This window comes from Lentzea fradiae, assembly GCF_900100955.1.
Lineage (GTDB): Bacteria > Actinomycetota > Actinomycetes > Mycobacteriales > Pseudonocardiaceae > Lentzea > Lentzea fradiae.
The window spans coordinates 56,247-112,239 of the sequence record NZ_FNCC01000002.1; the positions used below are offsets into that span (position 1 = coordinate 56,247).

55 protein-coding genes and 1 pseudogene (2 of these 56 only partly in view) are annotated in these 55,993 nt (G+C 69.9%); 27 read left to right on the forward strand and 29 right to left on the reverse strand.

The features are described 5' to 3' along the window. The 4 genes from BLT23_RS04200 to BLT23_RS04215 all read right to left on the reverse strand — a co-directional run. Positions 1–850: the 5' portion of a pyroglutamyl-peptidase I gene (locus tag BLT23_RS04200; RefSeq protein WP_090045883.1), read on the reverse strand. It extends 398 nt beyond the left edge of the window; the window shows 850 of its 1,248 coding nt (coding positions 1–850); it begins with the start codon at positions 848–850; the stop codon falls past the left edge of the window. A gap of 70 nt (positions 851–920) precedes the next feature. Further along, on the reverse strand, positions 921–2,555 hold the full coding sequence (gene mctP, locus BLT23_RS04205; RefSeq protein WP_090045884.1) for a monocarboxylate uptake permease MctP: 1,635 nt from the start codon (positions 2,553–2,555) through the stop codon (positions 921–923). Then, positions 2,555–2,821, reverse strand: coding sequence for a DUF3311 domain-containing protein (locus BLT23_RS04210; protein ID WP_090045886.1), 267 nt, complete (start codon positions 2,819–2,821; stop codon positions 2,555–2,557). Before BLT23_RS04210 ends, mctP begins: the two co-directional genes overlap by 1 nt. Positions 2,822–2,911: 90 nt before the next feature. After that, the gene (locus tag BLT23_RS04215) at positions 2,912–3,262 is read right to left on the reverse strand and encodes a winged helix-turn-helix transcriptional regulator (protein ID WP_218133648.1); all 351 of its coding nucleotides are present in this window, start codon (positions 3,260–3,262) and stop codon (positions 2,912–2,914) included. Between the two features lie 65 nt (positions 3,263–3,327). Here BLT23_RS04215 and BLT23_RS04220 point away from each other — a divergent pair, with 65 nt between their 5' ends. Continuing rightward, entirely contained in the window at positions 3,328–4,404 is a 1,077-nt protein-coding gene (locus BLT23_RS04220) for an alkene reductase (protein ID WP_090045888.1), read from the forward strand. A 4-nt stretch (positions 4,405–4,408) separates the two neighbouring features. Here the strand turns inward: BLT23_RS04220 and BLT23_RS04225 are convergent, their stop codons facing one another. Beyond that, positions 4,409–5,089, reverse strand: a complete 681-nt coding sequence (locus tag BLT23_RS04225) for a GntR family transcriptional regulator (protein WP_245743607.1) — start codon at positions 5,087–5,089, stop codon at positions 4,409–4,411. An 86-nt stretch (positions 5,090–5,175) separates the two neighbouring features. Between BLT23_RS04225 and BLT23_RS04230 the strand changes: the two genes are divergently transcribed. Further along, the gene (locus tag BLT23_RS04230; protein ID WP_218133649.1) at positions 5,176–5,955 is read left to right on the forward strand and encodes a LamB/YcsF family protein; all 780 of its coding nucleotides are present in this window, start codon (positions 5,176–5,178) and stop codon (positions 5,953–5,955) included. A 139-nt stretch (positions 5,956–6,094) separates the two neighbouring features. On the opposite strand, the gene BLT23_RS04235 is transcribed toward BLT23_RS04230, so the two are convergent. The 8 genes from BLT23_RS04235 to BLT23_RS04270 all read right to left on the reverse strand — a co-directional run bounded on the left by BLT23_RS04235 (position 6,095) and on the right by BLT23_RS04270 (position 18,284). Next, a complete protein-coding gene (locus BLT23_RS04235; RefSeq protein WP_090045893.1) occupies positions 6,095–6,982 on the reverse strand; it encodes an ROK family protein in 888 nt (295 codons plus the stop codon). Beyond that, a complete protein-coding gene (locus tag BLT23_RS04240; RefSeq protein ID WP_090045894.1) occupies positions 6,975–9,149 on the reverse strand; it encodes an NEW3 domain-containing protein in 2,175 nt (724 codons plus the stop codon). Before BLT23_RS04240 ends, BLT23_RS04235 begins: the two co-directional genes overlap by 8 nt. Before the next feature lie 53 nt (positions 9,150–9,202). Beyond that, entirely contained in the window at positions 9,203–11,305 is a 2,103-nt protein-coding gene (locus tag BLT23_RS04245) for a translocation/assembly module TamB domain-containing protein (protein WP_090045896.1), read from the reverse strand. A 3-nt stretch (positions 11,306–11,308) separates the two neighbouring features. After that, positions 11,309–12,076, reverse strand: a complete 768-nt coding sequence (locus BLT23_RS04250) for an amino acid ABC transporter ATP-binding protein (protein WP_090045897.1) — start codon at positions 12,074–12,076, stop codon at positions 11,309–11,311. Then, positions 12,073–12,879, reverse strand: coding sequence for an amino acid ABC transporter permease (locus tag BLT23_RS04255; RefSeq protein WP_090045899.1), 807 nt, complete (start codon positions 12,877–12,879; stop codon positions 12,073–12,075). Before BLT23_RS04255 ends, BLT23_RS04250 begins: the two co-directional genes overlap by 4 nt. Before the next feature lie 81 nt (positions 12,880–12,960). After that, positions 12,961–13,773, reverse strand: a complete 813-nt coding sequence (locus tag BLT23_RS04260; protein WP_090045901.1) for a transporter substrate-binding domain-containing protein — start codon at positions 13,771–13,773, stop codon at positions 12,961–12,963. A gap of 242 nt (positions 13,774–14,015) precedes the next feature. Further along, entirely contained in the window at positions 14,016–16,670 is a 2,655-nt protein-coding gene (locus BLT23_RS04265) for an MGH1-like glycoside hydrolase domain-containing protein (protein ID WP_090045903.1), read from the reverse strand. 210 nt (positions 16,671–16,880) lie between these two features. Continuing rightward, the gene (locus BLT23_RS04270) at positions 16,881–18,284 is read right to left on the reverse strand and encodes a M20/M25/M40 family metallo-hydrolase (protein ID WP_425434343.1); all 1,404 of its coding nucleotides are present in this window, start codon (positions 18,282–18,284) and stop codon (positions 16,881–16,883) included. Positions 18,285–18,654: 370 nt separating this feature from the next. Between BLT23_RS04270 and pdhA the strand changes: the two genes are divergently transcribed. The 5 genes from pdhA to BLT23_RS04295 all read left to right on the forward strand — a co-directional run bounded on the left by pdhA (position 18,655) and on the right by BLT23_RS04295 (position 23,717). Next, on the forward strand, positions 18,655–19,851 hold the full coding sequence (pdhA, locus tag BLT23_RS04275; protein ID WP_090045907.1) for a pyruvate dehydrogenase (acetyl-transferring) E1 component subunit alpha: 1,197 nt from the start codon (positions 18,655–18,657) through the stop codon (positions 19,849–19,851). Next, positions 19,851–20,876, forward strand: coding sequence for an alpha-ketoacid dehydrogenase subunit beta (locus tag BLT23_RS04280; RefSeq protein ID WP_090045908.1), 1,026 nt, complete (start codon positions 19,851–19,853; stop codon positions 20,874–20,876). The genes pdhA and BLT23_RS04280 overlap by 1 nt, the downstream gene beginning before the upstream one ends. 14 nt (positions 20,877–20,890) lie before the next feature. Beyond that, positions 20,891–22,288, forward strand: coding sequence for a dihydrolipoamide acetyltransferase family protein (locus tag BLT23_RS04285; protein ID WP_090045910.1), 1,398 nt, complete (start codon positions 20,891–20,893; stop codon positions 22,286–22,288). A gap of 113 nt (positions 22,289–22,401) precedes the next feature. Continuing rightward, a complete protein-coding gene (locus BLT23_RS04290; RefSeq protein ID WP_218133650.1) occupies positions 22,402–23,322 on the forward strand; it encodes a helix-turn-helix domain-containing protein in 921 nt (306 codons plus the stop codon). Positions 23,323–23,390: 68 nt separating this feature from the next. Then, on the forward strand, positions 23,391–23,717 hold the full coding sequence (locus BLT23_RS04295) for a hypothetical protein (RefSeq protein WP_090045913.1): 327 nt from the start codon (positions 23,391–23,393) through the stop codon (positions 23,715–23,717). A gap of 6 nt (positions 23,718–23,723) precedes the next feature. Here the strand turns inward: BLT23_RS04295 and BLT23_RS04300 are convergent, their stop codons facing one another. The 5 genes from BLT23_RS04300 to BLT23_RS04320 form a co-directional block, all read right to left on the reverse strand. After that, positions 23,724–24,716, reverse strand: coding sequence for a thermonuclease family protein (locus tag BLT23_RS04300; RefSeq protein ID WP_090045915.1), 993 nt, complete (start codon positions 24,714–24,716; stop codon positions 23,724–23,726). Positions 24,717–24,785: 69 nt separating this feature from the next. Next, positions 24,786–25,289, reverse strand: coding sequence for a hypothetical protein (locus tag BLT23_RS04305; protein ID WP_143035816.1), 504 nt, complete (start codon positions 25,287–25,289; stop codon positions 24,786–24,788). A gap of 192 nt (positions 25,290–25,481) precedes the next feature. Further along, positions 25,482–25,901, reverse strand: coding sequence for a hypothetical protein (locus BLT23_RS04310; protein WP_090045918.1), 420 nt, complete (start codon positions 25,899–25,901; stop codon positions 25,482–25,484). A gap of 131 nt (positions 25,902–26,032) precedes the next feature. Continuing rightward, the gene (locus BLT23_RS04315; protein ID WP_090045919.1) at positions 26,033–27,247 is read right to left on the reverse strand and encodes an acyl-CoA dehydrogenase family protein; all 1,215 of its coding nucleotides are present in this window, start codon (positions 27,245–27,247) and stop codon (positions 26,033–26,035) included. Between the two features lie 11 nt (positions 27,248–27,258). Beyond that, positions 27,259–27,888, reverse strand: coding sequence for an SCP2 sterol-binding domain-containing protein (locus BLT23_RS04320; RefSeq protein ID WP_090045920.1), 630 nt, complete (start codon positions 27,886–27,888; stop codon positions 27,259–27,261). A gap of 103 nt (positions 27,889–27,991) precedes the next feature. Between BLT23_RS04320 and BLT23_RS04325 the strand changes: the two genes are divergently transcribed. After that, positions 27,992–28,627, forward strand: a complete 636-nt coding sequence (locus tag BLT23_RS04325; protein WP_090046805.1) for a TetR/AcrR family transcriptional regulator — start codon at positions 27,992–27,994, stop codon at positions 28,625–28,627. Here BLT23_RS04325 and BLT23_RS04330 read toward each other — a convergent pair. Then, positions 28,616–29,383 carry a MaoC family dehydratase gene (locus tag BLT23_RS04330; protein ID WP_090046806.1) on the reverse strand — a complete coding sequence of 256 codons (768 nt, stop codon included), beginning with the start codon at positions 29,381–29,383 and terminating at the stop codon, positions 28,616–28,618. The two genes, BLT23_RS04325 and BLT23_RS04330, sit on opposite strands and share 12 nt — an antisense overlap. Beyond that, positions 29,383–30,618 (reverse strand): 3-oxoacyl-ACP reductase, encoded by a 1,236-nt coding sequence (locus tag BLT23_RS04335; protein WP_090045922.1) that lies wholly within the window; start codon positions 30,616–30,618, stop codon positions 29,383–29,385. Before BLT23_RS04335 ends, BLT23_RS04330 begins: the two co-directional genes overlap by 1 nt. Positions 30,619–30,663: 45 nt before the next feature. Between BLT23_RS04335 and BLT23_RS04340 the strand changes: the two genes are divergently transcribed. From BLT23_RS04340 to BLT23_RS04350, 3 genes are read left to right on the forward strand one after another with little or no spacing between them, the layout of a single operon-like run. Then, the gene (locus tag BLT23_RS04340; protein WP_090045924.1) at positions 30,664–31,878 is read left to right on the forward strand and encodes an acetyl-CoA C-acetyltransferase; all 1,215 of its coding nucleotides are present in this window, start codon (positions 30,664–30,666) and stop codon (positions 31,876–31,878) included. Between the two features lie 58 nt (positions 31,879–31,936). Then, entirely contained in the window at positions 31,937–32,914 is a 978-nt protein-coding gene (locus tag BLT23_RS04345; protein ID WP_245743609.1) for a serine hydrolase domain-containing protein, read from the forward strand. 35 nt (positions 32,915–32,949) lie between these two features. Next, positions 32,950–33,204 carry a hypothetical protein gene (locus BLT23_RS04350; RefSeq protein ID WP_090045927.1) on the forward strand — a complete coding sequence of 85 codons (255 nt, stop codon included), beginning with the start codon at positions 32,950–32,952 and terminating at the stop codon, positions 33,202–33,204. Positions 33,205–33,208: 4 nt separating this feature from the next. On the opposite strand, the gene BLT23_RS04355 is transcribed toward BLT23_RS04350, so the two are convergent. After that, complete coding sequence (locus BLT23_RS04355) at positions 33,209–33,823, reverse strand: SIMPL domain-containing protein (protein ID WP_090046808.1); 615 nt, start codon at positions 33,821–33,823, stop codon at positions 33,209–33,211. 255 nt (positions 33,824–34,078) lie between these two features. Here BLT23_RS04355 and BLT23_RS40550 point away from each other — a divergent pair, with 255 nt between their 5' ends. The 3 genes from BLT23_RS40550 (at position 34,079) to BLT23_RS04365 (ending at position 35,715) form a co-directional block, all read left to right on the forward strand. Continuing rightward, entirely contained in the window at positions 34,079–34,228 is a 150-nt protein-coding gene (locus BLT23_RS40550) for a hypothetical protein (RefSeq protein ID WP_176946597.1), read from the forward strand. A gap of 232 nt (positions 34,229–34,460) precedes the next feature. Continuing rightward, complete coding sequence (locus BLT23_RS04360; protein ID WP_218133651.1) at positions 34,461–35,315, forward strand: NAD(P)-dependent oxidoreductase; 855 nt, start codon at positions 34,461–34,463, stop codon at positions 35,313–35,315. A gap of 55 nt (positions 35,316–35,370) precedes the next feature. Beyond that, on the forward strand, positions 35,371–35,715 hold the full coding sequence (locus BLT23_RS04365) for a hypothetical protein (RefSeq protein ID WP_090045931.1): 345 nt from the start codon (positions 35,371–35,373) through the stop codon (positions 35,713–35,715). Here the strand turns inward: BLT23_RS04365 and BLT23_RS04370 are convergent. Together BLT23_RS04370 and BLT23_RS04375 are read right to left on the reverse strand one after the other, a co-directional pair. After that, positions 35,712–36,485 (reverse strand): HAD family hydrolase, encoded by a 774-nt coding sequence (locus BLT23_RS04370; protein WP_218133652.1) that lies wholly within the window; start codon positions 36,483–36,485, stop codon positions 35,712–35,714. The genes BLT23_RS04365 and BLT23_RS04370 overlap by 4 nt on opposite strands. Positions 36,486–36,492: 7 nt before the next feature. Beyond that, entirely contained in the window at positions 36,493–37,164 is a 672-nt protein-coding gene (locus BLT23_RS04375) for a TetR/AcrR family transcriptional regulator (RefSeq protein ID WP_090045932.1), read from the reverse strand. Positions 37,165–37,259: 95 nt separating this feature from the next. Between BLT23_RS04375 and BLT23_RS04380 the strand changes: the two genes are divergently transcribed. Both BLT23_RS04380 and BLT23_RS04385 read left to right on the forward strand, forming a co-directional pair. Continuing rightward, positions 37,260–38,177 (forward strand): SDR family oxidoreductase, encoded by a 918-nt coding sequence (locus BLT23_RS04380; RefSeq protein WP_090045934.1) that lies wholly within the window; start codon positions 37,260–37,262, stop codon positions 38,175–38,177. Between the two features lie 27 nt (positions 38,178–38,204). Continuing rightward, entirely contained in the window at positions 38,205–38,873 is a 669-nt protein-coding gene (locus tag BLT23_RS04385; RefSeq protein WP_090045936.1) for a dienelactone hydrolase family protein, read from the forward strand. Positions 38,874–38,879: 6 nt separating this feature from the next. Here BLT23_RS04385 and BLT23_RS04390 read toward each other — a convergent pair whose 3' ends face one another. Then, positions 38,880–39,896 (reverse strand): NAD(P)-binding domain-containing protein, encoded by a 1,017-nt coding sequence (locus tag BLT23_RS04390; protein ID WP_176946598.1) that lies wholly within the window; start codon positions 39,894–39,896, stop codon positions 38,880–38,882. Between the two features lie 117 nt (positions 39,897–40,013). On the opposite strand from BLT23_RS04390, the gene BLT23_RS04395 reads away from it, so the two are divergent. Then, the gene (locus BLT23_RS04395; protein WP_176946599.1) at positions 40,014–40,880 is read left to right on the forward strand and encodes a pentapeptide repeat-containing protein; all 867 of its coding nucleotides are present in this window, start codon (positions 40,014–40,016) and stop codon (positions 40,878–40,880) included. On the opposite strand, the gene BLT23_RS04400 is transcribed toward BLT23_RS04395, so the two are convergent. Together BLT23_RS04400 and BLT23_RS04405 are read right to left on the reverse strand one after the other, a co-directional pair. Further along, positions 40,861–41,427 carry a PIN domain-containing protein gene (locus BLT23_RS04400; protein ID WP_090045940.1) on the reverse strand — a complete coding sequence of 189 codons (567 nt, stop codon included), beginning with the start codon at positions 41,425–41,427 and terminating at the stop codon, positions 40,861–40,863. The two genes, BLT23_RS04395 and BLT23_RS04400, sit on opposite strands and share 20 nt — an antisense overlap. A gap of 3 nt (positions 41,428–41,430) precedes the next feature. Beyond that, positions 41,431–41,919: a helix-turn-helix domain-containing protein gene (locus tag BLT23_RS04405; protein ID WP_176946600.1), complete on the reverse strand. Its 489-nt coding sequence runs from the start codon at positions 41,917–41,919 to the stop codon at positions 41,431–41,433. Between the two features lie 97 nt (positions 41,920–42,016). On the opposite strand from BLT23_RS04405, the gene BLT23_RS04410 reads away from it, so the two are divergent. The 5 genes and pseudogenes from BLT23_RS04410 to BLT23_RS04430 form a co-directional block, all read left to right on the forward strand. After that, positions 42,017–43,837, forward strand: a complete 1,821-nt coding sequence (locus BLT23_RS04410) for an NHL domain-containing thioredoxin family protein (RefSeq protein WP_245743611.1) — start codon at positions 42,017–42,019, stop codon at positions 43,835–43,837. A gap of 9 nt (positions 43,838–43,846) precedes the next feature. Continuing rightward, entirely contained in the window at positions 43,847–44,167 is a 321-nt protein-coding gene (locus BLT23_RS04415; protein WP_176946601.1) for a GroES family chaperonin, read from the forward strand. Between the two features lie 285 nt (positions 44,168–44,452). Beyond that, positions 44,453–46,237 carry a VanW family protein gene (locus BLT23_RS04420; RefSeq protein WP_425434352.1) on the forward strand — a complete coding sequence of 595 codons (1,785 nt, stop codon included), beginning with the start codon at positions 44,453–44,455 and terminating at the stop codon, positions 46,235–46,237. Positions 46,238–46,344: 107 nt separating this feature from the next. Continuing rightward, positions 46,345–47,076, forward strand: a complete 732-nt coding sequence (locus BLT23_RS04425) for a DUF1206 domain-containing protein (RefSeq protein WP_090045944.1) — start codon at positions 46,345–46,347, stop codon at positions 47,074–47,076. A gap of 129 nt (positions 47,077–47,205) precedes the next feature. Further along, positions 47,206–48,234: pseudogene (locus BLT23_RS04430) on the forward strand (Cmx/CmrA family chloramphenicol efflux MFS transporter); the annotation flags it as partial. Between the two features lie 75 nt (positions 48,235–48,309). On the opposite strand, the gene BLT23_RS04435 reads toward BLT23_RS04430, so the two are convergent. Then, entirely contained in the window at positions 48,310–50,142 is a 1,833-nt protein-coding gene (locus BLT23_RS04435) for an acyl-CoA dehydrogenase (protein ID WP_090045947.1), read from the reverse strand. A 226-nt stretch (positions 50,143–50,368) separates the two neighbouring features. Further along, positions 50,369–51,007 carry a response regulator transcription factor gene (locus BLT23_RS04440; protein WP_090046819.1) on the reverse strand — a complete coding sequence of 213 codons (639 nt, stop codon included), beginning with the start codon at positions 51,005–51,007 and terminating at the stop codon, positions 50,369–50,371. 245 nt (positions 51,008–51,252) lie between these two features. Between BLT23_RS04440 and BLT23_RS04445 the strand changes: the two genes are divergently transcribed. The 3 genes from BLT23_RS04445 to BLT23_RS04455 all read left to right on the forward strand — a co-directional run bounded on the left by BLT23_RS04445 (position 51,253) and on the right by BLT23_RS04455 (position 53,966). After that, entirely contained in the window at positions 51,253–52,761 is a 1,509-nt protein-coding gene (locus tag BLT23_RS04445) for a sodium:solute symporter family protein (RefSeq protein ID WP_090045949.1), read from the forward strand. Between the two features lie 128 nt (positions 52,762–52,889). Then, complete coding sequence (locus BLT23_RS04450) at positions 52,890–53,306, forward strand: hypothetical protein (RefSeq protein ID WP_090045950.1); 417 nt, start codon at positions 52,890–52,892, stop codon at positions 53,304–53,306. Between the two features lie 36 nt (positions 53,307–53,342). Beyond that, positions 53,343–53,966 (forward strand): Crp/Fnr family transcriptional regulator, encoded by a 624-nt coding sequence (locus BLT23_RS04455; RefSeq protein ID WP_090045953.1) that lies wholly within the window; start codon positions 53,343–53,345, stop codon positions 53,964–53,966. On the opposite strand, the gene BLT23_RS04460 is transcribed toward BLT23_RS04455, so the two are convergent. Continuing rightward, positions 53,961–54,365 (reverse strand): Pycsar system effector family protein, encoded by a 405-nt coding sequence (locus tag BLT23_RS04460; protein ID WP_090045955.1) that lies wholly within the window; start codon positions 54,363–54,365, stop codon positions 53,961–53,963. The two genes, BLT23_RS04455 and BLT23_RS04460, sit on opposite strands and share 6 nt — an antisense overlap. Positions 54,366–54,684: 319 nt before the next feature. Between BLT23_RS04460 and BLT23_RS04465 the strand changes: the two genes are divergently transcribed. Together BLT23_RS04465 and BLT23_RS04470 are read left to right on the forward strand one after the other, a co-directional pair. Continuing rightward, positions 54,685–55,395 carry a Crp/Fnr family transcriptional regulator gene (locus tag BLT23_RS04465; RefSeq protein WP_143035817.1) on the forward strand — a complete coding sequence of 237 codons (711 nt, stop codon included), beginning with the start codon at positions 54,685–54,687 and terminating at the stop codon, positions 55,393–55,395. Positions 55,396–55,477: 82 nt separating this feature from the next. Beyond that, on the forward strand, positions 55,478–55,993 hold the 5' portion of the coding sequence (locus tag BLT23_RS04470; RefSeq protein WP_143035818.1) for a hypothetical protein. It continues 186 nt past the right edge of the window; only the first 516 of its 702 coding nucleotides appear in the window; it begins with the start codon at positions 55,478–55,480; its stop codon lies off the right edge, out of view.

Here is a 55,993-nt window from a genome sequence, read left to right on the forward strand (position 1 = left end):
CCGGGACGGTGCCGACCACGCCGATGTCGTTGTTGTCGCCGAAGCCGCCGCGCCAGCGCGCCGCCCACCGCTCGACGTCGAACCGGCCGGGACGTCCCTGGCTGATCGTCACGAACGCGTCGGGCCGCTGCCGCAGCGCGGTTCCGTAGAACTGCTCGACGATCCCCTCGTCGAACGCGCCCCACAGCACCGGCAGGACCGCGGCCTGCAGCACGACCTTGCCCTGCGGCGTGGTGATCTCCCGGCCGTCGAGCTGCAACGCCGCCGCCCCCGCCGGGTTCGCGCGCCGCACGGCGGTGCCCTGGAGCTGGAACGGGTCGAAGCCCGTCACCGCGATCTTGCGCACGCCCGGCTTCGCGGGGAACGCCGTGTCGCTCAGACCTCGTGAGGCCCAGTCGAACTGGCGGACGAGCTTCGCGCGGTCGTTCGCGGGCAACGCGAAACGCGGCTGCCACTGCCGCAGCGCGCTGGTGAGCTGCAACCGCGCCCAGTAGAGCGGACGGTCGTCGTACGCGTCGTGTGCCAACGTTGTCGTGCTCTGCGCACGGGCGACGGCGGCCTTCCACAGCCCGTTGCCCTCGCGCTCGACGAACTGCTGGGCCTGCGCGCGGGACGGCTGGCGGCAGAGCTTGGCGGTGAAGTCCGCGACGCGGTCGTCGAACCCGGCGAGCTTCACGAGGGCGGGACCCACGGCGGGGCCACCGGCGACTGACGCGTCGTCGAGCCGTTGCTCCTCGACGGTCAGCGGAACCGAGGTGTCGTAGCAGTTCGCGGTCTGCGCCTGCGCGACGGAAGGACTCAGGACAAGAGCGACTGCGGTCAGGCCGACCAGTCCGGCGATGGTTTTCACGGTTCCATCTCAACGAAGAAGGGCCACCCGCCGTAACCGGCGGGTGGCCCATTGTGCCGACTTTCGCGTCTCAGTGGGCGGCCACGGGCTTGACCCGCGGGTTGTCCTCGTCGACGTGGTAGTCGCTCGGGTCCGTCTGGTCCGTGCCGTTGAACGTGCCCGCCTTCTTGGCGATCAGCGTGACCACCACCGCCACCAGCAGGTTCACGATCAGCGCGATGATGCCGACGTAGATCTGCGTTGGCGACGAGCCGAACGGGTGCCAGCCGAAGAGCGAGATGTTGCCCAGCGGCAGCGCGGAACCGGCGAAGTGCGCCTTGCCGATCGCGGGGTTGCCGATCGTGTAGAGCAGCCACATGCCGTAGCCCATGCCCGCGACCCAGCCCGCGATCAGGCCGTACACGTGGAACCAGCGCGTGTAGAGCGCGATCGCGACCGCCGGCAGCGTCTGCAGGATCATGACGCCGCCGATGAGCTGCAGGTCGATCGAGAACTGCGGGTCGACGAACACGATGAACGCGACGGCGCCGAACTTCACGACCAGCGACGCGAGCTTGGCCTGCTTGGCCTCCTCCGCCGGGGTCGCGTTCTTCTTCACGTACTCCTTGTAGACGTTGCGCGTCCACAGGTTCGCCGCCGCGATCGACATGATCGCCGCCGGCACCAGCGCGCCGATGCCGATGGCCGCGAACGCGATGCCCGCGAACCACGACGGGAAGTTCGCGCCGAAGAGCTCGGGGACGATCGTGTTGGTGTCGGGACGGCCGGTCGCCTGGTTGACGATCGGCTTGGTGCCTGCGCTGATCGCCACGAAGCCGAGCAGCGCCAGCAGGCCCAGCAGCAGCGAGTACGCCGGGAGCGCGACCATGTTGCGCTTGATGACGTTGCGGCCGCGGCTCGCCAGGATGCCGGTCAGCGAGTGCGGGTACAGGAACAGCGCGAGCGCGCTGCCCAGTGCCAGCGTCGCGTACTGCAGCTGGTTCGTGCCGGTCAGCAGGATGCCGTCGGCCTTGCTGGGCGTGGCGTCGAACTTGGCCTGCGCGTCGTCGAAGATCTGGCCCCAGCCGCCGAACTTCGCGGGCAGGTAGACGATCGCGACGAGGATCACCAGGTAGATCAGGATGTCCTTGACGAACGCGATCAGCGCTGGCGCCCGCAGCCCCGACTGGTAGGTGTAGAGCGCGAGGATCACGAACGCGATGAACAGCGGGAGGTGGCCGAGGATGCCGCCGCCGTTGAGGCCCATCGACCGCAGCACCGCTTCGAGGCCGACGAGCTGGAGCGCGATGTACGGCATGGTCGCGACGATGCCGGTGATCGCGATGAGCAACGCGAGCCAGTGCGAGCCGTAGCGGCCCTTCACGAAGTCGGCGGGCGTGACGTAGCCGTGCACGCGGCTCACCGACCACATCCGCACCAGCGGCAGGAAGACGATCGGGTAGAGGATCACCGTGTACGGCAACGCGTAGAAGCCGAGCGCGCCCGCACCGAACATCAGCGCGGGGACGGCGACGAACGTGTACGCCGTGTAGAGGTCACCGCCGACCAGGAACCACGTGATCCAGCTGCCGAACTTGCGGCCGCCGAGGCCCCACTCGTCGAGGTGGTCGAGCGTCTCGCCCTTCTGCCACCGCGCGGCCAGGAACCCCATGACCGTCACGAGCAGGAAGAGGGCGCTGAAGACGATCAGCTCTGTCCACTGCATCAGCGGGCCCCCTCATCCAGGTCGTCGATGCCGAGCTTGTCGGGCTTGCCGGTGACCACGGGCTCGTTCTTGGTCTTGACGTAGACGAGACCGACGCACGCGACGCCGAGCGGCACGAACAGGAACTGGTACCAGTAGAAGAACGGAAGCCCGAAGATCCGGGGCTCGTCCTGGTTGAACCACGGCGTGATGAGCATGAGCAGCGGAATCAGCAGTAACAGGTTCCAGTTGCTCCAGCGCAAGCCGGTCTTGTGATCCGACGGCATTGGTGGACCCTCCGTGTACGCGGTGTTGCGCGGATGTTAGGTCTGAGGAGGTGTGGCGTCAGCCACGTGTCCGGAATCGTTGTCGTCGACTTAACGTTCTCTTTGGATGGTTGCGGGTTCGTGGGCCAGGGCCGTGATGGCGTGCACTGCTCCGATCAGCCGAAGGCCGCGCTCGGAGAGGTGGTAGCGCACCTGCACGGGCATGCTGGGCACGACCTCGCGGCGCACCAGCCCGTGCTGTTCGAGCTCGGTCAGACGGGCCGACAACATGCGGTCGGAGATGCCCTCGACCACCCGCCGGTACTCGCCGAACCGCCGCGCTCCCCTGGCGCCGGCCAGCATGATCGCCGCGGTCCACCGCCGCGAGACGAACGCCATGATGTCGCCCGCCGCCTCGCAACCCGCGGAGTCGATCGTGTCGGTGCACACGGAGCTGGTCACTAACCAACAGTAAGTAGATAACCGGCCGGTTGGCAAGGAAAGCGCTTCCCCAGAGGCTGGCTGCCATGACCGACATCAACGCCTTCTCCCCGATCCGCGTCGGCGCCACGGCCGTGCGCAACCGGCTCGTCATGGCCCCGATGACCCGCAGCCGTGCCACCGAGGACGGTCTCGCCACCGCCGCGATGGCCGAGTACTACCGGCAGCGTTCCGGTGCGGGCCTGATCATCACCGAGGCGAGCCAGACCGGCCTGCGCGCGAAGGGGTACCCGACGACGCCCGGCATCGGCACTGCCGAGCAGGCCGCGAGCTGGCGGCCGGTGGTCGACGCGGTGCACGAGGCAGGCGGCACCATCCACCTCCAGCTCTTCCACGTGGGCCGCCTGGGCCACCCGAGCGAGCGCGGCGGGCTGCCCGGCCACGCGCCGTCGGCACTCCTCGCACCCGGTCGGACCTTCACCGCCCAGGGTCTGGCGGAGCACGGGATGCCGTCCGCCATGACCGCCGACGACATCAGGGCCACGCTGCGGGAGTTCGCGGTGGCCGCCGAGCTGGCGATCTCGGCGGGCTTCGACGGCGTGCAGCTGCACGGCGCCAACGGCTACCTGCCCCAGCAGTTCCTCAGCCCGAACACGAACCTGCGCACCGACGAGTGGGGCGGCAGCACGCGCAACCGCATCCGGTTCGTCGTCGAGGCCGTCCGCGCGATCGCCGAGGCGGCCGGCGCGGACCGCACCTCGTTGCGCGTGTCACCGGCCGGCACAGTCGGCGGCATCGACGAGGGCGACTCCGCGGAGCTGTACGAAGCCCTGCTCGGCGAGCTGGCGGGCGACGGTCTCGCGTTCCTGGACGTGTCCGAGACGCCGGGGCAGCGCGACCTGACCTCGTTGGTGCGCAAGGCGTGGCCGGGCGTGCTCGTGCTCAACCCGCACCGCGGCACCGGCCCCGAGACCCCGCACGACCGCGTCGCCGACGGCCTGGCCGCCGGGGCGGACCTGGTGGCGCTGGGGGCGCCGTGGCTCGCGAACCCGGACCTGGCCGACCGGATCGCCCGGCGCGGCCCGTACAACGAGGCCGACAGCTCGACGTACTACGGCGGCACCGAACGCGGCTACCTCGACTACCCGGTGCTGAAAGCCTGACAGGTCAGGAAAGTCGCCCGACCAGGTCCTGCTCGGCGGCGTCGAAGTACTCGTGGAGCTGGAGCACGGCCTGGTCCACGGCTCCGTCGCCGAGCAGCTCCACGATCTTGCGGTTCCACGGCAGGTACGTCTGGTGGAACGCCTCGACCTCCTGCGCGACGCGGAACGCGAGCATCAGCTCGGCGAACAGCCGGTCGGACTCGTCGCTCAGCCGCGTGCTGCCCGCGAGTCCGACGATGCCGCGGTGGAACTGGATGTTCGCGCTGCCGGTCTTGCTCAGGTCGCCCTTCTCGGCGCGGGCTACGGCCCTGCGCACCGGCGCCCGCACGGCCTCGCGCTGCGCCTCGGTGACGCCGTTCCACAGGCGCAGCGCCCCGCACTCGATCACGCGCCGCGCGGCGTAGAGGTCGCGCACGTCGTCGCCCGTCGGCCGGCGCACGAAGACGCCGCGGCTGTGCTCGTGCACCAGGATCCGGTCGCGGCTGAGGAGCCGGAACGCCTCGCGGAGCGTGTTGCGGCTGACGCCGAGCGCGCCGCCGATGGCCTCTTCGCTGAGCCGCAGGCCGGGCTCCAGCTCGCCGTCGAGCACCCGCTCCCGCAGCATGTCGGCGACCTTCTGCGCGGTGCTCGCGCGCTCCAGGTCGGCCTTGCCCTGGGCCAGCGTCGACACCCACGTCTCACTCACCGTCCCAGTCTATTTGCAGGATCGTTCGATTGCACTATCGTAGAATCGTTCAACAATCCCACAAACGGCGAGCAGGAGGGGTGGCCATGGACCTGAACGCGGATCTCGGCGAGGGCTTCGGCCACTGGACGCTGGGCGACGACAAGGCGCTGTTATCGGTGGTGACCAGCGCGAACATCGCGTGCGGCTACCACGCGGGCGACGCCGACACGATGCGCGAGACGTGCATCCGCGCCGCCGAGTCGGGTGTGGCCGTAGGTGCCCACGTCGGCTACCGCGACCTGGCGGGCTTCGGCCGCAGGTTCATCGACGTCGCCCCCGACACCCTCACCAACGAGGTCCTGGCCCAGCTGGGCGCACTGGCCGCGTTCGCCAAAGCCGCCGGCACCCGCATCTCGTACGTCAAACCACACGGCGCCCTCTACAACACCCTGGTCCGCCACGAGTCCCAGGCCGACGCCGTGGTCGACGCGGTACGCCTCTTCGACCCGGCCCTGGCCGTACTGGGCCCACCGGGAGCCGTCTGGCTGAAACGCGCGGAGGTGGCGGGCCTGCGGGTGTGGCACGAGGCGTTCGCCGACCGCGCCTACACGGCAGCCGCCACCCTCCTCCCCCGCACCGAACCAGGAGCAGTCCTCCGCGACCCTGCCGAGATAGCCGCCCGCTGCGTCCAGCTGGCCACCGAGGGCTGGGTCCGCAGCACGACCGGCCGCCCGGTCCGCATAGCGGCCGACTCGATCTGCGTGCACGGCGACACCCCGAACGCCGTCGACATCGCCCGCGCCGTCCGCACGGCCCTGGAGTCGGCAGGCGTCGAAGTGGCCCGCGTGGAGTCACCGCTCCGGCACACCCGCCAAGCGGTCTGACCGCTCCCTGCACCAGCACCACGACGCCGCCGGGCCCGGCCACCCGCCCGGCCTGCCCGCTTCACCGAGCCTGGTCGCCACGCTCAACCGTGCCGCCCAACCTGGCCGTCCTGCCCAGCCGCCCGAACCTCGGCACGCCTCACCGCACCAGCGCAGCGGCCCCCACCAGCCCGGCCGCCCCACCCAGCTCCGCCGCCCGGACCTCGATCCCCTCCAGGAACGACAACCCGGCGTGCGCCTTCAACGCCCGCCGGACCGGCTCGAACAGCAGCTCCCCGGCCTGGGCCACCCCGCCGCCGATGACCGCCACGTCCAGGTCGCACACGGCGGCGGCACCGGCGATCGCCATCCCCACGGCCTGACCGGCCCGGTCGAACGCCTCCAGCGGGATCTCCTCCCCGGCCAGGGCGGCGGCGGCCAGCAGGGCCGCGTCCGCGTCGTCCGGTGCCCGCCACCCGGCTTGCCGGGCCCAGGCCACCATCCGCGGGCCGCCCGCGACCGTCTCCACGCACCCGCGGCCCCCGCAGCTGCACGGCTCGCCGTCGGCCTCGACGACGACGTGGCCGATGTGGCCGGCGTTGCCGGTGCGACCGCCGAACGGGCGGCCGTCGAGCACCAGGCCGCCGCCGACGCCGGTCGACACCACGAGGCCGACCATGTGCGTGCTCCCGCGTCCGGCGCCGTGCCGGTGTTCGCCCAGTGCCATGCACACGCCGTCGCCCGCCAGTTCCACCGGCACGCCGGGGAACAGCGCGGCCATCGACGCACGCAGCGGGAACGCCTGCCACGACGGCACGTTGATCGGCGAGACGGTGCCCGCCACCGTGTCCACGGGACCGGCGGAGGCGATGCCCACTCCGACCACGGGCACGTCCTCGACGACCGACGACACCAGCGACACGACGGCGTCCCACGGGTCGGCGGGCGTCGGCACCCGTGCCGTGCGCACCACCGTGCCGACGGGGTCCACCAGGGCGGCGGCGATCTTGGTGCCGCCGAAGTCCAGTGCCAGCACCAGATCAGTCACGAGGAGGCATGGTAACCAGCAGCCTGACCGGCGGGGTGGTCCGGACGAGCGGGCCCGCTGTCACGCGCACGACCACCGGCCACGAACCCGGCGTGGCCCACTCCGGGGCCGAGACCGCGAAGTCGAGCGAGGTCCGTCCCAGGGCGGGCAGCGAGGCGCCGACGCAGAACGGGCCGACCAGCTCCCACGTCGGCCGCGGTGACAGCACCCGTGCCTCCAGCGGCAGGTCGCCGTGGGCGCCGGACGCCATCACGACCCGCAGCACGGCCGACGAACCCGCCTCCACCGACACCGACTCCGGCGACGACGCCACCCACAGCACCTCGACGGGGTCCTCGGCGTCCCACTCCGGCACGGTCAGCAGCACGACGTCGTACACGTCGAACGGCTCCAGCGTCGCCCGCAGCGGGTAGCAGCCCGGCGTCCGCGGCGGCGTCAGGCGCACGTCGGCCGACACGTACCCACCCGCGGGCACCTCGACCGGCACCTCCCGCCGAGACGCCGACCAGCCCTGCGGCAACGCCAGATGCACGACGCCCGAGAACTCCTCGCCGTCCGACACCACGACCACCCGCACCCGCGTCGGACCGAGCACCTCCAGCAGCACGTTCGCCGGCAGACCGCCCAACGGCGCGGGCTCGTGCAGCCAGTACCGCGCGAACACCGGCGTCACGGCAGGGGCGACCGGGCCCAGCGGGGGTTTGGCCGACGACAACCGCGTGGCCACGTCCGGCAGCGACCCCTCCGCGGGCGAACGGGAGCCGAGCACGCCGAGCAAGCGCGACGGGCCGAGGTGGCTGACCTCGTGCCACAGCGTGAACGTCGTGGAGCCGACCATCTTCTCGCCGACCTCGCTGTACCAGACGGTCACCGGCCCGGTGATCGGCGGCGCGTCCAGCGCCGGACCGTCCACGGCGACGAGCGAGGCGATCGGGTCGTACGACAGGACGAAGTGCGTGGACGCGATTTCCGTTCCCTGGCCCTGTTTCCAGCCGTGGTCCTTCTTGTCCTCCACCAACGCGTAGGTGCGCCAGCCGCACGCGGGCACGCGACGGGCCAGGAACGTCACGGTCACGCCGTCGACCAGCGTCGGCAGTGCCTCGCCTTCGAACGAGGCGTGCACGTTGCGCGCGACGGGCAGGTGCACGGACACCACGTCGGTGCACGGTTCGGGCGACGGGTTCCAGACGACCACCGAAGAGTCCACAGTGGACGTCAAGGCGGCCAGGGACCGCGCGATGACTTCGGAACGCAGGTCGAAGGCTTCCCGGGGATGCGCGCGAGCGGCGCGGGTGAGTGCGGCGGAGGGGAAGGCGGCGCCGGTCAGCCGGGCCGCGTGCGACGCCAGCACCGCGGCGGGCGAGTCGTCCACGGGCGCCTCCGGCACCGCAACGGAACTGCGCGCGTAATAGGCGCGGGGCACCGAGCAGACGACCTGCGGCCACGTGTAACGCGTGGCCCAGTCGTGATGGATCGCCGTCACCCACCGGTTGGGCGCGGCACGGGCGGCACCGACGGGCAGCAGCACGTGCGGTGCGGGAGCCGAGGAGCGCGACGACAGGAACGACGAGTACACCGCGCGTTCGGCCTCGGCCAGCGACGGCACCTCCAGCAGCAGACCGGCGGGCAGCGACGGCACCAGCGGCGTCACACCGGCCACAGTGGACTGTGTGCCGACGAGCTCCGCCCGCCCCTCGTCGATCAGCCGCAGCAGCGACGACCGGTGCTGCGGGAACGTGTCCCAGTACGGCTGGAGCAGCTCCGCCGACGTGATCGCGAACCGGTAGGCGGGGTCGGTCAGCGCCAGGTCGAGGTGTGCCCGCACGGCCGCGAACGGCGCGTCGCCCGCCACGTGCCCGACGAGGTGCACCGTCCACCCCGGCGAGCCCACCACCAGCGAGAACTCGCACGTCTCCTCACCGTCGTCCGACCGCACGACGGCCTGTGCCGCCACCACGTCACCCGGCGAGTGCTCGGAGACGTCGACCGCCACCTCGTGGCCGAACGGGCCGGGGACCAGCGAACCGCCGTGCCGCGGCGAGTGCAGGCCCGGCCCCGACACGTGGGCGTGCACCTCTCCCCGCGACGTGGGCGCGATCAGCCGCACCACCTGCAACGGGGCGGTCCGAGGCCCGACGAAGAGCTCGGTCGACTCGGCGGCGATCACCCGAGCATCGCACCACTGTTCGACCAGTGGCGAAATCCCACGATGGTGGCGTTCTACCTCTTCAGCATCCGGGTCAGACCGGCGGCGACGGTCGTGGCCAGCGTCCAGCCCGTCACGATCAGCCCCGAGGCGATCCACTGCGACGCGTGCGGCGTCTGCCAGCGGTTCTTGTTGCCGAAGTCGACGATCGGCACCACCAGGTCGATCGTGAACAGCCACGCGTTCCACGGCAGGTGGTCGTCCTCGTTGATCTCCTTCAGCGGTCCCTCGACCTGGAACCACACGCTGCCGAGCAGCCAGGCCGCGATCAGCCACCCCAGTGCACGCGCCGGGCGGTAGCCGTAGCCGACCATCGACCGCTGCAGGAAGCTCCAGAACAGCACCAGCGGACCGAAGAACCGCATGCCCTCGGCGACCGCCCGGTACCGCAGGCGCTGCTTCTCGATCAGCACGGTCGAGGCGTGCTCCTCGTTGCCCGCCGCGGTCAGCATCTCCGCGAAGTGGTCGTACGGCCGCGGGTGGTAGTTGCGGCGCATGGCGTTGCGCAGCCAGCGCAGCCGCTGGGCGATCTGCTCGTCGTCGCGCAGGTCGATCGGGTAGGCGAGCGAGTCGTAGCGGAAGTCGTCGAGGTCGATGGACCCCGTGGCGTTCCAGAAGTTCTCGTTGTCGTCCAACGACGTGCAGCGCGCCTGCCGCAGCGTCACCAGGCCCTTGGGCGGCGAGACGACGTTGAGCATCAGCTCCTGCACCTGCATGCCCATCGCGTTCAACGCGTGGCTGTCGAGCTTGTAGCCGAGCACCGCGCCGTTGAAGTTCGCCATGCGCCCGATCACCGCCCGGCGGCAGCGCACACCGCCGTGCGCCACGAACTCCTTGTCCCCTCGTGCGCAGATGAGGTCGCGGCCGATCACCGCGCCGCCGATGTCGAGCGACGGCTTCTCGCGCGGCTGGTGGCGGTACTTGCCGGGCTGCGCCAGGCGGCTGCCGCGCAGGTCGAGGTTGGCGCCGACGGTGATGCCGCGCAGCTCCAGCCCGCCGGAGACGTCCGACTCGCGCACCACGAAGTTGCTGCCGACCTGCGAGCGGTTGGCCAGCACGGCGTCGGCGGAGGGGTTGTCCACAGCGGCCCGTTCGAAGGTGATGCTGCCGCGCACGTGCGTGTCGACCATGCGCAGCTGGCCCTTGATCCGCACGTGGCGCCCGACGACGTCACCGCCGATCTCCGCGCCGTCGATGTGCAGCGCACGGCCGGACCCGGTCGGGTCGGTGCCGACGGACGGCGGCGAGACGGCGTCCAGCACGGCGTCCGCCAGCGACAACGTGCCGCCGATGCGCGCGTTCACGGCGCGGACCGTGCCCGCGCTGGAGAAGCCGCGGTCGAGCTCCAGGTCGCCGGAGATGTCCGAGCGGTCGAGGATGAGCGTCGCGGACGGGTCGGCGTGCGGGTCGCTGGTGTCCTCGAACTCGGAGCCGCGCGAGAGCACCGAGCCGCGCAACGACAGCTGGGAGCTGATCCGGGCGTTGGAGAGGAACACCACGCCGTGCGAGGTGAACGCGCCGATGAAGTTGCCGCCGACCTGCATCCCGTTGCCGTTCAACGTGAAGCCGTCGGCGTTGTCCAGCACCGCTTCGCCGAGGTTGACGTTGCCGCCGATGCGCGCGCCCGCGAGCCGCACCTCGCCCTCGGTGCGCAGGCCGAACCCGAGCAGCGCGCCCGCGACGGTCAGCCGGTCGGCGTGCAGGCACAGGCCGCCGGGAACGCTGAACCGGCTGTCGCGCAACAACAACGAGCCCGCGATCTCGGCGTCGGTGAAGTTCGTGAGGCCCGCGACGCGGCAGCCGAGCAACGACACGTCGTTGCTGCTGCTCAGGTTCCGCGCCTCCAGGCCGGGCAGGTCGCAGTCGCTGAACGAGATGCCGGCGAGGTTCGCCTGCCGCAGGTCCGGTGCCGCCTCGAACTGGCAGTGCTCGAACTCCAGCACGTACGGCACCTCGACGGCGCGCAGGTCGAGCACGTCGGTGACGACCCTGTCGACCACGCGGACGACGGGCGGCGTGCTCGGCTTGCGCCGGGGCAGCCGCCAGCCGCCCGCTCCGTCGTTCTCCCCCAGCAGTCCCCGCAGCACTTCCTCCGCGGCGACCTTCCCCCTGGCCACCGGTTACGCCGGGTCGCCGGGGCCGTGGTGCGTCGGGTCGAGGACTCTGGACAGGAACAGCTGGGTGCGCTCCTCCTGCGGGTTGCCGATCACCTCGGCCGCCGGTCCCTCCTCGACGATGTAGCCGCCGTCCATGAAGATCACCTTGTCGGCGACCTCGCGGGCGAACTGCATCTCGTGGGTGACGACCAGCATCGTCATGCCCTCGTCGGCGAGCTGGCGCATGACGCCCAGCACGTCGCCGACCAGCTCCGGGTCGAGCGCGGAGGTCGGCTCGTCGAACAGCATGACCTCGGGGTTCATCGACAGCGCGCGGGCGATCGCCACGCGCTGCTGCTGACCGCCGGAGAGCTGCGCGGGCATCGAGTGGGCCTTCTCGGACAGCCCGACGCGCTCCAGGTTGTGCAGCGCGATCTCGCGCGACTCCGTCTCGGAGCGCTTGAGCACCTTGCGCTGCGCCACCGTCAGGTTCGCCAGGACGTTGAGGTGCGAGAACAGGTTGAAGCCCTGGAAGACCATGCCGATCTTCGTGCGCGCGGAGTCGATGTCGACGTCGGGGTCGGTGAGCTCGACGCCGTTGACGACGATCTTGCCGTCGTTCGGCTCCTCCAGCAGGTTCACGCAGCGCAGCAGCGTCGACTTGCCGGAACCGGACGGGCCGATGATGCAGACGACGTCGCCGCGGTTGACCGTCAGGTCGATGTTCTTGAGGACCTCGAGCGAGCCGAACGCCTTCTTCAGCCCGGTGATCTCGACGCAGACGTCGCTCATGCGGACACCTTCTTCCTGCTGCTACCCGTGGTGCCGCGGCGCTCGAGCCAGCGCGACAGGTAACCGAGCGGGAGCGTGATGATGAGGTAGCAGAGACCGGCGATGAGGATCGGCGTCAGCGAAGGGCTGCGGCTCAGCGTCTCGCGGCCGAACTTCGTGAGCTCGTACTGCTCGCGGAAGAGGCCGAGGATGTAGATGAGCGAGGAGTCCTTGGTGAGCAGGATCAGCTCGTTGGTCAGCGGCGGCAGGATGATCCGGAACGCCTGCGGGATCACGATGGTGATCATCGCGCGGCTGCTGGACATGCCGAGCGAGCGGGCGGCCTCGACCTGGCCCTTCGGCACGGCCTGGATGCCGGCGCGGATCGTCTCGGCCATGTAGGCGGCGCCGACGCCACCGAGCGCCAGCATGACCGTGGTCAGTGCCGGGAACTGCATCTGGAACGCGATCGGCACGCCGTAGTAGATGCCGATGAACACCAGCAGCGCGGGGACGCCGCGGAAGAACTCGATGTAGACGGTCGCGATCCAGCGGTACGGCGCGACCGACGACAGCTTCATCAGCGCGAGCACGAGGCCCAGCGCGAGCCCGAACGCGAAACCGAGCGCGGTGTAGAGGATGGTGTTCTTCAAGGCCACGGTGATGACGCTCGGGAACATCGCCTTCGCGATGTCCACGTTGAAGAACGCCGCTCTGATCTGGCCCCAGTCGGCCAGGAAGGCGACCAGCAGGGCGATGACGATCAGAAGGCCGTACTGCGCATAGCGGATGTATTCCGCACGCTTGCGCTTGGAGACAGCCATGGAGGCTCCTAGACGGATGTGGTTCGGACAAGCGGCGGGGCCGGCGCGACGCGAGCCGCACCGGCCCCGGGCAGCAAGGTGTTACTTGCTCTCCGGCTTCTTGCCGAACCACTTCTCGTAGATCTTGTCGTACTCGCCGCTTTCCTTGGCCTTCTTCAAGACCTCGTTGACCTTGGTCTGAAGAGCGGTGTTGCCCTTCTTGATACCGATGCCGTACTGCTCACCGGTGTCGAACTCCTTGGTGACCTCGGTGTCCGGGAACTCCTTGGCGTAGTCGAACAGCGGGCCGTTGTCGTTGATGGCCGCGTCGACCGCGCCGGTGCGCACGGCGGTCTCCATCAGGGGGAGGTCCTCGAACTGGACGACGGTGTAGCCGTTGGCGGCCGCGTTGTCGTTCGCGTACTTCTCACCCGTGGTGTCCTGCTGGACGCCGAGCTTCTTGCCCTTGAGGGAGGCGAGGTCCGAGTAGCCCGCCCCCTTCTTGACCAGCAGCGCCTGCGAGGCGTCGAAGTACGGGTCGGAGAAGTCGATCGCCTGCTTGCGCTCCTCGGTGATCGTCATGCCCGCGGCGGCCAGGTCGCACTGGTTCGCGCTGAACGACGTGCCCGAGGTGATCGTCTCGAACGGCGTGTCGAAGATCTGCTGCTCGACACCCAGCTCCTTGGCGACCAGGTTGACCAGGTCGACGTCGAAGCCGACCGTCTTGTCGCCCTCGCTGTACTGGAAGGGCTTGTAGGAGAGGTGCGTGCAGGTGACGAGCTTGCCTGCCTGCACCAGTGAGACCCCCGAGTCGCCTGCGGGCTGGTTCACGGGAGTCGCGCAGCCGGAAGCTGCCATCACGGCCAGTCCCAGAGCTGGGACCAAGGCCATCAACTGCCTGGTTCGACGAGCCACTGCGTCACTCCTCGTAACTGTCGCGGACGAGTGAACGGGATCCTGCCACTCGGGTGACGCGGTGGACAGCACGTGCGTGTTACAGGCCATTGCCTTGCAATGATTTTGCGTCAACTCGCATCTTGGACTGCAAGATGTTGCGCAGCATGACGTAGATCACGCAAGGTCTTCACGCATTGCACACGAATGATATCGATACGCGCGCGTGTCCTTGATCAGGATTTGATCAAGGACAGTGCAGCTCAGCGGGTTCGGCGCGTCAGCAAACCCGCGACGAGGGCGGTCCAGCCGGTCTGGTGCGTCGCCCCGAGGCCCTCACCCGTGTCGCCGTCGAAGTACTCGCTGAACGTGACGTGCTTGCGCCAAAGAGGTGAGTCCGACGCCTCCACCCGTTTTCCGTCCGAGGGCCGCCGACCGTCGCTGTCGGGCAGGAACAGCCCCACCAGCCGGTCGCTCAGCTCGTCCGCCACCTGGCCCGCGGTGACCCAGCGGCCGGAGTGCGTCGGCATCTCCACCTGGACCATGCCGTCGTGGAACGCGCAGACCGTGCGCAGCGCCTCGACCAGCAGCGCGTTCGTCGGCAGCCACACGGGGCCGCGCCAGTTCGAGTTGCCGCCGAACATCGGCGTGTGCGACTCGCCGGGCTCGTAGCCCATCCGGTGCTCCTGGCCCGCGACCTTGACCTCCAGGCCCTCGCGGTGGGCGGCGCTCAGCGACCTGATGCCGTGCGGCGAGAGGAACTCCTGCTCGTCGAGCATCCGGTGCAGCACCCGCTTGAGCTTGTGCTCGTCCAGCAGCGACACGAACGCGCCGCGCTCGTAGTGGAACGTGATGAACTGCCGCAGCTCCGGCCGCCGCTTGAGCAGGTGGTCGAGCCTGCTGGTGAACCCGTGCAGCTCCTCCAGCACCCACGGTTCCAGCACGGCGCCCGCGAGCAGCGGGATCAGCCCCACCATCGACCGCACGCGCACCGGCTCCGACTCGACCCGCCCGTCCGGGTGGCGGCGCGAGACGCGGTCGTAGCAGAACCCGTCCTCGTCGTGCCAGATCCCGCCGCCGTGCGACCCGAAGTGCGTGAACGCCTCCGCGATCGACAGGAAGTGCTCGACGAACTTCGTCGCCACGTCCTCGTACGACTCGTCGTCGCGCGCCAGCTCCAGCGCGATCTGCATGAGGTGCAGGCTGTACGCGGCCATCCACGAGGTCGCGTCGGACTGCTCCAGCCGCCACTCGCCGAGCATCGGCTCGGACCGGTTGACCGGCCCGATGTTGTCCATGCCGAGGAACCCGCCCTCGAACAGGTAGCTGCCGCCCGCGTCCTTGCGGTTCACCCACCAGGAGAAGTTGAGCAGCAGCTTGTGGAAGATCTTCGCGAGGAACGCCCGGTCCCGGCTGCCGTCCGCGCGGTAGACCTGCAGCGCGGCCCACGCGTGCACGGGCGGGTTGACGTCGCCGAACTCCCACTCGTAGGCGGGGATCTGGCCGTTCGGGTGCATCATCCACTCACGGCAGAACAGCAGCAGCTGCTCCTTGGCGAACGCCGGGTCGACCAGCGTGAACGGGATCGTGTGGAACGCCAGGTCCCACGCCGCGAACCACGGGTACTCCCACTCGTCCGGCATCGAGATCACGTCGGCCACGTCGAGGTGCCGCCAGTGCACGTTGCGCGCCTCTGGCGCCCGCCTGCTGGACGGCGCCTCCGGCTTGGTCGGGTCGCCGTCGAGCCAGTCGCGCGTGCGGAACCGGTAGTGCTGCTTGGTCCACATGAGCCCCGCGAGAGCCCGCCGCAGCACGTGCCGCTCCTCCTGGCCCGCCTGCGGCGCGATGTCGTCGTGGAACTCGTCGGCCTCGGCCAGCCGGGCGCCCATCGTCTCGTCGAAGCTCGGCCCGAACGGGTCGACGTGCCCGTCCCCGCCGACCAGCCGCAACCGCACGGTCACCGTCTCGCCCGGCTCCACCGGGTCGAACGAGTACCAGGCCGCGAACTTGGTCCCGGCCGCCCCCGCGTCGTCCGGCCCGACCACCTGACAGGCCGACGAGTCGCCGCGCACCACGTACTCGTCGACGCCGTCCTTGGTCCACGGCGACGAGTTCCGCCCGGCCCCGAACAGCGCGACCTCGTTGGTCTCGTTGTCCGTCATCAGCATCGACGGCGAGTCGTCCAGGTGCAGCGTGTACCGGCCGAGGTTGCCGTGGTCGGCCGTCACCTTGCGGCCGGTCGACGTGCTCGCCACCAGCTGGCACGGCCGCTGGTCCCTGCCCCACGCCCACGTGTTGCGGAACCACAGCTGCGGCAGCAGGTGCAGCGGCGCGTCCTCCGGCCCGTGGTTGGTCGCGCTGATCTCGACGCAGATGTCGTCCGTGTCGGCTTTCGCGTAAGTGACCCGCACGTCGAAGAACCGGTTCTCCTCCAGCACCCCGGTGTCGCTCAGCTCGGGCTCGCGGTTCTCCCGCCCGGCGTGCCGCGCCATCTCCCGCAGCCGCGCGTACGGGAACTCGGCCTGCGGGTACCGGTAGACCACCTGCATCCAGGAGTGGGTGGGCGTCCCGTCGGTCACCCACCAGTGCTCCTTGACGTCCTCACCGTGGTTGCCCTCGTCGTTGGTGAGGCCGAAGTACCGCTCCTTGAGGATCGGGTCCTTGCCGTTCCACAGCGCCACGGCGAAGTTGAGGAAGCCGTGGACGTCGCAGATCCCGGCGATCCCGTCCTCACCCCACCGGTAGGCGCGCGCACGGGCGTGGTCGAACGGGAACGACGCCCACGCGTCACCCTCGGGCGAGTAGTCCTCGCGGACCGTGCCCCACTGGCGGCCCGACAGGTACGGCCCCCACAGCCGCCACGGCGAGGTCGGGCTCTCCGACTCCGCGAGACGCGCTCGTTCCGCATGTTCGACCATCACCCCAGTGTGGGACACCCGGTCGGACGGCCGGTGGGGGCTGGGTCCTGTCTGAGTCCTTCCTCACTCAAGGCGTGGTCGGCCCACGCCTGAGCCGCCGGTCCGCAGAGCGTTCCGCCGACGGTGTGGCGAAGCGCTTCACTCTCAACTCTGAACCGACAACTTGAGAGTTGACAGTAGTTATTGAGAGTAGTTGAGAGTAACGGAGCGTCAGGACTGCTTCGAGTGCGAGTCGAGCACCAGTGCCACGGCCTCCGTCACCCGCGCCGCGTGGGCCAGGTGCAGCCACTCGTCCGGCACGTGGCAGTTCGAGTCCGGCCCCACGGCCCCCGTGACCAGGAACTGCGCGTCCGGGTACGCCTCGTGCAGCAGCCCCATGAACGGGATCGAGCCGCCCAGCGACACGGTCCGCCACGGCGCGCCGAAGACGTCCTTGCCGGCCTCGTCGAGCGTCGCCGCCAGCCACGGTGCCAGCTCCGGAGCGTTCCAGCCGTCGGCGAACTCGACGCGGGAGAGCTCGACCGTCGCGCCGTACGGCACGTCCGTCGTCAGCTTCGCCTTGACCGCCTCCAGGGCGGCCGAGGCGGACGCCGTCGGCGGCAGGCGGAACGACAGGACGAGGGTCGTGTACGGGCGCAGCACGTTGCCCGCGTCGTCCGGGAGCGGCAGGCCCTCGGCGCCGGTGACGGACAGGGTCGGGCGCCAGCCGGAGTTGAGCGCGAGCTCGACCTCGTCGTCCGACATCGCCCGCAGGTCGCCGACGCGCGGGACCGGGTCCCACAGCGCGCCGGGCGCGGCCTCGACGGCCTCGCGGACCTCGGCCAGCCGGTGAGCCGGGATCTCGACGTGCATCTCCGGCACCAGGACCTCGCCGGTCGCGGCGTCCTCGATCCGGTCGAGCAGGACGCGGGCGATCCGGAACGACGACGGCACGATGCCCGACGCCATGCCGGAGTGCATGCCGCCCTCCAGCACTCGGACGGTCATCGTGACCTGCACCAACCCGCGCAGCGAGGTCGTCAGCCACATGCGGTCGTAGTCGGAGCCGCCCGAGTCGAGGCAGACGACCAGCGACACGCGTCCGAGGCGGTCGGAGAGGTGCGCGAGGTAGGCGGGCAGGTCGGGCGAGCCCGACTCCTCGCCGGTCTCCAGCAGCACGACGCACCGCGCGTGGGAACCGCCCGCGGCGCGCACGGCCTCGATCGCGGCGATTGCGGCATAACCGGAATAACCGTCGTCGGCGGCGCCGCGGCCGTAGAGACGTCCGTCACGCAGAACCGGGGTCCACGGGCCCAGCCCCTCGCCCCAGCCGCCCACCGGGGGCTGCTTGTCGAGGTGTCCGTAGAGCAACACGGTGTCGTCGTTCGCGTTGCCGGACGCCGGCACGTCGACCACGAGGAGTGGCGTGCGTCCCGCCAGTTGGACGACCTCCACCTCTGCGCCGGGCAGGTTCCTGGTGGCGATCCACGCCTTCACGTGGTCGATCGCCGCAGCCAGCTCGCCGTGTTCCTCCCACGCTGGGTCGAACGCGGGCGAGATCGCCGGCACGGCGACGAGCTGAGACAGGCTCGGGACGATCTCCTCGTCCCAGAGCGTCCTGACGGTGCTGGTCACAACTGATCGTTCCACCTCTCGATCCTGTCACGACTCCGCCTCCGCTCGCGTCCGTAGCCTCTACCACTGAGACCTCCCCGGAAGTTAACGATCGGTAACCGGGACAACGTTGTCCGGTGACCGGACGTTCTGGTCGGAGGACAAAAAGTCGAACCTCCGACTGTTGTCGCTGATCAGAACGTTGACTCATGTGTTACGAAGTGGGACGGGTCTCACCAACTCGGGTGAGGCCGTGTCAGGATGTGGTCGTAAGCCACCGTCACCGTCGACGGCTGCCTCCGGCCCCACAGGGTTGGCGGCGACCGCCGACGTCGCCGCACGAGGTCGTCACGAGCGATCAGGCGGTCGGAGTAGACAGAGGAGAAGGCGCATGTCGTCCCCTGAGCAATGGACGCACCCTGAGCCGGACGCAGCGCCGGCCGCCACTGGCGCGAAACCGACAGCGGAACAGGTGATCGCAGGCTTGCGAGCGACGGACGAGGGTGGCGCCGACCTGGTGCAGCTCCTCACCCCCGAGGGTGAGCGGGTCCAGCACCCCGACTTCGACATCGACATCACGGCGGAGGAGCTGCGCGGCCTGTACCGCGACATGGTCCTGATCCGCCGGGTCGACCGCGAGGCGAACGCGCTGCAGCGCAAGGGCCAGCTCGGCATCTGGGTGCCGCTGCTCGGCCAGGAGGCCGCGCAGATCGGTGCCGGCCGCGCGATGCGCCCGACCGACATGGCCTTCCCGAGCTACCGCGAGCACGGCATCGCGTGGACGCGCGGGATCAACCCGACGGAGCTGCTCGGCATCTTCCGCGGCACCGACCAGGGCACGTGGGACCCGGTCGAGAAGCGCTTCCACCCGTACACGATCGTCATCGGCAACCAGGTCCTCAACGCGGCCGGGTACGCGATGGGCCAGAAGTTCGACGGCAAGGTCGGCGACGACGAGGGAGAAGCCACCATGTGCTTCTTCGGCGACGGCGCGACCAGCCAGGGCGACGTGCACGAGGGCTTCGTGTGGGCGGCGGTCTACGACGCGCCGCTCGTCTTCTTCTGCCAGAACAACCAGTGGGCCATCTCCGAGCCCACCGAGCGCCAGTCGCGCCTGCCGCTGTACCAGCGCGCCCGCGGCTACGGCTTCCCCGGCATCCGGGTCGACGGCAACGACGTCCTCGCGACGCTCGCCGTCACCAAGTGGGCGCTGGACGAGTGCCGTCACGGCAACGGCCCGATCCTGATCGAGGCGTTCACCTACCGGATGGACGCGCACACCACCTCCGACGACCCGACGCGCTACCGGCTGTCGGACGAGCTCGAGATGTGGAAGCTCAAGGACCCGATCGAGCGCGTGAAGGTCTACCTGGTCCGCCAGCAGTGGGCCGACCAGGAGTTCTTCGCCGGTGTCGAGGCGGAGGCCGACGAGCTGGGCGAGGAGCTGCGGGAGTTCTGCACGAACATGCCCGACCCGCCCGCCGAACGGATCTTCAGCAACGTCTACGCGGAGGGGAACCCCAACCTCGACGCGCAGCGCGATGAGTTCCTCGACTACGTCTCGGGTTTCGCTGGAGGTGAGCACTGATGGCTGCTCCGACGATGGATCGTTCGACCGCCGCCGCCCCGGCGACCCCGGTGCAGACGCTCACGATCTCGAAGGCGCTCAACATGGGCCTGCGGGCGGCCATGGAGGCCAACCCCAAGGTCATCATGATGGGCGAGGACATCGGCAAGCTCGGTGGCGTCTTCCGAATTACCGACGGTCTCCAGAAGGACTTCGGTGAGCAGCGCGTGCTGGACACGCCGCTCGCGGAGTCGGGCATCATCGGCACCGCCGTGGGCCTCGCGATCCGCGGCTACCGCCCGGTGTGCGAGATCCAGTTCGACGGCTTCATCTTCCCGGGCTTCGACCAGATCGTGTCGCAGGTCGCGAAGCTGCACTACCGCACGCAGGGCAAGATCAAGATGCCGATCGTGATCCGCGTGCCGTTCGGCGGTGGCATCGGCGCCGTCGAGCACCACTCGGAGTCGCCCGAGTCGTACTTCGCGCACACCGCCGGCCTCAAGGTCGTCTCGTGCTCGAACCCGGCCGACGCCTACTGGATGATCCAGCAGGCCATCGACTGCGACGACCCGGTGCTGTTCTTCGAGCCCAAGCGCCGCTACTACGAGAAGGGCGAGGTCGACACCACGGCCAAGCCCGGCGCGCTGTTCGAGTCGCGCGTGCTGCGTCCCGGCACGGACGCGACGCTGGTGGCCTACGGCCCGATGGTCCGCACCTCGCTCGACGCCGCCAACGCGGCCGCCGAGGACGGCACGTCGCTGGAGGTCATCGACCTGCGTTCGCTGTCGCCGCTCGACCTCGGCCCGGTCTTCGAGTCGGTGCGCCGCACCGGCCGCCTGGTCGTCGTGTCCGAGGCGCCGTCCGAGTCCTCGATCGCCAGCGAGATTGCAGCCAGGGTCCAGCAGGAGTGCTTCTACTCCTTGCAGGCACCGGTGCTGCGGGTGACCGGTTTCGACACCCCGTACCCGCCCTCGAAGCTCGAGGAGGAGTTCCTCCCCGACCTCGACCGGGTGCTGCACGCCGTCGACCGCTCGCTCGCCTGGTAAGGGGACAACCGGAAATGCCGCAGTTCAAGCAATTCCCCCTGCCCGACACGGCAGAGGGGCTGACCGAGGCCGAGATCCTCACCTGGCACGTGAAGCCGGGCGACACGGTCACGGTCAACCAGATCATCGTCGAGATCGAGACGGCGAAGGCCGCCGTCGAGCTGCCCTGCCCGTGGGCGGGCGTCGTGACGGAGCTGCTGGCCGAGCCCGGCCAGACCGTCGAGGTCGGCGTCCCGATCATCACGATCGACACCGACCCCGGCGGCTCCGCCGCCCCCGCCCCCGCGGCCGCTGCTCCCGCCGCCGCGGCACCCGAGGCGAACGGGGCGTCGTCCGGCAAGATCGGCGAGGAGATGCCGGGCGGACGCATCGCGACGCTCGTCGGCTACGGCCCGAAGTCCGGCGCGGCCAAGCGCCGTGCGCGCAAGGACGCCCCGGCCGCGGCCAAGGTCACCGCACCCGCCGCGCCCGCTGCTCCCGTCGCTCCGCCCGCTCCGGTCGTGGCCGCTCCGGTCGCGCCCCCGGCCCCCGCCGCCGCGCCCGGTGGCTACGTGCCGCTGGCGAAGCCGCCGGTCCGCAAGCTGGCCAAGGACCTCGGCGTCGACCTGCGCGCGCTTACGGGCTCCGGCCCCGACGGCGTGATCACCCGCGAGGACGTCGAGAGCGCGGTGGCGGCCCCCGCCCCCGCCGTCCAGTCCACTGTGGACAACGGTTCGCGCGAACGGCGCGTGCCGATCAAGGGCGTCCGCAAGGCGACCGCGCAGGCGATGGTGGACAGCGCGTTCACCGCACCGCACGTCACCGAGTTCCTCACGGTCGACGTGACGCCGATGATGGAACTGCGCGCGCGCCTGAAGAACGCGCCGGAGTTCCGCGGCGTGAAGCTGACGCCCCTGGCGTTCTGCGCCAAGGCGGTCATCCTCGCCGCGCGCCGCACCCCGGACGTCAACGCCACCTGGGACGCCGCGGCGAACGAGATCGTCTACAAGGACTACGTCCACCTGGGCATCGCGGCGGCCACGCCACGCGGCCTGGTGGTCCCGAAGGTCCGCGACGCCGACCGCATGTCCCTGAAGGAGCTCGCGGTGGCACTGGACGAGCTCGCCACCGTCGCGCGCGAGGGCAAGACGTCCCCGGCCGACATGATGAACGGCACCATCACGATCACCAACGTCGGCGTCTTCGGCGTCGACACCGGCACGCCGATCCTCAACCCCGGCGAGTCCGCGATCCTCGCGCTCGGCGCGATCCGCGACATGCCGTGGGTGGTCGACGGCGAGATCAAGATCCGCAAGATCTGCCAGCTCGCCCTGTCGTTCGACCACCGCGTGGTCGACGGCCAGCAGGGCTCGCAGTTCCTGGCCGACGTCGGCGCGCTGCTGGCCGAGCCGGGCATCGCGATGACCTACTGAGCCGGTCCGTGACGAGGCCCCCGCACTCCGGTGCGGGGGCCTTTTCGCTGTTCAGCCACCCGTTCGGTGAATCGGTTTGACCCTCCAGCGACTGGAGACTGCACAGTGGTCCCGTGACGCGCTACCAGATCGGTGAGCTGGCCAGGATGACCGGACTCACCGTCCGCACCATCCGGTTCTACTCCGACTCGGGCCTCATCCCGCCCACGGACAGAACCGCAGGCGGATACCGCACCTACGACGCCGAGGCCGTGGCCAGGCTGAAGCTCGTCCGCACGCTCAGGGACCTGGGCGTGGACCTGCCGACGGCCGGACGCGTCCTCGCGCAGGAGGTGTCGGTGACCGACGTGGCGCGTGCGCACGCGGAAGCGATCGACGCGCAGATGCGGACGTTGCGGCTGCGCCGCGCCGTTCTGCGCGCCGTCGCCAGAGGAGGGGAGATGGAACTGATGAACGAGTTGGCACGCATGTCGGACGAGGAGCGCCAGCGCATCCTCGACGACTTCTTCGAGGAGGTGTTCGGGCCCTACGAGCTGGACCCGCAGTTCGAGCAGCACATGCGTTCGGTGCGGGTGGAGCTGCCGGACGACCCGTCGACCGAGCAGCTGGAGGCGTGGGTCGAGCTCGCGAAGCTCGTGCAGGACCCGGACTTCCGCGCGTCGGTGAAGCGGATGTCCGCCCAGCACCAGGAGATGCGGCAGTCCGGTGCCGACATGGGACCGCCGGCCGAGGGACAGCAGGAGGCGTTCGCCTACGCGATCGCCCAGGCCCGCGAAGCCATCGACGCCGGTGTGACGCCGGAGTCGCCGCAGGCCCGTGAGGTCGTGGACCGCGTGAACGCCAAGTGGGCGGAGGCACTGGGCGTGCCGAACGACGAACACCTCGTCGACCGGCTGCGCTCCTACGCCGACTTCGCCGACCCGCGCGCCGAGCGGTACTGGGTCCTGCTCGCGAAGATCAACGGCTGGCCGCAGGCCCCGGACACCTCGGCCGAACGCGCCTGGCTGCGCGCCGCGGGACAGCCCTTCGGCTGATCCCCCGCACCACCACTGGAACCTGCTGGGCGCCCAGCTCGTTCCAGGGGAGACGAAGGGGGATCGTTATGTCCGCACTGTTCGAGCTCATCGGGGGAGTGGTCGCCGGGGTTTTCGGCCCCACCGGCGACGACCACACGCGCGGCGACGGCGACGTGTTCCTGGACGGCGAGTGGCACGAGGGCGAGCTGTTCTTCGGCCCCACGAAGATCATCTGGGACGAGCGCATCGTCTTCAGCGACAGCGAGGGCCGCGTCGAGCACATCGCCGACCAAGACCCGCCGCACCCGAACTTCGTGGTGCTGCGCTTCCGCCGCCGTCACGACACCGTGCTCCTGGCCGTGCACCGCCGCGAGCTGTGGCGCGTGGGCGCGGTCCTGACCCTGCCGGCCTGACCGCGGTCAGCGCTGCGGGCACGGCGTCCAGGTCTTGCCGCCCGGCGCGTAGCAGCGAGGACCGTTGTAGCCCGGATACGGGTCCGCGGGCTGCTGCGGCGCGCTCTGGGTTCTCTGCTGCTGCACCTGTGCCTGTGCCTGCGCTTGGGCGGCGGCGTCCCGGCGCCGTTGCTCCTCGGCCGCGGCCCGCTGCCGTTGTTCCTCGGCCGCCACCTCGGCGCGACGCCGTTCCTCGGCCGCCTCTGCCTCACGCTTCTCGGCAGCGGCCGCGCCACTGCGGAAGTCCTTCTCGCGCTGGTCCAAAGTGGACCGAGTGGAGGCGACGAGCTCCCGGAGCTTCGACTGCTGCGCAGCGGAAAGGACCGTCCACACGATCCCCCGCGGCCTTACCAACGCATCCGCCCGCAGCAACGCGCTCTTCGCCTTGTCGGCCGCCAGCGTCCACTCCGCCGGAGCAGCGGTGGCCGCGGGAGCCGGTGCCGCCGCGGCCGTGGTGACGGCCTTGACCTGCGCCGGCAACGTGCAGTCGATCTCGCCGGAGTGCAGTCCGCGCTCAGCCGCGACGGCTTCCGACAAAGCCGCGTTCACCTCGGGGTAGAACCGGGCGTTCCGCCCGACGGTGATCGCGGCGGCGAGACCCGCCCTGGCGACCTCCGCGTTGACCAGCGTCCCGTCCGCCTTCACCACCCCGGCGAGCACCCGCCCGTACCGGTCGGTCCGCTCGACGTCGTGCTCCAGCGTGACCGTGGTGCCGGCCGGAAGCAGCCGAGCCAGGTGCTCCGTCGCCTCGGCGCTGAGACACTCGTCCGTCTCCGGCGCGTCGATGTTGAGCAGCCGGATCTTCTCCACCTGCCCGTCCGTGCGCACCTCGATGGTGTCGCCGTCGATCACGCGTTCCACGCTGATGACCGGCGGACTCGGCTCGTCCGCGAGCGCCACCATGGCGATGCCTCCGACGGCCGCCACGACCAGCGCGCCCCCGATGAAGTTGGCGACCAAGAAAACTCCTCTGCTCCGACTGCAGTGCAATCGAGACCGAGGAACCGTCCGTTACCACCGGGCATCCGCCTACCGGATGACACGGCTCCGCCGCATCACCCCGCTGAGCGCGAAGACGCCACCGGCACAAGCAAGACTCACCGCGCTGATCACCCGCTGGTTGGCCGCCAAGGCCCGCTCGTACTCCTCCGCGGAAAGCTCGACAACAGCACTGCGCTGCGTTGACGTGTACTGCCCGTCCTCGTGCTTGAGGTTGACCGCCGTGGCACCGCTCAGCAGCGTGCCCAGCGCGATGGCCCAGCCACCGTAGAACGCGACCGTCGTCAGGCAGATCGCGATGAAGGACAGCGATCTCCGCATGGCCTTGAAGAGATCCCTCAGGCGCTCGGACCGCATCCGAGCATCGCGGAACTGCACGACCATGAGCGTGACAAGCACGATCGTCGTCGTGATGAGCGCGTAGTTCCCCCACACGGGCAGCGGCGTCGCACCCAGCCGCATGTCCGCGACGAGGACAGCCGCGTCGATCAGGCCCACCACAACGGCGGCCACTTGCGCCGGCGTGTGCTTCATGGGCGCGCAGGATATGTCCGTTATGGACGTTCACGGGGCACAACGCGGAAATACGCACCCTGAGTAGCAGTCGGGCCGGGATCTTGGTCCCGGCCCGTGGTCAGACGGCTACTTGATGTACATCCCGGAGATCGCCCGCGAGACGACCAGTCGCTAAATCTCGCTCGTCCCTGGCGGGGAGCTGTCCGGTCCTCAGTCCCAGTAGTTGAAGAGCGCTTCGCCGAGAGTGCCGGGTCGCCAGTACGTGATGTCGTTCGACGAGATGTGGGGCCAGGCCGTGGCGTCGAAGGGGCCGTTCAGCTCGGACGGGGTGAGCACCTGAGACCCCGGCAGCAGGGCGGCCAGTGCGGCCACCAGCTCAGGGGCGTCGACAAACGCCAGCGGGCCCGACTCCCCGACGCCGTCGACAAAGTCGATGGTCCGGGGCTCTGCGAGGGCCAGCATCGCTGAGTCGCGCGCACAGGCGACGGCGACCGTGCGCTCGCGGTAGGCGATAAGTCCCTGGTGGAAGTTGGGTGTCACGTTGCTGGCAAGGCGGAACTCGACCACGTTGCCGCCAGTGTGACGGGCAGCTGCGTAACAGACACGCCGGAAGTTGCGGACGTCCGTCATCCGGTGAAGATACCTGCGTGCGATCGGCCTGGCTGGGAGTCGGGTACAACGCGCCACCATCGGCGGCGCGCCTTGAGCCTCGCCAGACCCCGTCCCCTGAAACGGCCCGAGGACGGCTAGAAGGGATCAGCTCACTTGATGTACATCCCGGAGATCGCCCGCGACACGACCAGCCGCTGAATCTCGGACGTCCCCTCGAAGATCGTGAAGATCTTCGAGTCCCGGTGCATGCGCTCCACCGGGTGCTCCCGCGTGTACCCGGCCCCACCCAGCACGTGGATCGCCCGCTCCGTCGCCCACACCGACACCTCGGACGCCTTGAGCTTCGACATCGACCCCTCACCGGCGGTGAACGGCACGTTGTTGCGCCCCATCCACGCCGCGCGCCACACGAGCAGGCGGGCCGCGTCGATCTCCATCTTCATGTTGGCCAGGTCGAACGCGATCGACTGGTTCTCGATGATCTTCCGGCCGAACGCCTCGCGGTCCTTGGCGTAGTCGAGGGCGTACTCGTACGCGGCTCGTGCGACGCCGACGGCCATCGCGCCGACGGTCGGGCGGGTGGTCTCGAACGTGGCCATCGCGGCCTGGCCGCCTGCTCGCTTGCCCTCGCGGGCTCGGGCCAGGCGGGCTTCCACGCGTTCGCGGCCACCCAGGATGCAGCGGCCGGGGACGCGCACGTCGTCGAAGAAGACGTCCGCCGTGTGCGAGGCGCGCATGCCGTGTTTCTTGATCTTGCCGGGGGACGAGAGGCCGGGGGTGCCTGGCGGGACGATGAAGCCCGCCTGGCCGCGGGCGCCGAGCTCGGGGTCCACCACGGCGGTGACGACGTGGACGTTCGCGATGCCGCCGTTGGTGGCCCACGCCTTCTGGCCGTTGATCACCCACTCGTCGGTGGCCTCGTCGTAGCGGGCCCGCGTCCGGTAGCCCGCCACGTCCGAGCCCGCCTGCGGTTCGGAGGCGCAGAACGCCGCCAGCTTCGGGTCCGACTCGTCGCCGAAGCACTCCGGCACCCACTCGGCGAGCTGTTCGGGCTCGCCGGAGGCGAAGATGCCGGCCACGGCGAGGCCGGTGCCCATCAGGGCCAGGGCGATGCCCGCGTCGCCCCAGAAGAGCTCCTCGGTGGCGATGGGCAGCGACAGGCCGATGGGGTCGGCGAACCAGGTCGCGAGCGACTCGAAGCCGTAGAGGCCGATCTTCGCGGCCTCCTGGATGACCGGCCAGGGTGTCTCCTCGCGCTCGTCCCACTCGGAGGCCGCGGGCCTGATCACGTCGCGGGCGAAGCCGTGCACCCAGTCGCGCAGGTCGGTCTGGTCTTCGTTCAGCTCGAGCGAGAAGCCACCCACAGAACTCTCTCCTAGGCTTTCGGGATGTTGAACAGGCTCATGAACCCGGCCGCGAACCCCAGGTCGCCCTTCACCTTGAGCTTGCCCGTCATGAACAGCACGGGGGCGGAGGCGTTGCCGGTCGCGAGCTTGAGGAAGTCGGCGGGGGTCAGCGTCACGACGGCGCGGGCCTCGCGCGTGACGCCCTTGTTGATGGTGCACTCGGCGTTCTCGATGATCGCCTCGTAGACGTCTTCCAGGACGTGGAAGTGCACGACCGCCTTGGTGGCGCCGGCCCGGTCCGAGCGGAAGTGGGCCTCCATGCGGCGGAACACCTCGTCCAGCACGCGCGTGCGCAGTGCCGGGTCGGAGACGACGGCCTCGATCTGGTCCTTCGAGGCGCGCGAGATGATCCGGGCGAAGTTCGACGGGTCCATCTTCGACAGGTCGAGGTCCGCGCCGCCGTCCGCCAGCGCGCCGAGCGCCCTCAGCAGTGCCGCGAAGTCGTCCTTGCCCAGTTTCTTCGGGTCGACGCCGCGGGCGATGACGTCGATGTCGACGCCCTTCAGCGCGGGGTCGTCCGGCGAGATGCGTTCCAGCGTGCCGATCAGCTCCGCCGGGCTGAGCTTGGCGATCGCCTCGGTGGTGAGGTCGAGCGTCATGGTGGGACACCTCCTGGTACCTACTCGCCAGTAAGACTACTGGTGAGTAGATAGCGCGGCAAGGTGATCGGATAATCTTGCTGATCCGAACCGAGGGGTAGTGATGCGCACAGAGGGCAGGGCCAAGCGCTTGCCACGCGCCGTACGCGAGCGGCAGATCATGGACGCCGCGATCGACGTGTTCTCACGGCTCGGCTTCCACGCGGCGTCGATGGACGAGATCTCCGAGGTCGCGGGCATCTCCAAGCCGATGCTCTACGCGTACCTGGGGTCGAAGGAAGAGCTGTTCGCGACGTGCATCCGGCGTGAGGCCACGCGGATGATGGAGGCCATCGCGAACGCCGTCGAGCCGGACCAGGACCCGGACGTGCAGCTGTGGAGCGGGCTGCGCGGGTTCTTCGGGTTCGTCGGGGAGAACCGGTCGAGCTGGCAGGTGCTGCACCGGCAGGCGTCCACGCAGGGCGGGCCGTTCGCGGCCGAGCTCGCGGACATGCGTGGTCGCGCGTTGACGCTGGTCGCGGCGCTGCTCACGCAGTCGACGAAGGCGCCGGCGACGAAGCTCGAGGCCGAGTCGCTGGCCGCCGCGCTGGTCGGGGCCGGCGAGTCGCTCGCGGACTGGTGGCTCGACCACCCGGAGGAACCCGCCGGGGTCGTCGCCGCCCGCCTCATGAACCTCGTCTGGATGGGCTTCAGCAACCTCGTCGCCGGCAACGTGTGGCACCCGCCGTCACGCCGCTGAGACCGTCCCCAGCAGGTGGGGCCGCTTGCCCCACACGGCGAACTTCCAGCCGTCCGGTACCTCGCGCGCCGAGAACTCGGCGCGGCCGGGGACCAGCAGCGGTTTCCTGAACCGCACCTCGGCGCTGACCGCGCCGGGCAGCCTGCCTTCCAGCGCCGCGAGGCAGCGCGCCTTGGTCCACATCCCGTGCGCGATGGCGCGTGGGAAGCCGAACGCCTTGGCGCTCAACGGGTGCAGGTGGATCGGGTTGCGGTCGCCGGACACCGCGCCGTAGCGCCGTCCGACGTCCGCGGGCACCCGCCACACCGCCGACGCGGACGGGCGTTGTGGCTGCTCCCCCGAGCCCGGCGAGCCGCCGGTCCGGTGCAGGTAGGTCGAAACTCCTTCCCAGACACCGGAAACCGACGTCACGACGTCCACCTGCGTGCCCTGCGCGTGCGGTCGCAGGTCGCGGGCGGACACCGTGATCTCCAACGGCTCGTCCAGCGTCAGCGGGCGCGACTGCGTGATCCGGTTCGCGAGGTGCACGAGCCCGGGCAGCGGGAACGGGAAGCCGTCACCCGTCATCAGCTTCATCTGCAACGGAAAGCCGAGCACGTGCGGGTACGTCAACGGCAGCGCGTCGCGCAAACCGAAGCCGCACACCGAGTTGTACGCCGCGAGGTGTTCCAGTGAGACGGCCAGACAGTCCGAGACCGGTTGGGCGGTAAGCGTTCCGCCGCGCCGGAACGCGGTGAGAGCCGCACGTAGCAACATCACGCCCCCAGCATCATCTGGCCGCACACCCGCACGACGTTGCCGTTGACGCCACCGGAACCCGGCGACGCGAACCACGCCACGGTCTCCGCCACGTCGGACGGCAACCCGCCCTGCGACAGGCTGTTCATCCGCCGCCCGGCCTCACGGGTCACGAACGGCACGGCCGCGGTCATCTTCGTCTCGATGAAACCGGGCGCCACGGCGTTGATCGTGCCGCCGCGTTCCGCCAGCACCGGTGCCAGCGTCCGCACCATGCCGATCACGCCCGCCTTCGAGGTGGCGTAGTTGGTCTGGCCGTAGTTGCCCGCGATGCCCGCGATCGACGACACCCCGACGATCCGTCCGCCGGGCCGCAGCACGTCGCCGTCGAGCAGAGCGGCGTTGACGCGCTCCTGGCACGCCAGGTTGACCTCCAGCACCGCGTCCCACTTGCCGGAGTCCATGCGCGCCAGCGTCTTGTCCCGCGTGATGCCCGCGTTGTGCACGACCACGTCCACGCCGCCGTGCCGTTCCCGCAGGTGGGAGGTGAGTCGAGCCGGGTCGCCGGTGATGTCGAGCTGCACCGCCGATCCGCCGACGGCGTTGGCGACCTTCGAGAGGTCCTCGCCCGCCGCGGGCACGTCCAGGCAGACGACGTGCGCGCCGTCGCGGGCCAGCACCGTCGCGATCGCCTCGCCGATGCCCCGGGAAGCGCCTGTGACCAGCGCGACCTTGCCCTCCAGCGTGCCGGCCGGACCGGTGCCGGACACCCGGATCACCTGGCCTGACACGTACGCCGAGCGGCCGGACAGCAGGAACCGCAGCGTCGACTCCACGCCGTCCTCGGCTCCGTCGGCGACGTAGACGAGGTTGGCCGTGCCGCCGCGCCGCAGTTCCTTGCCGACGGACCGCATGAAGCCTTCGAGTGCCCGCTGCGCCACGGAGTCCGGCGACCGTCCGATCACGACGACGCGTCCGCACGGTCCGAGCTGCGTGATCGCCGGGTGGAAGAAGTCGTGCAGCTGCCGCAGGTCGCTCACCGAGTCGATGCCGGACGCGTCGAACACCAGCGCGCCGTAGGGAGCGGGCCCCGTCAGGAGCTGTTCGAGGAACGGGAGCCGGGTGGCGCCGCCGACGAGCACCGGCGTGGCCAGTGCGGCGTCGCGGCGCAACGGGTACGGGTCCGGCAGGCCGAGCTTGCGCACGAGTCGACGGCCGAGCCCTGACGTCGCGAACTTCTGGTACCTGTCCACGTGCCATAACCTACTCGCTAGTAAGTCTACCCGCTAGTAGGTACTATGGCGCCCATGCGAGTAGCGATCATCGGCGGCAACCGCATCCCGTTCGCCCGCTCGAACGGCCCGTACGCCACCGCGTCGAACCAGGACATGTTCACGGCGGTGCTGGACGGCCTGGTGAGCCGCTTCGGCCTGCAGGGCGAACGGCTCGGCGAGGTGGCAGGCGGCGCCGTCCTCAAGCACTCGCGCGACTTCAACCTCGTCCGCGAGTCGGTGCTCGGCAGCAGGCTCAGCCCCGAGACGCCCGCGTACGACCTGCAACAGGCGTGCGGCACGGGCCTGCAGGCCGTCGTCGCCGTCGCCAACAAGATCGCGCTCGGCCAGATCGAGGCGGGCATCGCTGGTGGCGTCGACACCACCAGCGACGCGCCGATCGGCGTGAACGAGAACTTCCGCAAGCTGCTGCTGGAGTTCAACCGCACCCGCAAGATCAGCCTGCTGGCGAAGCTGCGGCCCAGCCACGTCGTGCCGCACCTGCCGCGCAACGGCGAGCCGCGCACCGGCATGTCGATGGGCGAGCACGCGGCCATCACCGCCGCCGAGTACGGCATCACCCGCGAGGAGCAGGACGAGCTGACCGTGCGCAGCCACCGCAACCTCGCGCGCGCCTACGACGAGGGCTTCTTCGACGACCTCGTCACGCCGTACCTCGGCCTGACCCGCGACCAGAACCTCCGCCCGGACAGCAGCGTCGAGAAGCTCGCGAAGCTCAAGCCCGTCTTCGGCGACACGATGACCGCGGGCAACTCGACGCCGCTCTCCGACGGCGCGTCCGCGGTCCTGCTCGCGACCGAGGAGTGGGCGAAGGCCCGCAACCTGCCGGTGCTCGCCTACCTGACGTTCGCCGAGACCGCCGCCGTCGACTACGTGCACGGCGGCGAGGGCCTGCTCATGGCACCGGTCCACGCCGCGCCGCGGATGCTCGCCAAGGCGGGCCTGAAGCTTCAGGACTTCGACTTCTACGAGGTGCACGAGGCGTTCGCGTCGCAGGTGCTCGCGACGCTGAAGGCGTGGGAGAAGGAGCTCGGCGAGATCGACAGGGCGAAGCTGAACGTCAACGGCTCCTCGCTCGCGGCGGGTCACCCGTTCGCGGCGACCGGCGCGCGGATCGTCGCGACGCTGGCGAAGCTGCTGCACCGCAAGGGCAGCGGGCGCGGGTTCGTGTCGATCTGCGCCGCCGGGGGTCAGGGCGTCACGGCGATCCTGGAGCGATGAGTTCTCCGACGGGGTGAGGTCCACCCGTCCAGACCCGTTCAGGCGAAGGATGGCGACCATGACCTTGTCGGAAGTGCTGGAGTCCCACCGCGAGGACGTGCCGGCCGCGGTGGCGCTCGTCGCCCGCGGCGACGACGTGGAGTTCGCGGCGGTCGGCGAGGAGACCCGTCAGTCGGTCTTCCCGATCGCCTCGGTGACCAAGCCGGTCGTCGCCACGGCGGCGTTGCGGCTGGTCAGAGACGGCACGATCGGGTTCGACGACCCGATCGCGACCTGGCTGCCCGAACTGGCGGCCCCGCTGGTCGTCCGCACGCCGGACGCCGGGCTGGACGACGTCGTCCCCGCCACGGCCCCGATCACCGTCCGGCACCTGCTGACGTCCCGGTGCGGCTGGGGCTTCACGGCCGACTTCTCGTTGCCCGCCACGCGGAAGCTGCTGGCCGAGGCCCACCTGCACGGCCACGAGGACCTGCCGTCGCCCGGCGAGTGGCTCGAGCGGCTGGCCGGCGTGCCGCTGCTGCACCAGCCCGGCGACGGCTGGACCTACAACACCTCCTACGACGTGCTCGGCGTCCTGCTCGACCGCGTCACGGGCTCACTTCCCCGTCATCTCGACGAGCACCTCTTCGGCCCGCTGGGCATGACCGGCACGAGCTTCCTCAGCCCGGCCCTGCCGTCCGGCGGGGGCGGGCTCAGCTCCACCGCCGACGACCTGTTGGCGTTCGGCCGTCATCTGCTCGCGAGCGACCTGCTGCCGGAGCTGGCGACGGACACCACCACGGCGGCCGAGCGCGCCGCCGCCGAGATCTTCCTGGAGGGGCAGGGCTGGGGTCTCGGCGGCAGCGTCGACATCACGGAGCGTGACGCCTGGAACGTCCCCGGCCGCTACGGCTGGGTCGGCGGCTCCGGCACCTCATTCCACGTCACGTGGACAGAAGACCTGGTCACGGTGCTGCTGACCCGCACTCCGATGACAAGCCCGTCTCCGTTGGCGGTCATGCGTGATTTCTGGCGGAGCGCCGTGCACACTGCGTGAACCGCGATTGGTGCGGACCACGGGGGTGGCGGTAGATGCAGGTGGACCCGGAGGAAGATCCGGTACTGGCGCGGGCGCTGGTCGCGACGCTGCGCGGCGAGTGGCGCCCGGCGGCGGACGCGCTGGCGTCCGCACAGCAGTGGGACCGCCGCGCGTACGTCGTGCTCACCTTGGCCACGGCGGCCTCGCGCCGGGTCGACTGGCTGCGGCGCTGGCTGCGGGCACGTCCGGACGACCGCGACGCCCAGGCCGTGCAGTCGGCGATGGAGTCGCTGAAGGACGCCGGGTAGCGCGTCAGTCGAGCAACGACCACGCGGCCGTGCACACCGCCGTCACCGTGATCTGCTGCGCCTTGAGCGCCAGCTGGTCCACCATCCCGGCCGGGCCCGCCATCTCGAACGACGCCCCGCCGCGCATCATCTTGGGCGAGAAGCCGGCGCCGCCTTCGGTGTCGCCGATGCGCAGCAACGGCCCGAGCCGCCGCCCGAGTGCCGTGGCGTAGCCCTCTGCCCGCCGCAGCGCGTCGGCCACGGCTTCCTTCTGCGCCTCCCGGACGGCCTCGCCGTCGTCGACGAGCGCCCACGACGGACCGTTGATCCACGACGGCTCGGCCTGCACCAGGCCCGCGAGCAGGTCGTCGAGGCGGTCGAGGTCGGACACCCAGATCACGTACTGCTGCTGGGCGCGGCTGCCGACGCGCTGGTTGTTGTCCCAGTTGTCGTGCGCGGACAGCTGCCGCGAGCGCACCTCGAACGTCTCCAGCAGCGGTTCGACGGCGGAGATGCGCTGGTTGAGCGTGCTCACCGCCTCGGAGCGGTCGGCTCCGACCGCCTCGAACGTCACGTCCAGCTGCGCGCGGTCGGCGGTGCGCTCGACCTCGCCGGTCCCCTTGGTCACGACTTCAGCCACGGACGCCAGCCAACCGCCCACCCGCTCGATCCGCAACCTCTTCGAGGATCGTCCGCGGCTCTGAGGCGGGCACCGGAAACGCGGATGCGGTGCCGACTGCGGCTCCCCGTCATCGTCCGGCCATCGTGGACTGTCGCCGACGATTCATCGGCATGTGCCCCACCTCACCGGATAATCCCGTGCATTTGAGCTCTCAAAGGTGCATACTTGAGTCATCAACCGCTAAGAGACTCCGAGAGGGAAGTGCAGGCAGAGATGAACTTCGCAGCGAAGCTCCGCGCCCGTCGTGCCGAGGCGCGCAACCGGAAGGCCGTGGCTCGCGCGATCGACATGGCGACCACCCCGTCCATGCGCCACGAGCTGATGGCAATCGCCCAGGCTCAGGTCACCACCAACCTGCGCTGACTTCACGAACCCGGCACTCGCCCCGCGCCCCGGGCGCGAGTGCCTCCCCGACGCAAGGCCCCTGGAGCACCTCCCGCGCTCCAGGGGCCTTCGCTCTGTCAAACGTGATACGCGACACAGTATGATGCTCTTGTAACGGTGCACGTCGGTCCGCCGATGTCACGGTTGACCTCGCGGTGCTGTCGGACCCCCGACCTGGCAGCACCGCGAGGTTTCTTGTTTGCTGGGGAGCATGGACATCGCCGTGCTCGGCACCGGTCTCATGGGTGCCCCCATCGCAGCCAACCTCGCCGCCGCCGGACACGCCGTCCGGGTCTGGAACCGCACGCGCGAGAAGGCGGAGCCGCTCGCCGCGAAGGGCGCCACCGTCGCCGACACTCCGGCCGCCGCCGTCGAGGGCGCCGAGATCGTCCTGACCGTGCTGAACGACGGCGCCGCGGTCACCTCCACGATCCAGGCCGCCGCCGAGTCGCTGCCGCACGACGCGGTGTGGGTCCAGCTGTCCACGGTCGGCATCTCGGCCACCGAGGACCACATCGCGCTCGCCAGGTCCCTCGGTCTGGAGTTCGTCGACGCCCCGGTCCTCGGCAGCACGAAGCCCGCGGCCGACGGCACGCTCGTCGTGCTCGCCTCCGGTGCGCAGGAGGTGCGCGACTGGGTCCAGCCCGTGTTCGACGCGATCGGCTCCCGCACCCTGTGGGTCGGCGAGGCCGGTGCCTCCACGAAGCTGAAGCTCGTCGCCAACAGCTGGGTGCTCGCGCTGACCGCGGCCGTCGGCGAGGCCGTCTCGCTCGCGGAGGAGTCGGGGCTCGACCCGAAGCTGTTCCTGGAGGCCGTCTCCGGCGGCGCGATGGACACCCCGTACCTGCAGATGAAGGGCAACGCGATCATCGAGCGGTCGTTCGAGCCCGCCTTCACCGTGCGCAACGCGCTCAAGGACGCCCTGCTCGTCAACGAGGCCGCCGTGCGCGCGGGCGTCCAGCTCGACGTGGCCCAGGCGGCGGCAGCCCGGCTGAACCGCGCCGTCACCCACGGGCACGGCGACGAGGACATGGCCGCGGCCTACTACGCGAGCCGGTCCGAGTGAGCACGACCCTCTCGACGCGCTGCGCGTCCGCCGGTGCTGAGGCAGGCTGGAGGACGTGAAGCCGTTGCTCGTGGTCGATGCCGCCAACGTCGTCGGTTCGGTGCCGGACGGGTGGTGGCGCGACCGCGCGGGCGCGGCCGAACGGCTCCGCGACGCGTTGCGCGGCCGGGACGAGGAGGTCGTCCTCGTCGTGGAAGGCAAGGCGCGCACCGTGTCCAGCGTGGACGACGTCCGCGTCGTCTCCGCTCAGGGCGAAGGCGACGACACGATCGTCGAGGTGGTGCGTGCCGAAGGTGCGGGCAGGGCCGTCACGGTGGTGACCGCCGATCGCGCTCTGCGGCAACGGGTCGTGGCGCTGGGCGCGGACGTGGCAGGACCGACTTCCGTGCCACGCCGTTAAAGCCGGAAGAGGTTCTCCAGCACCTGCGCCACGCCGTCCTCCGTGTTGGGCGGCGCGTGGTTGACGCAGGCTTGCTTCACCAGCGGGTGCGCGTTGCCCATCGCGTACGCCGTGCCGGCCCACCCGAGCACCGACAGGTCGTTCGGCATGTCGCCGAACGCGACGACCTCCTCCTTGGCGATTCCCCTTGCGGCGCACAGGGATTCGAGCGTCACCGCCTTCGAGATCCCCGGCGGGCTGATCTCCAGCAGCCCGAGGCCGCCGGAGTGCGTGACCGACACGTGCTGGCCCACGGCCTCCCTGGCGATCTCCATCATGTGGTCGGCCTCGGAGTCCGGTGCCCACGCCAGCATCTGCACGACCTGGTGGGCCTCGTCGAGGACGTGGTCGAGCAGCTCCAGCGTCCGGTGCGGGTTGCTCGGCCCGAAACCGCGGAAAGCGGGCTCGCACAACACCTCCAGGCCCGTCTCGACCGCCATGCCGACGTTCGGGATCACCTCCGCGAGCGCCTCGCAGACCTTGCGCACGACGTCGAGCGGGAGCGTCCTGGCGTGGGTGACCTCTCCGGCGGTGAGGTCGTAGATCATCGCGCCGTTGGAGCAGATCGCGGTGCCGCTCAGTGCCAGGTCCTGCACGAACCGCGGCGGCCGTGCGGTGACGACCACGACGTCCGCGTCCACGGCGTCGAGCGTCGCGCGGGTGCGGTCGCTCAGCACGCCGCCCGGCTGCAACAGGGTGCCGTCGAGGTCGGTCGCGATCAACCTGAACATCGGGCGATTATCGAGGCTCCCGCTCGCGGGTGAGAAGACCGGCGGCGGTCAGCGCGACGGCACTGCGCACCATCTCGGCGTAGTCGATGCGCAGCGCGCCCAGTTCGGGGTCCGCTGTGTAGGCGTCGAGGACGGCCTGCGGGGGACGGCTGGCGGGCCAGGCGGCGACCGACACCAGCATGAGCAGCTCCAGCAGGTGCCCGGAGTCCTCGGGGCTCAGCTCGGGCACGTGCCGTCTGGTGATCCCGATCAGCACGTCCACGTGGCCGCGGATGGCGTACTTGTGCCGGATCGCGGTCTCGGCGGAGATGTTGTGCTCCAGCACGGAGGACTGCGCGCTCATCAGGTCGCACAACGCGGGGCGGCGGGCCAGCGAGGTGGCGACGAGCTCGGCGAACCGGTCCGCGCGCTCCCGTGCGGAACCGCCTTCCAGCGGGGTCGTGGTGTCCATCTCGGCGAGCCAGCCGGCGATCTCGGCCTCCAGCAGCGCGAGCAGCACCGCCTCGCGCGACTCGAAGTAGCGCAGCACGTTGGCCTTCGCGAGCCCGACCCGGTGGCTCAGCCCCGTGAGGGTCAGGTCGGCCACCGGCTTCTCGGCGAGCAGCGCGGCCGCGGCGTCGAGGATCTGCCTGCGCCGCTCGTTGCGCTGCTCCTCGGTGCGCGCCCGCTGGAAGGTCATGCCCCGACATCTTACAGACTGACGGTACTTTACTAAGAGACTGACGGTCCGTTATGTTGGATTTAAGAGACCGACAGTATTTACCGAGGGGTCCGATGTACCAGGTACCTGACCAGCACGGAAAGCGCGTCGTCATCACCGGTGCGAACAGCGGCACCGGCAAGGAGGCGGCCCGGCGACTGGCCGGTGCCGGGGCCGAGGTCGTCCTCGCCGTGCGCACCCCGGCCAAGGGCGAGCAGGCCAGAGAGGAGATCCTCGCCGCCCGCCCCACCGCCCGCGTCGAGGTCCGCAGGCTCGACCTGGCGGACCAGGGTTCGGTGCGCGAGTTCGCCGACGAGCTGCTCGAAGAGGGCAAGCCGCTCGACGTGCTGGTGAACAACGCCGGCCTGATGAACGTCCCCGCGCGGACCGAGACCGCCGACGGCTTCGAGCTGCAGCTCGCCACCAACTACCTCGGCCCGTTCGCGCTGACCGTGCGGCTGCTGCCGTTGCTGCTGGCGTCACCCGCGTCCAGGGTCGTGGCCATGAGCAGCGGCATCGCGATCCGCGGCCGGATCGACCTCGACGACCTCCAGTGGCGCCGCGGGTACAGCCCTTCGCTCGCCTACGCGCGGTCGAAGCTCGCCGACCTGCTGATGACGACGCACCTCGCGGAACTCGCGACCGAACACGGCTGGCCGCTGCTGTCCGTGGCCGCGCACCCCGGCTACACGCGCACGAACCTCACCCGGTCCGGCCCGCACCTCAACGGCGGCAAGCCCGGTCTGATCGAGTCGCTCAGCTACCGGATCCTGCCGTCGCAGGACGTGGTCCAAGGCACCGAACCGCTGCTGTACGCGGCGGCCGACCCCGACGCTGTCGCGTGCGGCTTCTACGGGCCGCGCTGGGGCTACGTCGGCCCGACGCGGCTGGGCAAGATGCCGAAGGCCGCGCGCGACAAGGCGCTGGCGGCCCGGCTGTGGGCCGAGGCCGAACGCCTCACCGGCACGTCTGCCGAAATCGCAGGTCGCTGACGCCGCCCTCGGGCAAGATCGTTCGTCATGACGCATCGAGTGAACGACGTGCCGCTGCCGCTCTGGCTGCCCGAGTCCGGCTCCGGCCCCGGCATCGTGCTCGTCCAGGAGATCTTCGGACTGGACGGCTACCTGCGGGGCATCGCCGAGAAGCTCGCCGCGCTCGGCTACGTCGTCGCCGTGCCCGAGCTCTTCCACCGCTTCCAGCCGGGCTGGGTCGGCGAGCACGACCCGGCGGGCATCCAGCGGGCGATGGAGGTCGCGGGCGGCCTCGACTTCCCCCAGGCCGTGGGGGACGTCGTCGCCTCGGTCGCGTACCTGCGCGGGCTGCCCGAGGTCACCGGTGGTGTGGGCGTGCTCGGCTTCTGCCTCGGCGGCACGCTCACCTACAACGCGGCCGTCGCGTCGGACCCCGACACCGCCGTCTCGTTCTACGGCTCCGGCGTACCCGAGCAGATCGGCACGCTGGGCGAGGTGTCGTGCCCGATCCTGTTCCACTTCGGCACCGAGGACGAGTACATCACCGGCCACCGGCTCGTCGTGGAGGCGGTCGAGGAACACGACGGGGCCGAGATCCACCTCGAACCCGCCGGGCACGCGTTCCTCAACCACCTCGGCCCCTGGTACGACGCCGCGGCAGCGGACCGGGCCTGGGACATCACCGCCCAGTTCCTGGCCCGCACCCTCCCCGCCTGACCGGCCTCACGCGATGCACGGCACCGCGAGCTGCTCGGAGAAGAACCTCTCCAGCGGCTTGCGGTGCATCCGTCGTTCGACCGCGATCAGCTCGTTGTACCGGTAGTGCCGCACCTGCGAGCTCGTGACGACGAACCCGTTGCGCTGCGTCATCGGCATCTCGTCGTAGAGCAACGCGTACTGGCCCTGCGGCACGACGACGTCCGCCAGCCCGTCCGGGATCTCCCTCGCCCGCACCGAGATCGTGGTCGCCAGCGAGTCCGGCCGGTTGCGCAGCCGCCGATGCGGCCACGGCACGCCGTGGTTCTCCGCCTCCAGCGTCCGGTGCAACGCCCTGGCCGAGTGCCGGATCGCCCGGATGGAGTCACCGGTGATCACGTGCGCGTCCGGGTGGTCGAGCGAGGTGTCCCTGCGGAAACCGGTGCACGCGATGACCGCGTCGTAACACAGCTCGCCGCTGCCGTCGATCGTCGCGATGAATTCATCACCGTTCTTGACGATCCGTTGCACCGAACGTCCCACAGTGTGAGTCACCCGCGCGGTGGCCGAGATGTTGTCCGCCGTCTCAAATGCGCTGCGACCCCGCCCGATGATTAGCACGCGTTTGCCCGAGTACTCCGTCGGATCGGTGCTCGCGGTCGCATACGTCTCCGCGTGCTCGATACCCGGAAGACTCGGCAGGTGCGGCCGCTGCCCGGTCGCGATGATCACGTGCCGGGCCCCGTACCGGCTCACGTCGGTGACCGCCGTGTCGTAGCGGATGTTCAGCGGCCGCGCGAAGTCCTCCAGGTATCGCACCAGGTCATCGGCGTTGGGGAAGGACCGTTTGCTGTACCGGGAGAACGGTGCTCCCTCGAACAGCCAGTTGTCGTCCGTCGACAGGACCCGGTGCCGGGGGAACGTCCGGAAGAAGCTCGCAGGCCCCGGACTCCTCTCCAGGACCACGTAGTCCCGCTCAGCCAGATGAAGGAACCGCGCCATCTGCAGACCCGCGGGGCCCGCACCGATCACCAGATATTCCACCACTTCGCACCTCCCGGCCTCCTCTACGCCGAACACGACGCAAAAGTTCAGGCGGACGGCTACGTTCAGCATGTGGATTCAGGGCGCCTCCGGTCAATCAGAAGACACATTTTCCTAATGGTTTCGACAGGATTGGCGGTCTTCGCCGCGGCGGCGGCGCTCCTGTGGACCGCGCTCGGCTTCCCCGCCGCCCCCACGCCGAGGCTCGACATCGTCAAGGTCGCCCTGACCGTCGTCGCCGGCATGGGCGGCGTCGTCGCACTGGTCGTCGCCTACCGCAAGCAACGCGTCACCGAGTCCGCGGAAACCCGCGAACGCGTCAAGCTGCTCAACGACCGCTTCGGCGCCGCCTGCACCCAGATGGGCCACGACACCCCGACCGTCCGCCTCGCGGGCGTCTACGCTCTCGCCTCCCTCGCCGACGAGTGGCCTGACCAGCGCCAGGTCTGCATCGACGTGCTCTGCTCGTACCTGCGCGTCCCCCACGAACCGGACCTCGACTCGCCGTGGAGCCACGACGCGGAGACCGAGGTGCGCCTGTCGATCACCAGAATCCTGTCCCGGCACCTGCGCCCCGGCGCACCCGTCAACTGGCAGGGCCACGACTTCGACCTCGTGCGAGCGGTGCTCAGGGCAGCCGACTTCGCGGGCATCCACGTGCCGTCCGGGAAGTTCCACCTCAGCCTGGCGCGGTTCCCCGGCGGCTGGGTCTCGTTCGACGGCATGGTGGTCGACGGCGGCGAGGTGTGGTTCGGCGGCGCGACCTTCGAAGGCGCGCGGGTGACGTTCGACGGGGCGGAGTTCCGCTCGGGGGTGGTGCGGTTCGAGGGGGCGGACTTCGCGGGCGGGGAGGTGTCGTTCCGCAGGGCGCGGTTCCTGGGCGGGGAGGTGGACCTGTCGGAGGTGGTCGGTGCCGTGCTGCCGCTGTTCGACGAGGGCGAGAAGCCGGGCCTGAAGCTGCCGGTCAGTCCTTCCACGGGCTGAGCTCGCGCCGACAGGCTTCCGCGAACCCGGCGCAGCCGTGGCCTTCCGTGCTCAGCACGTCGAGGAGGTCTTCGACCGACCGCGGGGAACGTCGATAGCGGGAGACCTGACGACGCAACGCCGAGTTGACCGCGCTGGGGAAGAGCTCGAACTGGTCCTGCAGGAAGTCGTCTTGGTGGACGGCGACGATGTCGTACCGCTTGAGTGCGGCGGCCGGGAAGTCCTTTAGGTTCTCGGTGACCAGCACCTCGGCCCCGCCTCGGACGGCCGCGGCCAGCACGTGCCGGTCCTTCGGGTGGTTCTCCATCGAGTCGATCAGGTGCTCGTAGCCCACGACCTGCGCATCGGGGAAGTGGCGGCTCATCTGATCGATCCGGTGAGCCGCCTGCTCCGCCGTCGCACCGCGCTTGCGCAGGTTGCGGTCGAGTTCGTCGAGCACGTGCTTCGACCAAAGAGGCCGGTAGGTCTGGCACTCGGCGATGCTGAGAAGCGTGTCGCACAGATACGGCTTGAGCAGGACACAGGTGTCCAGGAAAACGGGGAACAAAGATCACCTGTGCTCGTCGTGCGGCAGCCGTTCGAACGGCGTGTCCGCGGGCAGGTCGTAAAGCCCGTCGTCCTCGCCGTCCCGGACCATCTCGTCCAAGCCGGCCGCACGTCCCCGGCGGGCCCGTTCCCGGTACGCGAGGAGGTCGGCGAGACGAACCCGGCGGTGGCGGTTCGGCTGCTCGTAGGGGATCTCGTTCGCCTCGAGCAGGCGCACCAGGGTCGGGCGCGAGACGCCGAGCAGATGCGCTGCCTCGCTCGTGGTCAGCACGGTGTGCTGGGGAGCCACGGTGATCGCCAGCCCCTGCGACATGGCGTCCACCACGCTGCGCAGCACGTCGAACACCTCAGCGGGCAGGTCCAGCCGGGTGCCGTCCGGAGCGAGCAGGGCGGCGTTCCCGTCACCGGGACGAGCCAGTGCTCTCACCCACGGGGACAAGCTCTCCGGGTGGGCGGGTGGCAGCAGCGTGCGCTCTCCCATGGTCGCTGTCATAGCTCAAGGGTAGCCCGAAACGAACAAAACGAAAGCAAGATCATCCACATGATGGACACCGGAATGGACGCCCCGTTCCACGGTGTTGGATACCGTCGTGACGACTGCCAAGCGCCGTGCCCGCGTTCGCGCCCCTGAGCTGGTAGGACGCGGCTGGCTGAACACCGGTGACGAGCAGGTCGCCCTGAGAGACCTGCGCGGCAAGATCGTGCTGCTCGACTTCTGGACGTTCTGCTGCATCAACTGCCTGCACGTCCTCGACGAGCTGCGCCCGCTGGAGAAGGAGTTCGAGGACGTCCTGGTCACGATCGGCGTGCATTCGCCGAAGTTCGTGCACGAGGCCGACCCGGACGCCCTCAAGGCCGCCGTCGAGCGCTACGAGGTGCACCACCCGGTGCTGGACGACCCCGAGCTGACGACGTGGCAGAACTACGCCGTCAAGGCGTGGCCGACGCTCGTGCTGGTCGACCCCGAGGGGTACGTCGTGCACGTCGCCGCTGGTGAGGGGCACGTGGAGGCGCTCAGGACGGTCATCGGCGAGCTGGTCGCGGAGCACGAGGAGAAGGGCACGTTGCACCGGGGGTCCGGGCCGTACGTCGCGCCCGCTCCGGAGAGCACCACGTTGCGGTTCCCGGCGAAGGCGGTCGTGACGCCGGCGGGCACGATCCTGGTCAGCGACTCGGCTCACCACAGCATCGTCGAGCTGGAGGCGGACGGTGAGACGTTGATCCGCCGCATCGGCACCGGGGAGCGGGGCCGGGCGGACGGTCTTCACCCCACCTTCTCCGAGCCGGCCGGGCTCACGCTCGTTCCCAACACGCACGGGTACGACGTGGTCGTCGCGGACACGGTCAACCACCTCCTCCGGGGCATCGACCTCGCCACCGGTGAGGTCACGACGCTGGCCGGCACGGGTGAGCAGTGGCGCGACGGCGAGACGGACGGGCCCGCGGACAAGATCGACCTCACCAGCCCGTGGGACGTCGCCTGGTGGAACGGCGGGGTCGCGATCGCGATGGCCGGCAACCACACGCTGGGCTTCTTCGACCCCGTCTCGAACACCGTCAGCCGGCTCGCGGGCACGACGGTCGAGGGCATCAACGACGGGCCGGCGGCCGAGGCGTTCTTCGCGCAGACGTCCGGGCTCGCGGCGGACGGTGACCGGTTGTGGATGGTCGACTCCGAGACCAGCGCGTTGCGCTACCTGGAGAACGGCGAGGTCACGACCGTTGTCGGCAAGGGGCTGTTCGCGTTCGGGCACAAGGACGGTGACGCGGACGAGGCGCTGTTGCAGCACCCGTTGGGCGTCACGGTGCTCGCGGACCACTCGGTGGCCATCAGCGACACCTACAACAACGCGGTCCGGCGCTACGACCCCGAGACGAACGCGCTGACGACGATCGCCACGGACGTCGCGGAGCCGTCGGACGCGCTGGTCGTGGGGGACGAGCTGCTCGTGGTCGCCTCGGCCGCCCACCGGCTCGAACGCTTCTCGGCGGCGGCCACGCGGGTCAACGGCGAGGCGCACCAGGTCAAGCGGCCGTCCACGGACATCGCGCCGGGGGAGTTCGAGCTCGCGGTGGTCTTCACGCCGCCGACCGGCACGAAGCTCGACGACCGGTACGGGCCGTCCACGCGGCTGGAGATCACCAGTTCGCCGCCCGAGCTGATCCTGGAGGGCGCGGGGGTCACGACCGAACTGGTACGGGCGTTGCGGATCAACGATTCTGTCACGAACGGCGTGCTGCACGTCGTAGCGCAGGCCGCCAGTTGCAGTGACGATCCTGCCGACGAACACCCGGTGTGCCGTCTGACCAGGCAGGACTGGGGCGTACCCGTTCGAGTGGTTGCCGATGCACCTTCTCGACTTCCGCTGCTCATGGGCGGTATGGACGAGGCTGCTCCGAGCGGCACGTAGACTCTGCTGGTGCCTGATGTCAAGCTCGAGATCCAGATGCTGTTCGACCGCGTCATGGTGCGCATCTCGCCGGAGGACGGCGAGCGGCGGTCCAGCGGTGGCATCGTGATCCCCGCGACTGCCACCATGGCGAAGCGGTTGGCGTGGGGCGAGGTGTTCGGAGTCGGTACCAGCGTGCGGCACGTCAAGGTCGGCGACCGGGTGATGTTCAACCCGGAGGACCAGCTCGAGATCGAGGTGCAGGGCACCACGTACCTCGTGATGCGAGAGCGCGACCTGCACGCGGTCGCGACCGAGCTCACCGAGCACGGTACTGGGCTGTACCTATGAGAGGCCGGGTCGTCATCCGCGCCTGATAGCTGCGACCACACATGCCGCCTCAGTAGAGACAGGGCAACGGGGAGAGCTGTGCCGTACGACGCTGACAAGACGAGATCGATGCCGCCGGTGGGTCCTGGCGGCACGGCTTCCGAGCAGACCGCCAAGATCAACCCGGTCCAGGCGGACGCCGCCGCGGCCGCGTGGCCGTCCGAGGAGCCGGACGCCGCCGAGCCGACCGTGCAGACCGCGGTGCCCAACGTCGGCTTCCCGGCCGGCGAGGACGCCACCGAGTACATGCGGCCGGTCGCTCCCCCGCAGCCCCGGCCGGAGGACTCCGGCGTCTACGGGCCCGTGATGATCGAGCCCGGCCAGGACGAGGCGGGGCCGAAGGTCTCCAGGAAGAAGGCGCTGATCGTGGCCGCGGCCGTGGTCGGTGCGTTCGGCCTGCTCTACGGCCTCGACATCCTGGTGTCGAGCGGCAACGTCCCGCGCGGTGTGACGGTGGCGGGCGTCGACGTCGGCGGCATGGGCCACGACGAGGCCGAGAAGAAGCTGCGCGACGAGATCGGCCCGCGGCTGAGCAAGCCGGTGGCGCTGCAGGCGGGCGACGTCAAGGCGGAGCTCGACCCGAAGGCGGCGGGCCTGGAGCTCGACTGGACCCGCACGATCGACCGTGCGGGCAGCCAGCCGCTCAGCCCGATCACCCGCGTCACCTCGTTCTTCACGAGCCGTGAGGTCGGTGTCGCGACGAAGGCCGACGACGAGAAGGTCTCCGGCGCGCTGGAGGCCCTGCGGCCCCAGCTCGACCACGACCCGATCGAGGGCAGCATCAAGTTCGAGGGCGCCACCCCCGTCGCCGTCGAGCCGCACGCGGGCCAGAAGCTCAAGACCGAGGACGCCGTCGGTGTCGTCGTGTCGAACTGGGCGTCCGGTGACCCGGTCGAGATCCCGATGGACTTCACCCCGGTCAAGACCACCAAGGAGGGCGTCGAGAAGGCGCTCGACGAGGTCGTGAAGACCGCGGTCTCCGGTCCCGTCGTGATCAAGGGCGAGGGCAAGGACGCGACGCTCTCCCCCGAGCAGATCGGCGCCACGCTGGCGTTCGCGCCCGGTGAGGGCGGCGCCCTGGACGTCTCGGTGAACAAGGACAAGCTCGCCGAGGTGACGACGCCGCAGCTCAAGGACACGATCAAGGAGGGCAAGGACGCCGAGATCGTGTTCGAGGGCGGCAGGCCGGCGGTCAAGCCGTCGGTCGACGGCCTCGACGTCGACTGGGAGAAGAACCTCCAGCCGTACTTCGACACGCTGAAGAAGTCCGACGGCCGCGAGGTCAAGTTCGAGTACAAGCACACGCCCGCGAAGGTCACCACCGAGCAGGCGAACGCGATGGGCATCAAGGAGGTCATCGGCGAGTTCCAGACCGGTGGCTTCGCCGCGGACTCGGGCGTCAACATCCGCGTCGTCGCGGAGAAGGTCAACGGCGCGATCGTGAAGCCGAAGGAGACCTTCAGCCTCAACAAGTACACGGGTCCGCGCGGTCTCGCGCAGGGCTACGTCGAGGCGGGCATCATCGAGAACGGCATCCCCGGCCGCGCGGTCGGCGGCGGCATCTCGCAGTTCGCGACCACCCTCTACAACGCGTACTACTACGCGGGCATGAAGGATGCGGGCCACAAGGAGCACAGCTACTGGATCACGCGGTACCCGAAGGGCCGCGAGGCCACCGTGTTCATGGACAACGCGGGCAACAGCCTGATCGACATCGCGTTCACGAACCCGGACGACACGGGTGTCGCCATCCAGACGATCTGGACGCCGTCCTCCCTCAAGATCGTGCTCTGGGGCACCAAGAACTACGACGTCACGGGCTCCACGAGCGGTGACTTCAACCCGACCCAGCCGCAGGAGAAGAAGGTCAACAAGCCCGGTTGCTCGCCGAGCAACGGCGCACCCGGCTTCTCCGTGACGGACACCCGCACGATCACGGACCGCCGTACCGGCCAGACGCGCTCCGAGTCGCGCACGGTCAGGTACGACCCGCAGTTCAAGATCATCTGTGAGCCGCCGCCCGGCGGCTGAGTGCCTGGTTTCCACGGTGGCCACGCGCGGGTATTCACCCGTTCGTGGCCACTGTTGCGCATGAGGCGAGAAGACACCCCGTCGTCCAGACGCTGGGCAGGGTGGGGATGGTCGTGTACGGAGCTGTCCACGTGCTCATCGCATGGTTGGCGCTCCAGGTCGCGTTCGGCGGTGACGCCAAACGGACGGACTCGAAGGGCGCGCTGACCGAGCTGGCGGACGGCGGTGCCTGGCTGCTGTGGACCGTGGCGATCGGGCTCGTCGCCTTCGCCGTGTGGCAGCTGATCCTGGCCTTCGTCGGCTACACCTACATCGGTGAGAAGCGGAAACGCCTGTCGAAGCGGGTCGGCTCGGCCGCACGTGCCGTGACGGCGTCCGGTATCGCGTTCGGTGCGTTCAAGTACGCCACCAGCGGTAGCAGCGGCAGTGAGTCCGACCAGCAGCAGAAGGAGCTGACGGCCCAGGTGCTCGCGTGGCCGGGCGGCCAGTGGATCGTCGGCGCCGTCGCGATCGGCGTGCTCGTCATCGCGGGCGTCATCGCCTACAAGGGCGTCAAGAAGTCCTTCGAGAAGGACCTCGACATGAGCCGCGCGCCGTCGTGGGTCGAGCCCGTTGGCCGGGTCGGCTGGATCGGCAAGGGTGTCGCGTACGGCGTGATCGGCGTCCTCGTCGGGCTGGCGGCGCTCAACGCCGACCCGGAGCAGGCCGGTGGCATGGACAAGGCGCTGCACACGCTCGCGGAGCAGCCCTACGGCATGTTCCTGCTGTCCGCCGTGGCGGTCGGCATCGCGGCGTTCGGCGTCTACTGCTTCGTGGCGGCCCGCGCCCTGAAGGAGTGACAGGAAAACGCTGTGCGTGCCACGTCGCTTCTGCGCTAGCGTGGCGGTGTGGTGAGTCCGGAGGCGAACAGGTTCGGGGCTGCGGTTTGACCGTCAGCCCCTGACACCTTTCGCCTCCGGAGTCTTTCTGTGCCTCTTTCGCTGTACCTGCTTGCCCTGGGCGTGTTCGCCATGGGCACCTCGGAGTTCATGCTCGCCGGTCTGCTGCCGGCCATCGCGTCCGATCTCGGCGTGCCCGTGGGCACCGCCGGTCTGCTCACCTCGGCGTTCGCCGTCGGCATGGTCGTCGGCGCGCCGCTGATGGCGGTGGTGACGCGTGCCTGGTCGCCGCGTCTCAGCCTCGTCTTGTTCGTCGTCGTGTTCCTGGCCGCGCACGTCGTCGGCGCTGTCACCACGAACTTCGCCGTGCTGCTGGCGTCGAGGACGGTCGCCGCACTCGCGAACGCCGGGTTTCTCGCCGTGGCGCTGACGACGGCTTCTGCTTCTGTGCCACCGGAACGGCGTGGACGGGCACTCGCTGTGCTGCTGTCCGGCACGACGGTGGCCACGATCGCCGGTGTGCCGGGAGGAGCCTTGCTCGGCACCGCGTTCGGTTGGCGCGCAACGTTCTTCGCCGTGGCCGTGCTCTGCGTCCCGGCCGCACTCGGTGTGCTGAAAGGGGTTCCGGCCCGCCGGGACCGGGTCGCCACCCCCGCGCTCCGGCCGGAGCTGGCCGAGCTGGGCAAGCCGCGGCTGGCGGCGGTCATCGTGCTCGCCGTGTTCGTGAACGCGGTGACGTTCGGGCACTTCACGTTCCTGGCCCCGGTCGTCACGGACGTCGCGGGGCTGGGCGAGTGGTGGGTGCCCGTCGCGCTCGTGCTGTTCGGCGTGGGGTCGTTCCTCGGCGTCCAGGCGGGCGGGCGGTTGTCCGACTTCGCGCCGCGGCCGGTCGTGCTGGCCGGTGGGCCGCTCGTGCTCGCCGGCTGGTGGAGCCTCGACCTGCTCGGCACGAACCCGGTCGCCTTGCTGGTGCTGGTCTTCGTGCTCGGCGCGCTGTCGTTCGCGGTGGGCAGCACGGTGATCGCCCGCGTCCTGCACCACGCGGGAGGCGCTCCCACGATGGCCGGTTCCTACGCGACGGCGGCGCTCAACGCCGGTGCCGTCATCGGGCCGGTCGTCTTTTCGGTCTGAGGCAATGAAAACGGTCCCCGCACCTCTGCCCGAGGTGCGGGGACCGTGGTCTGCCGGAGAGCGTCAGAAGGCGCTCTCGTCGACGTCCATCAGCGAGTTGTCGGTGGACTCCGCGATCTTGCGGCGCGCGGTCAGCTCCGGCAGCACGTTCTTCGCGAAGAACGACGCCACCGCGACCTTGCCCTCGTAGAACGCCTTGTCCTTGGCCGACGGCTCGCCGCCGAGCTTCTGCAGGGCGACCTCGGCCTGGCGCAGCAGCAGCCAGCCGATGAGCACGTCACCCGCGGTCATCAGCAGGCTGACCGAGTTCTGGCCGACCTTGTAGAGGTTGCGGACGTCCTCCTGCGACGAGGTCAGGAAGCCGACGAGCGAGCCGAGCATGCCCTGCAGGTCCTCGAGGGCCTGCTTGAGCAGCGCGCGCTCCTCCTTGAGCCGGCCGTTGCCGCCCTCGTTGTCGAGGAACGACTGGATCTCGCCGTTGATGTAGGCGAGCGCCTGGCCCTTGTCGCGGATGATCTTCCGGAAGAAGAAGTCCAGCGACTGGATGGCCGTGGTGCCCTCGTACAGGGAGTCGATCTTCGAGTCGCGGATGTACTGCTCGATCGGGTACTCCTGCAGGAAGCCCGAACCGCCCAGCGTCTGCAGCGACTGCGCCAGCTGCTCGTACGCGCGCTCGGAGCCGACGCCCTTGACGATCGGCAGCAGCAGGTCGTTGACCTTGGTCGCGAGCTCAGCGTCCTCGCCCAGCTTCACCTTGTCCTGGAACGTCGCGGTGTACAGGTACACGGCGCGCAGGCCCTCGGCGTACGCCTTCTGCAGCATCAGGCTGCGGCGCACGTCCGGGTGGTTGGTGATGGTGACGCGCGGCGCGGTCTTGTCCGTCATGCGCGTGAGGTCGGCGGACTGGACGCGCTCCTTGGCGTAGGACAGCGCGTTCAGGTAGCCGGTCGACAGCGTCGCGATGGCCTTCGTGCCGACCATCATGCGGGCGTACTCGATGACGTCGAACATCTGCGCGATGCCGTCGTGCACCTCGCCCAGCAGCCAGCCCTTGGCCGGGGTGCCGTGCTGGCCGAACGTCAGCTCGCACGTGGTGGACGCCTTGATGCCCATCTTGTGCTCGACGTTGGTCACGAAGGCGCCGTTGCGCTCACCCAGGTCACCGGTCTGCGGGTCGAAGTGGAACTTCGGCACGAGGAACAGCGACAGGCCCTTGGTGCCCGGCTTCGCCTCGATGCCTTCGCCCTCGGGACGCGCCAGCACCAGGTGCATGATGTTCTCGGTCAGGTCCTGGTCGGCGGACGTGATGAACCGCTTCACGCCCTCGATGTGCCAGGAACCGTCGTCCTGCTTGATGGCCTTGGTGCGGCCCGCGCCGACGTCCGAACCGGCGTCCGGCTCGGTCAGCACCATCGTGGCGCCCCAGCCGCGGTCGATCATCAGCTGCGCCCAGTGCTTGTCGCGCTCGGTGCCGTTGTTGTAGACGACCGTCGCGAAGCTCGGGCCCGCGAGGTACATGTAGACCGGCGGGTTCGCGCCGAGGATCAGCTCGGACGCGGCCCACGCGACCGAAGGCGGCGTGCCGAAGCCGCCCAGCTCCTCCGGCAGGAACATGCGGTACCACTCGCCGTCCCAGAGCGCCTTGTACGACTTCTTCAGCGACTCGGGCAGGGTGGCCGAGAACGTCGCCGGGTCGTACTTCGGCGGGTTGCGGTCGGCATCGGCGAAGGAGTCCGCGAGCGGACCCTCCGCGAGGGCCTTCATCTCGGCCAGAACGCCGCGAGCGGTGTCCTCGTCGGCCTGCTCGAACGGCCCCTTGCCGAGGTGGTCCTGCACGTTGAAGACCTCGAACAGGTTGAACTCGAGATCCCGGACGTTGCTCTTGTAGTGGCCCATCTCGTCAGCTCACTCCTCAGGGTCGGGGCGGAACGCCTACTGACCGGTAACAACAGAGTATTACTCGACAGTAACCCCGGCAAGGCCGTCCACCCGCTGGTGGCGAACGGAACACTCCTCCGCCCCGCCTGAATCGGACATGAGGGCCGGTCAGACGCCTGCCGGGCGCTCGGGGAGCGTCTTGAGAAATCCGTCGCCCGATGCCGGCGGCGAGGAGGTGCTCCGGCTAATCGAGCGCGGACGGACCGCTCAGCAGCAGCCCCGACCGGTAGGCCAGCGACACCGCGTGCGTCCGGTCGCGGGCGCTGAGCTTGCGCAGGATGCCCTTCACGTGGCTGCGCACGGTCTCCACGGACACCACGAGCTCGGCCGCGACCTGCTGGTTCTCCAGCCCCTCCGCGATGAGCGTGAGCACCTCGTACTCGCGCCGCGTCAGCACGGGCCGTTCCTTCGCCCGCAGGTCGGGGTGCGCGAAGCCGCGCGCCCGGCACGTCTCGGCGATCACCCGCATGACCTGGCCCGGCTGGGCGCTGCGCGGCACGACGCCGCTGACGCCCGCCTCCCGCGCGACGGTCAGGTAGTTGCCGTGCGCGTGGGCGTCGCGGACGAGCCCGATGACGAGCAGCGCCGGGTCGCGGTCGACGAGCAGCCGCGTGAGGTGGCCGCCGGGGTCGATCAGGGAGTCGACGAGCAGGAGGTCGGGGCGCAGCCGCGCGTGCAGGCGCACGGCGGAGTGCAGGTCGCCCGCCGATCCCAGCCACCGCAGTCCTGGTGCGCGTCTGACCAGCGCACACAGACCCTCGCGGTACAGCGGGACAGGGTCGATGAGCGCGATGCCGGGAGCAGGCCGGCCTGGCGGGAGCATCAGCACCTCCGTTCGTGCTTCCAGACGAGTGACGTCGTTCCCGCGGGGGCGTGACGCCGGTGAGTCCGTTCATGTGGATGAACAAGGGTCACGAATGTGATGCAAGAGCCGCGAACGTCTTCCGCCCGCGGCAACGGGCTCGTAAGACCTACGTCACATATCCCATGCGGATGTGCCAGGTTCCGCCGCCCACAGACCTGGTGCTTCTCGCTGGCACACGTGTGTGCACACACGCAGGAGGTCACATGGGCACCCTCGACTGGCTGGTCGTGGTCGGCTACTTCTTCGTGATGGTGGCGATCGGACTCTGGTCGCGTGGGCGGATTCGCAACATCGCCGACTTCTTCACCGCGGACGGCAGGATGCCGTGGTGGCTGTCCGGCATCTCGCACCACATGTCGGGCTACAGCGCCGTCATGTTCGTCGCCTTCGCGTCCGAGGCGTACCGGCTCGGCCTGACGGTCTACGTGTGGTGGGCGCTCACCATCGGCATCGGTGTCGGCATCGGCGCCTTCCTGTTCGCGCCGCGCTGGAACCGGCTGCGCTCCAAGCACGGCGTCGCCTCCCCGCTCGAGTACCTGGCCCAGCGCTACAACGTGCCCACCCAGCAGGTGATGGCCTACGCGGGAGCGCTGCTCAAGGTCGTCGACATCGCCGCCAAGTGGGCGGCCGTCGCGATCCTGCTGCGCGGCTTCGCCGGTGTGCCGATCACCTGGGGCATCGTGCTCATCGGCCTGGTCACGATGGTCTACTCCGTCCTCGGCGGCCTCTGGGCCGACGCCCTCACCGACTTCGGCCAGTTCGTCATCCAGGCGGCGGCGGGCTTCGCGATGTTCTTCGCCGTCGCGGGCCGCCTCGGCTGGGGCTTCCCCGCGACGATCTGGGACCGGTTGCCGGACAGCCACAGCGACCCGCTCGCCGGCCCGTACACCTCGACGTTCCTGATGGCGCTCTTCCTGATCAAGACGCTCGAGTACAACGGCGGCATGTGGAACCTGGCACAGCGCTACATGGCCGCGCCGTCCGGTTTCGCGGCCAAGCGGTCCGCGCTGCTGTCGGCCGCGCTGTGGCTCGTGTGGCCGCTCGTGCTGTTCCTGCCCATGTGGGCCGCTCCGCTGATCGTGCCGGGCCTGGAGGGCGCGCAGGCGGAGAACGCCTACATCGAGATGGGCAAGGAGATGCTGCCCGCGGGCATGGTCGGCCTCGTCCTGGCCGGCTTCTTCTCGCACACGATGGCGATGGTCTCCTCCGACGCCAACGTGATCGCGGCCGTCGTCAACCGCGACATGCTGCCGCACCTGTGGAAGAAGGTCAGGACGTTCTCGGCGGAGAACCAGCTCCTGCTGGCTCGTGTCACGACGTTCTCGTTCATCGGCCTGAGCATGGTCATCGCCATCGCCTCCGGGGGACAGGGCTTCGTGCTGAAGGTCGTCGTCGACCTCGTCGCCGCCACGATGGGCCCGATCGCCATCCCGCTGATGCTCGGCCTGCTCCCGTGGTTCCGCCGGGTCGGCTCCACCGCCGCCATCGCCTCGGTCGTCGGCGGTCTCGGCCTGTGGGCGTTCCTCTACGTCGAGCAGATGAACAAGGCAGCCTGGGTCACCAAGGGCGTGCTCGTGTCGTGGCCGCTGCTGCTGTCGCTCATCCTCTACCTGGCCATCGGCTTCCTGAAGAAGGAGCCGAGCAGCGAACGGGATGTCCTGCTCGACTCGCTCGGTTCCGACGAGCCGGAGCAGGAGAAGGTGAAGGCGTAACCCGCCCGGTTCCGGCGGCGGCGCACCCGGACCGGGTCGCCGCCGCTGACGCGCTTGTGACCTGATGGTTGCCGTGTCGTGCGTCATCGTCACGAGACTCCGGCAACTCGGACATGCACAGTGGACGCATGGGTAAGTGGTGTCCCGCGGACGATGCCGAGCTGGCCACGGGCTGGCGGCTCTGGCTGGAGCTGAGCGACCGCGTCTTCCCGGGCCCGTCCTGGGACGGCACGCCCGCCGGCGCCATCCACCAGGTCCGCGGGCTGCTCGCGGCGTGCGAGTCGATCAGGACGGACTACCTCGCCGAGACCACCCGCCCCTCCGTGGCCCTGCTGCAGCTGTTGCAGTCGATGGTCTTCGTGGCCTCCTTCCCGGTCGACCTCTGGCACGACGACACGTACCCGCTGGACGACGAACGCGCCGAGCTGCTGCACGGCGACCTCGCGTCGTTCGCCGACCACGTGGCCGGGGTGCGGGCCGCGCTGGCGCAGGGCGGCGGCTGGGTGGAACTGGACCGGCGTCCGTGGGGACTCCCGGTCGACTGACCGCCGTTCTCCCCTGCCTGGCGGCACACTGGGCGGGTGAGCACCCAGTTGCACGCGGCGCTGTCGAGGATCGGCACCAGGACGGCGTTCCCGCGTGGCGGCATGATCGTCCGCCAGCACGAGGTCGCGGTGTCGGTGCTGTACGTCGAGCGGGGCATCTGCCGGGTCGCCCACCTGTCCGCCAACGGCAGGGAGAGCCTGCTCGCCCTGCGCGGGGCCGGCGAGCTGATCGGTGACTTCGGCGTCCTGGCCGGACGCCCGCGCACCGCGATGGTGACGGCGGTGACCGAGGTGGTCGGCCTCGTCGTGCCCGCGGCGAGGTTCGAGCGGCTCGCCGAGGACGAGCCGGAGGTGGGCAGGGAGCTGATGCGGCGGCTCGTGCTGCGGGTGGAGGAGGCCAACACCAAGCGCGTCGACCTGGGCACCCTGCCGACCCGGCAGCGGCTCGCCCGGCTGCTGCTGGAGCTCGTCACGACCTACGGCGACGACGTCGGCTCGCTGCTGACCCAGGAGGAGCTCGGGCACGCGATCGGGGCTACCAGGGAGTCCGTGGTCCGCGCGTTGCGGGGGATGCGGGAGGACGGGCTGGTCAGCACCGCGCGGCGCACGATCGTCGTGCTGCGGCGGGACCTGCTGGCCGCCGAGAGCGCCGGGTCATGACGCGATCACGATCCACGTGACCAGGAACCCGGCCGACACGATCCACAGCACCAGCGCGCGTCTCAGCGCCCGGTACTTCGAGCGCGCCACTCGGGCGAGGGTGTGGGCATAGGCCCAGCCCTCCTCGTCGCCGGACGGCAGCCGGGCGGGTCGCCTCGGCAGCAGCGCCCGCACCAGGAAGACGGCCGACGCCGCCAGCGTCACCGCGGAGAGCCCGAACGCGACGAGCGCCACCACGTTCCACACCCCCGCCGCGCGGGCGACCGGACCGAGCAGCGGTCGCTGGCTCGCGGCCGCGGCGGCCAGCCCCGCCACGGCGGTCGCGCACAACCCCGCCTTCCCGTCCGCGTTCCTGATCCACGCTCTGCTCCGCCGGATGGCCAGTTCCGGTCCGCTCATGTCGTCCCCGTTCTCCCGAGACCACTGTTCATGATCTTCGGGTTGAACGGAAACAGCTGATCGTGTGCGAGCTCGCGGTGCTTTCTGCGACATTTGCCGCAGACCGTCCGGCCCGTGCCGCGGTACTACTCCGGGGGTGTCCAGTTTCTCGTCCGGAAGGGACGATTCATGTACATGTCGCTTGGCATAGGACGCCGGGGTGCACCCGGTTCGTGCGGTGCTGATTGACGCGCTATTGTTCTCGCGCTTCGGCTGATGGCGAGAAGCGAACTCCTCTCTTCTTCTGACAGATTCCTTCCTCGGCGTTCGTGGAGGTCGGTTGACTCACGACGGCAGTGGCTGGCCGGTGCGGACTCTTCTCGGCAGGTTGTCCGCGGCGGCGCGGAAAAGCGTGCTCGCGCTCGGAACGGAACGGTTCAGAGGTCCTGGCGAGTCGATCCTGCGCCAGGGCGAGCACGGCACCGACGTGATCCTGCTGCTGTCCGGCTACGTCAAGGTCGAGGTCGACCTCCCACGCGGGGAGAGAACCCTGCTGGCCGTGCGCACCGCCGGTGACCTGGTCGGGGAGATGGGGCCGCTGGAGCGCAGGCCCCGCAGTGCGAGCGTGCGGACGTGCGTCCCGATCCGCTACCGGTCCATCGCGTGGACCGACTGGGAGCGGTTCCTCGGAGCGCACCCGGCGGCGGCGCTCGAGTTCGGCCGGATGCTGTCCGCGCGGTTGCGGTCGGCCAACGAACGGAGGCTGGACGCGGCGGTCTCCCGGCGCGTCCCGGTCAAGATCGCGCGCGTGGTGGACGAGTTGTTCACCGTGCACGGAACTCCGGTGGAATCCGGCGTGGCGTTGTCGGTCCCGATCACGCAGCGGGAGCTGGCGTCGTTGGCGGGGGTCTCGCTCTCGGCCACGGAATCGGAACTGCGTGAACTCGAAAACAGTGGTCTGCTCAAGTGGAAGTACCGCGGTTGTCTGCTCCTCGACAGCGTCGAGCTGAAGCGGCGCGCGGAGAATTTTCCCGACAACCCCCTCCAGTAGGGAATGTCGTTCGTCTGTTCCGGTGGAAAGTTCCGGCGGAGCGCGCCATCGGCGCCGACGCTCCGTCCTGAAAGGAAGTGGAATGGTTGATCCATTCAACCGCGCCCTCTGCATGACCGCGGACGCGGAAGGCTACGGAAGGCGCAGCGACCCGGAGAAGGCCGTCGTCCAGGAACAGCTGTCCGAGGTGCTGGGCAGGGCCGCGGAGCAGGCGGGGCTCGCCAGGGACACCTGGCAGCGCCAGCCCAAGGGCGACGAGGAGCTCGCGGTCATCCCGTCCGCCGAGTTCGAGCCCGCCGTCGTCGACCCGTTCATCGCCGCCCTCGACCGGGAGCTGTCCGTCGTCAACCTCGGTGTCCCGCCGAGCAGGCGCCTGCGGCTGCGCGTCGCGCTGCACCACGGCGTCGTCCACCCCGCCGCCCTCGGGTTCGGCGGCCAAGGCGTCGTGCACGTGTGCCGGCTCGTCAACGGTGCCGCGGTGAAACAGGCGCTGACCGCCGCACCGGACTCGAACCTCGCCGTCGTCCTCTCGCCCGAGGTGTTCGACCACGTCGTGCGGCAGGGCCACACCTCGTTGTCCCCCAAGGACTTCCGCGAG

Excerpts from the sequence above, each read along its gene's own strand:
- mctP (WP_090045884.1), bottom strand. The coding sequence starts at position 2,555 with ATGCAGTGGACAGAGCTGATCGTCTTCAGCGCCCTCTTCCTGCTCGTG.
- BLT23_RS04210 (WP_090045886.1), bottom strand. The coding sequence starts at position 2,821 with ATGCCGTCGGATCACAAGACCGGCTTGCGCTGGAGCAACTGGAACCTG.
- BLT23_RS04220 (WP_090045888.1), top strand. The coding sequence starts at position 3,328 with ATGACCGACATCAACGCCTTCTCCCCGATCCGCGTCGGCGCCACGGCC.
- BLT23_RS04230 (WP_218133649.1), top strand. The coding sequence starts at position 5,176 with ATGGACCTGAACGCGGATCTCGGCGAGGGCTTCGGCCACTGGACGCTG.
- BLT23_RS04250 (WP_090045897.1), bottom strand. The coding sequence starts at position 12,076 with ATGAGCGACGTCTGCGTCGAGATCACCGGGCTGAAGAAGGCGTTCGGC.
- BLT23_RS04255 (WP_090045899.1), bottom strand. The coding sequence starts at position 12,879 with ATGGCTGTCTCCAAGCGCAAGCGTGCGGAATACATCCGCTATGCGCAG.
- BLT23_RS04265 (WP_090045903.1), bottom strand. The coding sequence starts at position 16,670 with ATGGTCGAACATGCGGAACGAGCGCGTCTCGCGGAGTCGGAGAGCCCG.
- pdhA (WP_090045907.1), top strand. The coding sequence starts at position 18,655 with ATGTCGTCCCCTGAGCAATGGACGCACCCTGAGCCGGACGCAGCGCCG.
- BLT23_RS04280 (WP_090045908.1), top strand. The coding sequence starts at position 19,851 with ATGGCTGCTCCGACGATGGATCGTTCGACCGCCGCCGCCCCGGCGACC.
- BLT23_RS04285 (WP_090045910.1), top strand. The coding sequence starts at position 20,891 with ATGCCGCAGTTCAAGCAATTCCCCCTGCCCGACACGGCAGAGGGGCTG.
- BLT23_RS04295 (WP_090045913.1), top strand. The coding sequence starts at position 23,391 with ATGTCCGCACTGTTCGAGCTCATCGGGGGAGTGGTCGCCGGGGTTTTC.
- BLT23_RS04305 (WP_143035816.1), bottom strand. The coding sequence starts at position 25,289 with ATGAAGCACACGCCGGCGCAAGTGGCCGCCGTTGTGGTGGGCCTGATC.
- BLT23_RS04310 (WP_090045918.1), bottom strand. The coding sequence starts at position 25,901 with ATGACGGACGTCCGCAACTTCCGGCGTGTCTGTTACGCAGCTGCCCGT.
- BLT23_RS04320 (WP_090045920.1), bottom strand. The coding sequence starts at position 27,888 with ATGACGCTCGACCTCACCACCGAGGCGATCGCCAAGCTCAGCCCGGCG.
- BLT23_RS04325 (WP_090046805.1), top strand. The coding sequence starts at position 27,992 with ATGCGCACAGAGGGCAGGGCCAAGCGCTTGCCACGCGCCGTACGCGAG.
- BLT23_RS04330 (WP_090046806.1), bottom strand. The coding sequence starts at position 29,383 with ATGTTGCTACGTGCGGCTCTCACCGCGTTCCGGCGCGGCGGAACGCTT.
- BLT23_RS04340 (WP_090045924.1), top strand. The coding sequence starts at position 30,664 with ATGGCGCCCATGCGAGTAGCGATCATCGGCGGCAACCGCATCCCGTTC.
- BLT23_RS04345 (WP_245743609.1), top strand. The coding sequence starts at position 31,937 with ATGACCTTGTCGGAAGTGCTGGAGTCCCACCGCGAGGACGTGCCGGCC.
- BLT23_RS04350 (WP_090045927.1), top strand. The coding sequence starts at position 32,950 with ATGCAGGTGGACCCGGAGGAAGATCCGGTACTGGCGCGGGCGCTGGTC.
- BLT23_RS40550 (WP_176946597.1), top strand. The coding sequence starts at position 34,079 with ATGAACTTCGCAGCGAAGCTCCGCGCCCGTCGTGCCGAGGCGCGCAAC.
- BLT23_RS04360 (WP_218133651.1), top strand. The coding sequence starts at position 34,461 with ATGGACATCGCCGTGCTCGGCACCGGTCTCATGGGTGCCCCCATCGCA.
- BLT23_RS04370 (WP_218133652.1), bottom strand. The coding sequence starts at position 36,485 with ATGTTCAGGTTGATCGCGACCGACCTCGACGGCACCCTGTTGCAGCCG.
- BLT23_RS04375 (WP_090045932.1), bottom strand. The coding sequence starts at position 37,164 with ATGACCTTCCAGCGGGCGCGCACCGAGGAGCAGCGCAACGAGCGGCGC.
- BLT23_RS04380 (WP_090045934.1), top strand. The coding sequence starts at position 37,260 with ATGTACCAGGTACCTGACCAGCACGGAAAGCGCGTCGTCATCACCGGT.
- BLT23_RS04385 (WP_090045936.1), top strand. The coding sequence starts at position 38,205 with ATGACGCATCGAGTGAACGACGTGCCGCTGCCGCTCTGGCTGCCCGAG.
- BLT23_RS04395 (WP_176946599.1), top strand. The coding sequence starts at position 40,014 with ATGGTTTCGACAGGATTGGCGGTCTTCGCCGCGGCGGCGGCGCTCCTG.
- BLT23_RS04405 (WP_176946600.1), bottom strand. The coding sequence starts at position 41,919 with ATGACAGCGACCATGGGAGAGCGCACGCTGCTGCCACCCGCCCACCCG.
- BLT23_RS04420 (WP_425434352.1), top strand. The coding sequence starts at position 44,453 with ATGCGGCCGGTCGCTCCCCCGCAGCCCCGGCCGGAGGACTCCGGCGTC.
- BLT23_RS04425 (WP_090045944.1), top strand. The coding sequence starts at position 46,345 with ATGGTCGTGTACGGAGCTGTCCACGTGCTCATCGCATGGTTGGCGCTC.
- BLT23_RS04435 (WP_090045947.1), bottom strand. The coding sequence starts at position 50,142 with ATGGGCCACTACAAGAGCAACGTCCGGGATCTCGAGTTCAACCTGTTC.
- BLT23_RS04440 (WP_090046819.1), bottom strand. The coding sequence starts at position 51,007 with ATGCTCCCGCCAGGCCGGCCTGCTCCCGGCATCGCGCTCATCGACCCT.
- BLT23_RS04445 (WP_090045949.1), top strand. The coding sequence starts at position 51,253 with ATGGGCACCCTCGACTGGCTGGTCGTGGTCGGCTACTTCTTCGTGATG.
- BLT23_RS04450 (WP_090045950.1), top strand. The coding sequence starts at position 52,890 with ATGGGTAAGTGGTGTCCCGCGGACGATGCCGAGCTGGCCACGGGCTGG.
- BLT23_RS04460 (WP_090045955.1), bottom strand. The coding sequence starts at position 54,365 with ATGAGCGGACCGGAACTGGCCATCCGGCGGAGCAGAGCGTGGATCAGG.